General features: G+C 34.2%; 62 protein-coding genes and 1 pseudogene. 18 read left to right on the forward strand and 45 right to left on the reverse strand.

The annotated features are described in order from the left end of the window. Positions 1 to 163: 163 nt before the first annotated feature. Complete coding sequence (locus IGI67_RS25665; protein ID WP_429959912.1) at positions 164 to 730, reverse strand: recombinase family protein; 567 nt, start codon at positions 728 to 730, stop codon at positions 164 to 166. A 391-nt stretch (positions 731 to 1,121) separates the two neighbouring features. Between IGI67_RS25665 and IGI67_RS25670 the strand changes: the two genes are divergently transcribed. Further along, on the forward strand, positions 1,122 to 2,948 hold the full coding sequence (locus IGI67_RS25670) for a MucBP domain-containing protein (protein WP_429959913.1): 1,827 nt from the start codon (positions 1,122 to 1,124) through the stop codon (positions 2,946 to 2,948). A gap of 60 nt (positions 2,949 to 3,008) precedes the next feature. On the opposite strand, the gene IGI67_RS25675 is transcribed toward IGI67_RS25670, so the two are convergent. The 9 genes from IGI67_RS25675 to IGI67_RS25715 all read right to left on the reverse strand — a co-directional run bounded on the left by IGI67_RS25675 (position 3,009) and on the right by IGI67_RS25715 (position 12,307). After that, complete coding sequence (locus IGI67_RS25675; RefSeq protein WP_429959914.1) at positions 3,009 to 5,015, reverse strand: isopeptide-forming domain-containing fimbrial protein; 2,007 nt, start codon at positions 5,013 to 5,015, stop codon at positions 3,009 to 3,011. Beyond that, positions 5,012 to 5,227, reverse strand: a complete 216-nt coding sequence (locus IGI67_RS25680; RefSeq protein ID WP_429959915.1) for a hypothetical protein — start codon at positions 5,225 to 5,227, stop codon at positions 5,012 to 5,014. The genes IGI67_RS25675 and IGI67_RS25680 overlap by 4 nt, the downstream gene beginning before the upstream one ends. A 64-nt stretch (positions 5,228 to 5,291) precedes the next feature. Then, the gene (locus IGI67_RS25685) at positions 5,292 to 6,119 is read right to left on the reverse strand and encodes a pilin N-terminal domain-containing protein (RefSeq protein ID WP_429959916.1); all 828 of its coding nucleotides are present in this window, start codon (positions 6,117 to 6,119) and stop codon (positions 5,292 to 5,294) included. Next, complete coding sequence (locus IGI67_RS25690; protein WP_429959917.1) at positions 6,109 to 6,876, reverse strand: class C sortase; 768 nt, start codon at positions 6,874 to 6,876, stop codon at positions 6,109 to 6,111. The genes IGI67_RS25685 and IGI67_RS25690 overlap by 11 nt, the downstream gene beginning before the upstream one ends. A 16-nt stretch (positions 6,877 to 6,892) precedes the next feature. Continuing rightward, entirely contained in the window at positions 6,893 to 8,857 is a 1,965-nt protein-coding gene (locus IGI67_RS25695) for a SpaA isopeptide-forming pilin-related protein (protein WP_429959918.1), read from the reverse strand. Positions 8,858 to 8,897: 40 nt separating this feature from the next. Next, positions 8,898 to 9,602 (reverse strand): class A sortase, encoded by a 705-nt coding sequence (locus IGI67_RS25700; RefSeq protein ID WP_429959919.1) that lies wholly within the window; start codon positions 9,600 to 9,602, stop codon positions 8,898 to 8,900. A 274-nt stretch (positions 9,603 to 9,876) separates the two neighbouring features. Continuing rightward, a complete protein-coding gene (locus IGI67_RS25705) occupies positions 9,877 to 10,224 on the reverse strand; it encodes a hypothetical protein (protein WP_429959920.1) in 348 nt (115 codons plus the stop codon). 50 nt (positions 10,225 to 10,274) lie between these two features. Further along, entirely contained in the window at positions 10,275 to 11,585 is a 1,311-nt protein-coding gene (locus IGI67_RS25710) for a relaxase/mobilization nuclease domain-containing protein (protein WP_429959921.1), read from the reverse strand. A gap of 20 nt (positions 11,586 to 11,605) precedes the next feature. Beyond that, positions 11,606 to 12,307: a hypothetical protein gene (locus IGI67_RS25715; RefSeq protein WP_429959922.1), complete on the reverse strand. Its 702-nt coding sequence runs from the start codon at positions 12,305 to 12,307 to the stop codon at positions 11,606 to 11,608. A 365-nt stretch (positions 12,308 to 12,672) separates the two neighbouring features. Between IGI67_RS25715 and IGI67_RS25720 the strand changes: the two genes are divergently transcribed. Genes IGI67_RS25720 through IGI67_RS25730 form a run of 3 tightly spaced genes read left to right on the forward strand, consistent with a single transcriptional unit; the run spans position 12,673 to position 14,882 of the window. Further along, on the forward strand, positions 12,673 to 13,821 hold the full coding sequence (locus IGI67_RS25720; RefSeq protein WP_429959923.1) for a hypothetical protein: 1,149 nt from the start codon (positions 12,673 to 12,675) through the stop codon (positions 13,819 to 13,821). A 16-nt stretch (positions 13,822 to 13,837) separates the two neighbouring features. Then, the gene (locus tag IGI67_RS25725; protein ID WP_429959924.1) at positions 13,838 to 14,704 is read left to right on the forward strand and encodes a hypothetical protein; all 867 of its coding nucleotides are present in this window, start codon (positions 13,838 to 13,840) and stop codon (positions 14,702 to 14,704) included. 28 nt (positions 14,705 to 14,732) lie between these two features. Beyond that, positions 14,733 to 14,882 (forward strand): hypothetical protein, encoded by a 150-nt coding sequence (locus tag IGI67_RS25730; protein WP_429959925.1) that lies wholly within the window; start codon positions 14,733 to 14,735, stop codon positions 14,880 to 14,882. A gap of 913 nt (positions 14,883 to 15,795) precedes the next feature. On the opposite strand, the gene IGI67_RS25735 is transcribed toward IGI67_RS25730, so the two are convergent. The 9 genes from IGI67_RS25735 to IGI67_RS25775 all read right to left on the reverse strand — a co-directional run bounded on the left by IGI67_RS25735 (position 15,796) and on the right by IGI67_RS25775 (position 21,113). Beyond that, on the reverse strand, positions 15,796 to 16,206 hold the full coding sequence (locus IGI67_RS25735) for a DUF6075 family protein (protein WP_429959926.1): 411 nt from the start codon (positions 16,204 to 16,206) through the stop codon (positions 15,796 to 15,798). Beyond that, positions 16,203 to 16,541 carry a hypothetical protein gene (locus IGI67_RS25740; protein WP_429959927.1) on the reverse strand — a complete coding sequence of 113 codons (339 nt, stop codon included), beginning with the start codon at positions 16,539 to 16,541 and terminating at the stop codon, positions 16,203 to 16,205. Before IGI67_RS25740 ends, IGI67_RS25735 begins: the two co-directional genes overlap by 4 nt. A 216-nt stretch (positions 16,542 to 16,757) precedes the next feature. Further along, on the reverse strand, positions 16,758 to 17,192 hold the full coding sequence (locus tag IGI67_RS25745) for a hypothetical protein (RefSeq protein ID WP_429959928.1): 435 nt from the start codon (positions 17,190 to 17,192) through the stop codon (positions 16,758 to 16,760). A 26-nt stretch (positions 17,193 to 17,218) separates the two neighbouring features. Beyond that, the gene (locus tag IGI67_RS25750; RefSeq protein WP_429959929.1) at positions 17,219 to 17,512 is read right to left on the reverse strand and encodes a hypothetical protein; all 294 of its coding nucleotides are present in this window, start codon (positions 17,510 to 17,512) and stop codon (positions 17,219 to 17,221) included. Between the two features lie 298 nt (positions 17,513 to 17,810). After that, a complete protein-coding gene (locus IGI67_RS25755; RefSeq protein ID WP_429959930.1) occupies positions 17,811 to 18,113 on the reverse strand; it encodes a hypothetical protein in 303 nt (100 codons plus the stop codon). A 138-nt stretch (positions 18,114 to 18,251) separates the two neighbouring features. Continuing rightward, complete coding sequence (locus IGI67_RS25760; protein WP_429959931.1) at positions 18,252 to 18,539, reverse strand: hypothetical protein; 288 nt, start codon at positions 18,537 to 18,539, stop codon at positions 18,252 to 18,254. A 78-nt stretch (positions 18,540 to 18,617) separates the two neighbouring features. Beyond that, on the reverse strand, positions 18,618 to 19,007 hold the full coding sequence (locus IGI67_RS25765; RefSeq protein WP_429959932.1) for a hypothetical protein: 390 nt from the start codon (positions 19,005 to 19,007) through the stop codon (positions 18,618 to 18,620). 430 nt (positions 19,008 to 19,437) lie between these two features. Further along, the gene (locus tag IGI67_RS25770; RefSeq protein WP_429959933.1) at positions 19,438 to 19,839 is read right to left on the reverse strand and encodes a hypothetical protein; all 402 of its coding nucleotides are present in this window, start codon (positions 19,837 to 19,839) and stop codon (positions 19,438 to 19,440) included. After that, positions 19,836 to 21,113, reverse strand: coding sequence for a replication initiator protein A (locus IGI67_RS25775; RefSeq protein WP_429959934.1), 1,278 nt, complete (start codon positions 21,111 to 21,113; stop codon positions 19,836 to 19,838). Before IGI67_RS25775 ends, IGI67_RS25770 begins: the two co-directional genes overlap by 4 nt. Positions 21,114 to 21,760: 647 nt before the next feature. Between IGI67_RS25775 and IGI67_RS25780 the strand changes: the two genes are divergently transcribed. The 14 genes and pseudogenes from IGI67_RS25780 to IGI67_RS25845 all read left to right on the forward strand — a co-directional run bounded on the left by IGI67_RS25780 (position 21,761) and on the right by IGI67_RS25845 (position 34,521). Next, positions 21,761 to 21,934 carry a hypothetical protein gene (locus tag IGI67_RS25780; RefSeq protein WP_429959935.1) on the forward strand — a complete coding sequence of 58 codons (174 nt, stop codon included), beginning with the start codon at positions 21,761 to 21,763 and terminating at the stop codon, positions 21,932 to 21,934. Next, positions 21,924 to 22,562, forward strand: a complete 639-nt coding sequence (locus IGI67_RS25785; RefSeq protein ID WP_429959936.1) for a hypothetical protein — start codon at positions 21,924 to 21,926, stop codon at positions 22,560 to 22,562. The genes IGI67_RS25780 and IGI67_RS25785 overlap by 11 nt, the downstream gene beginning before the upstream one ends. Positions 22,563 to 22,575: 13 nt before the next feature. Next, positions 22,576 to 23,451 carry a VirB6/TrbL-like conjugal transfer protein, CD1112 family gene (locus IGI67_RS25790; protein WP_429959937.1) on the forward strand — a complete coding sequence of 292 codons (876 nt, stop codon included), beginning with the start codon at positions 22,576 to 22,578 and terminating at the stop codon, positions 23,449 to 23,451. Position 23,452: 1 nt separating this feature from the next. Then, complete coding sequence (locus IGI67_RS25795) at positions 23,453 to 23,800, forward strand: hypothetical protein (protein WP_429959938.1); 348 nt, start codon at positions 23,453 to 23,455, stop codon at positions 23,798 to 23,800. Beyond that, positions 23,793 to 24,191, forward strand: a complete 399-nt coding sequence (locus IGI67_RS25800) for a PrgI family protein (RefSeq protein WP_429959939.1) — start codon at positions 23,793 to 23,795, stop codon at positions 24,189 to 24,191. Before IGI67_RS25795 ends, IGI67_RS25800 begins: the two co-directional genes overlap by 8 nt. After that, positions 24,139 to 26,562 carry a VirB4-like conjugal transfer ATPase, CD1110 family gene (locus IGI67_RS25805; RefSeq protein ID WP_429959940.1) on the forward strand — a complete coding sequence of 808 codons (2,424 nt, stop codon included), beginning with the start codon at positions 24,139 to 24,141 and terminating at the stop codon, positions 26,560 to 26,562. Before IGI67_RS25800 ends, IGI67_RS25805 begins: the two co-directional genes overlap by 53 nt. Positions 26,563 to 28,004: 1,442 nt before the next feature. Beyond that, positions 28,005 to 28,601: pseudogene (locus IGI67_RS25810) on the forward strand (glucosaminidase domain-containing protein); the annotation flags it as partial. A 21-nt stretch (positions 28,602 to 28,622) separates the two neighbouring features. Further along, positions 28,623 to 29,393 (forward strand): CHAP domain-containing protein, encoded by a 771-nt coding sequence (locus tag IGI67_RS25815; protein WP_429959973.1) that lies wholly within the window; start codon positions 28,623 to 28,625, stop codon positions 29,391 to 29,393. 22 nt (positions 29,394 to 29,415) lie between these two features. Beyond that, positions 29,416 to 29,718 (forward strand): hypothetical protein, encoded by a 303-nt coding sequence (locus tag IGI67_RS25820; protein WP_429959941.1) that lies wholly within the window; start codon positions 29,416 to 29,418, stop codon positions 29,716 to 29,718. Beyond that, positions 29,719 to 30,447: a CD1107 family mobile element protein gene (locus tag IGI67_RS25825; protein WP_429959942.1), complete on the forward strand. Its 729-nt coding sequence runs from the start codon at positions 29,719 to 29,721 to the stop codon at positions 30,445 to 30,447. It abuts the gene before it with no gap. Between the two features lie 2 nt (positions 30,448 to 30,449). Then, entirely contained in the window at positions 30,450 to 31,016 is a 567-nt protein-coding gene (locus IGI67_RS25830; RefSeq protein ID WP_429959943.1) for a hypothetical protein, read from the forward strand. Continuing rightward, positions 30,997 to 32,262 (forward strand): InlB B-repeat-containing protein, encoded by a 1,266-nt coding sequence (locus tag IGI67_RS25835; protein WP_429959944.1) that lies wholly within the window; start codon positions 30,997 to 30,999, stop codon positions 32,260 to 32,262. Before IGI67_RS25830 ends, IGI67_RS25835 begins: the two co-directional genes overlap by 20 nt. Before the next feature lie 164 nt (positions 32,263 to 32,426). After that, positions 32,427 to 32,639, forward strand: a complete 213-nt coding sequence (locus IGI67_RS25840) for a Maff2 family mobile element protein (protein ID WP_429959945.1) — start codon at positions 32,427 to 32,429, stop codon at positions 32,637 to 32,639. 49 nt (positions 32,640 to 32,688) lie between these two features. Further along, positions 32,689 to 34,521 carry a VirD4-like conjugal transfer protein, CD1115 family gene (locus IGI67_RS25845; protein ID WP_429959946.1) on the forward strand — a complete coding sequence of 611 codons (1,833 nt, stop codon included), beginning with the start codon at positions 32,689 to 32,691 and terminating at the stop codon, positions 34,519 to 34,521. Between the two features lie 32 nt (positions 34,522 to 34,553). On the opposite strand, the gene IGI67_RS25850 is transcribed toward IGI67_RS25845, so the two are convergent. From IGI67_RS25850 to IGI67_RS25975, 26 genes are all read right to left on the reverse strand, one after another. After that, on the reverse strand, positions 34,554 to 35,507 hold the full coding sequence (locus IGI67_RS25850; protein ID WP_429959947.1) for a zeta toxin family protein: 954 nt from the start codon (positions 35,505 to 35,507) through the stop codon (positions 34,554 to 34,556). Next, on the reverse strand, positions 35,504 to 35,857 hold the full coding sequence (locus IGI67_RS25855) for a hypothetical protein (RefSeq protein ID WP_429959948.1): 354 nt from the start codon (positions 35,855 to 35,857) through the stop codon (positions 35,504 to 35,506). Before IGI67_RS25855 ends, IGI67_RS25850 begins: the two co-directional genes overlap by 4 nt. A 159-nt stretch (positions 35,858 to 36,016) precedes the next feature. Further along, the gene (locus tag IGI67_RS25860; protein ID WP_429959949.1) at positions 36,017 to 36,289 is read right to left on the reverse strand and encodes a hypothetical protein; all 273 of its coding nucleotides are present in this window, start codon (positions 36,287 to 36,289) and stop codon (positions 36,017 to 36,019) included. 80 nt (positions 36,290 to 36,369) lie between these two features. After that, positions 36,370 to 36,606: a RepB family protein gene (locus tag IGI67_RS25865; RefSeq protein WP_429959950.1), complete on the reverse strand. Its 237-nt coding sequence runs from the start codon at positions 36,604 to 36,606 to the stop codon at positions 36,370 to 36,372. 15 nt (positions 36,607 to 36,621) lie between these two features. Then, positions 36,622 to 37,434: a ParA family protein gene (locus IGI67_RS25870; protein ID WP_429959951.1), complete on the reverse strand. Its 813-nt coding sequence runs from the start codon at positions 37,432 to 37,434 to the stop codon at positions 36,622 to 36,624. Next, positions 37,431 to 38,396, reverse strand: coding sequence for a toprim domain-containing protein (locus IGI67_RS25875; RefSeq protein WP_429959952.1), 966 nt, complete (start codon positions 38,394 to 38,396; stop codon positions 37,431 to 37,433). The genes IGI67_RS25870 and IGI67_RS25875 overlap by 4 nt, the downstream gene beginning before the upstream one ends. A gap of 375 nt (positions 38,397 to 38,771) precedes the next feature. After that, a complete protein-coding gene (locus IGI67_RS25880) occupies positions 38,772 to 39,155 on the reverse strand; it encodes a single-stranded DNA-binding protein (RefSeq protein ID WP_429959953.1) in 384 nt (127 codons plus the stop codon). Between the two features lie 97 nt (positions 39,156 to 39,252). Further along, positions 39,253 to 39,570, reverse strand: coding sequence for a hypothetical protein (locus IGI67_RS25885; RefSeq protein ID WP_429959954.1), 318 nt, complete (start codon positions 39,568 to 39,570; stop codon positions 39,253 to 39,255). After that, positions 39,567 to 39,932, reverse strand: a complete 366-nt coding sequence (locus IGI67_RS25890; protein ID WP_429959955.1) for a hypothetical protein — start codon at positions 39,930 to 39,932, stop codon at positions 39,567 to 39,569. Before IGI67_RS25890 ends, IGI67_RS25885 begins: the two co-directional genes overlap by 4 nt. A 223-nt stretch (positions 39,933 to 40,155) precedes the next feature. Next, positions 40,156 to 40,323: a hypothetical protein gene (locus tag IGI67_RS25895; RefSeq protein ID WP_429959956.1), complete on the reverse strand. Its 168-nt coding sequence runs from the start codon at positions 40,321 to 40,323 to the stop codon at positions 40,156 to 40,158. A gap of 393 nt (positions 40,324 to 40,716) precedes the next feature. Beyond that, entirely contained in the window at positions 40,717 to 42,237 is a 1,521-nt protein-coding gene (locus tag IGI67_RS25900) for a hypothetical protein (protein ID WP_429959957.1), read from the reverse strand. Between the two features lie 13 nt (positions 42,238 to 42,250). Beyond that, positions 42,251 to 44,455, reverse strand: a complete 2,205-nt coding sequence (gene topB, locus IGI67_RS25905) for a DNA topoisomerase III (protein WP_429959958.1) — start codon at positions 44,453 to 44,455, stop codon at positions 42,251 to 42,253. 89 nt (positions 44,456 to 44,544) lie between these two features. Continuing rightward, positions 44,545 to 45,219, reverse strand: coding sequence for a winged helix-turn-helix domain-containing protein (locus IGI67_RS25910; RefSeq protein ID WP_429959959.1), 675 nt, complete (start codon positions 45,217 to 45,219; stop codon positions 44,545 to 44,547). A 15-nt stretch (positions 45,220 to 45,234) separates the two neighbouring features. Further along, entirely contained in the window at positions 45,235 to 45,750 is a 516-nt protein-coding gene (locus IGI67_RS25915; RefSeq protein ID WP_429959960.1) for a hypothetical protein, read from the reverse strand. A gap of 211 nt (positions 45,751 to 45,961) precedes the next feature. Continuing rightward, complete coding sequence (locus IGI67_RS25920; protein ID WP_429959961.1) at positions 45,962 to 46,636, reverse strand: DUF2786 domain-containing protein; 675 nt, start codon at positions 46,634 to 46,636, stop codon at positions 45,962 to 45,964. 390 nt (positions 46,637 to 47,026) lie between these two features. Beyond that, positions 47,027 to 47,518: a hypothetical protein gene (locus IGI67_RS25925; RefSeq protein ID WP_429959962.1), complete on the reverse strand. Its 492-nt coding sequence runs from the start codon at positions 47,516 to 47,518 to the stop codon at positions 47,027 to 47,029. Between the two features lie 33 nt (positions 47,519 to 47,551). Then, positions 47,552 to 47,788 carry a hypothetical protein gene (locus IGI67_RS25930; RefSeq protein WP_429959963.1) on the reverse strand — a complete coding sequence of 79 codons (237 nt, stop codon included), beginning with the start codon at positions 47,786 to 47,788 and terminating at the stop codon, positions 47,552 to 47,554. A gap of 42 nt (positions 47,789 to 47,830) precedes the next feature. Continuing rightward, positions 47,831 to 48,559, reverse strand: a complete 729-nt coding sequence (locus tag IGI67_RS25935) for a hypothetical protein (RefSeq protein WP_429959964.1) — start codon at positions 48,557 to 48,559, stop codon at positions 47,831 to 47,833. Between the two features lie 95 nt (positions 48,560 to 48,654). Continuing rightward, positions 48,655 to 49,110: a helix-turn-helix domain-containing protein gene (locus tag IGI67_RS25940; RefSeq protein WP_429959965.1), complete on the reverse strand. Its 456-nt coding sequence runs from the start codon at positions 49,108 to 49,110 to the stop codon at positions 48,655 to 48,657. 199 nt (positions 49,111 to 49,309) lie between these two features. Next, positions 49,310 to 49,675: a hypothetical protein gene (locus tag IGI67_RS25945; protein ID WP_429959966.1), complete on the reverse strand. Its 366-nt coding sequence runs from the start codon at positions 49,673 to 49,675 to the stop codon at positions 49,310 to 49,312. Positions 49,676 to 49,691: 16 nt separating this feature from the next. Beyond that, positions 49,692 to 49,970 (reverse strand): hypothetical protein, encoded by a 279-nt coding sequence (locus IGI67_RS25950; protein WP_429959967.1) that lies wholly within the window; start codon positions 49,968 to 49,970, stop codon positions 49,692 to 49,694. Positions 49,971 to 50,038: 68 nt separating this feature from the next. Then, positions 50,039 to 50,299, reverse strand: coding sequence for a hypothetical protein (locus tag IGI67_RS25955; protein WP_429959968.1), 261 nt, complete (start codon positions 50,297 to 50,299; stop codon positions 50,039 to 50,041). 58 nt (positions 50,300 to 50,357) lie between these two features. Then, on the reverse strand, positions 50,358 to 50,624 hold the full coding sequence (locus IGI67_RS25960; protein ID WP_429959969.1) for a hypothetical protein: 267 nt from the start codon (positions 50,622 to 50,624) through the stop codon (positions 50,358 to 50,360). Between the two features lie 56 nt (positions 50,625 to 50,680). Beyond that, positions 50,681 to 50,941, reverse strand: coding sequence for a hypothetical protein (locus tag IGI67_RS25965; protein ID WP_429959970.1), 261 nt, complete (start codon positions 50,939 to 50,941; stop codon positions 50,681 to 50,683). Positions 50,942 to 50,995: 54 nt separating this feature from the next. Continuing rightward, a complete protein-coding gene (locus IGI67_RS25970) occupies positions 50,996 to 51,769 on the reverse strand; it encodes a hypothetical protein (protein WP_429959971.1) in 774 nt (257 codons plus the stop codon). 255 nt (positions 51,770 to 52,024) lie between these two features. Then, positions 52,025 to 53,457 (reverse strand): DUF2142 domain-containing protein (locus tag IGI67_RS25975; protein ID WP_429959972.1); only part of this gene is annotated, 1,433 nt, incomplete at its 5' end.

The following is a 53,457-nucleotide window of genomic DNA, read 5'->3' on the forward strand; positions in this document are numbered from 1 at the left end:
TAACAACCACTCCAATCAATACAATAAAATATACTTTATTATACTATTTTCATTACTTGATATTAAGAGCTTAAATGAAACTCGTCCTTTTAGTAAATTCTGTTTCTAAAAACTAACTAGATTACTGAAACAAAATCAAATATACTTTATAGTGCTTTTTTTGCTATTTCTCTGTTTCTATTCGCTTCTTAATTCGTTGTAATGTACTTTTACTGAAACCAGTCACTTTAGAAACTTCTCTATATGAATTAGTCTTTAGCAAATCATAAGCGTGTCGTTTCTTAGGTGTTATAGGCGCTATTGGTCTTCCTTCCTTATAATTCGGTTTGTGCTTTTTGGCGTGAGCTTTCCCTTCCTGTGTACGTTCAACGATCATATCTCTTTCAAATTGAGCAAATGCCAGCATTTGTGTCAATATGAGCTGACCTGTTGGGGTGTTCTCAATAACACCCATATTTAAGATATTCACACGTATATCACGTTTGAAAAGAGATTGGACGGTAGTTAATCCATCAACAGTAGATCGAGCAAATCGATCAAGTTTTGTTGCAACAAATGTATCACCACTTTTCATTTCTTTTAACAGTTTTGAAAATTCTTTTCTATCCATTTTTGTTCCTGTATATTTTTCCGTAAAAATCTTATCACATTTTTCTTTTTTCAAAAGTTCGATTTGTGTTTCAAGAGTCTGACCTCTAGTTGAAACACGAGCGTAACCAAAAATTGTCATTTTCCACTCCTACTTTCTGAACAAAGTTTATGAATACTCACCAACCCTTATTTTATACGAATGGAGTGCTTTGTTCAACAACTGTTAAGTTTTTGAACAAAGCGTATTGACAAACCCTTAAATTAATCCTACCATAAAGTAGGTTTTACATCAATATTAGTTGCCATCAATACATCAAAACTAAAAAAACACTTGCAAGTGCACTTGCAAGTGTGTTAATATTAAGTTAGCAAGAGATACATGATACAATAAAAGAAAGGATCGTGATTTGAAAAAAATTGTTCGTAAGTAATTTTGGTATTCGTTATTACGATCGATCATTGATGATATAAGTTAATTTGAATACCAAGTGTATTATTATAGAAACTAAAAAAGAACAGGAGTGATTCACATGAAAAAATTATTTAAAGTTGGAGTATTGTTATTGGGATTAAGTATAGCTGTAGTAGCTAGTTCTGAAGCTGATGCAGCAACAAACGAAATGTTTCGTCTATACAATCCAAACAGTGGAGAGCATTTCTATACTGCTAATACAGTAGAAAGAGATAAAGTAAAAAAAGCCGGATGGAAATATGAAGGGATTGGGTGGAACGCGCCATCAAGTGGTGATCCTGTTTATCGTTTATACAATCCTAATGCAGGTGATCACCACTATACCTTACATGCTTCAGAAAAGAATCATTTAGTAAAGGTTGGGTGGAAATATGAAGGGATTGGATGGTATTCTGATAAGAACAAATCCATACCACTTTATAGAGCTTACAACCCTAATGCAAAAGCAGGAAGCCACAATTATACAATAAACAAAGGGGAACAGAATAACCTTTTAAAAGTAGGTTGGCGTAATGAAGGGATTGCTTGGTATGGTTCCAATAAGTCCACAACACAACCACCTATTACCAAATATACTGTTACTGTCAAACATGTTGGATCAGATAACAAAAATTTGAAGTCATATACTGCTTCAGTTGAGAAGGGGAAGACATACACTGCAAAAGCGGAAAATTTTTCGGGATACACCCTGAAGGGTAGCAACTCACAGTCTGTTGCCGTAAATGGGAACAAAACAATTACCTTTAATTATACAAAAAACTCGACTCAACCTGTTCAAAATTATACTGTTACAATTAAGCATATTGATCGACAGTCTGGGCAATTACTTGATTCAAATAAGGAAACTGTAAAATCTGGTACAACTTACACTGCTAAAGCAAAAGATTTTAAATACAATGATGATACTGTTACTACTGAAAAACAATTCTCTTATCGAGTTAATGGGTCAACTAATCAAGCAGTTACAATGAATGGGAATAAAACACTCACCTTCAATTATGATCAAGTTCACCAAATTTATATCTATGCTACAAATAAAAATTCTGAATCTCTAATTACTAATAAGAACCAACGGAATGTAATTAATGTAACTCATGGTAAGAGTCAAACAATAACCCCTCCGTCTATTAATGGATATGTTTTAGACCCACGTGAAGGTTCGCAAAGTTCAATTACTCTAAACAATGTGACAGAAAGCAAACGGATAGACTTTAACTATTGTCGGGAATTCAATGTGACAATAAATCATACAAACATTGATAATAACCAAGTAATTTTTTCAGAATCAAAAAAATTACTTGAAGGTGAAAATTTCACTACTACATGGAAAAAAGATTTAGTCACTCAAAACTATTATTTGTGTGGTGAAAATATTCGTTCTGGTTCACGCTCAGTAAGTAATATTTCAAAAAATGAAACGTTAAATTTCAAATATAAAAATGTTTCTTTAGATCAATTAAATCAGATGATTATATCTAAAGAATTAGCTATTTTAAATCAATACAGAAACCAACAAGGTTTAGATACAGTTTCAGGTCATGTAACTGTACAGAAAGCTGCTGATATTCGTGCTGAAGAATTAAAGGTTGCACCTGGTCACTATCGACCGGGCGGAGGTACAGCACAAGATTTACTCGAAAGTCTAGGTTGTTTTGGATTCCGAGGAGAAAATATACATGGTGGTTTTCTCTATATTGATGATTTAATAAACAATGGCGTAACAAGCATTATGAACGCTTGGAAATCAAGTTACACACATAATGCAAACTTACTTGACAATAAGATTGTCATTGCTGGTTTTTCAAACTCGTTTACTGTAGATGAAAATTCAGGGATTCTAGATTATGATTCTGTATTTTTAGGATCAAGAAATGTGTTCAAATAACTGACGAAAAAGAAGGACTACTCCATTAGGAGCAGTCCTTTTATTTGGCATTAGCCAGCCTTAGCTGTTAACCTTTTTCTTTTTGTATATTACGTATACTAAACAAGAAAAGATCAATCCCATAGCTCCAACGAGTGAAGATTTTATCTGTTCGATAGAACCTGTGTTAGGGATAGATAAACTTGGGAAAGTATAGTCCACACCAATGATAGGCTCATTTGTTGAATCTACAAACCCATCGGCTGTTACTGTAGCAACATTCTTAATATCAACTTCTTTGTTAGATGGAGTCTTACAAGTGAAAATCAAATCTATCACTCGACCATCAAGTGGATTTGCTGCTAAAAATGATTCTGAAGCTTCCCATGATAGAGTCCTTGTCGCAGAATCGTATTTTAGTGTTCCTTGATCAGTAATGTCTTTTTTTGTACTATTATCATAAATTTTTGCAGTTCCATCTTTGTAAGTTAAACGTGAATCAAGTGGATCAACAATACTAAAGGTTTTGTAATGGTCATAATTAATATCTGTACCTTTTTTGTGCCAAAGAGCTGATACAGTATAAACAACCTCTGATCCAGTTTTCAAAGGTGCAGTGTCAGTCCCTTTTTCACCTTTATTTCTTCCATCAACATCTTTTCCTTCTTGTTCAACCTTCTTAGTTGGTTTTTTAGGGAAATAATTTTCTACTGTATTGGTTGGTTGAGGGTAACGTTTGTTAAAATCAGTGACCGCAGTATTTTTCGCTATCAATTTAGCATCTGCCTTAGCTTTCATATGGAGTTCCAATACATAAGTTTTACCATAAGTGTTATTGTTGTTTAGAAAAGCTGTAGAAGCCGTATACGTGACCTTGTTACCACTTCGGTTAATTGTTCCTCCAGCATCAGCAACAGTAAATGTATTTCCATTTTTCAACAATAATCGACCTGATTTATATTCCATGTTTGTATCGTCAAATGTATCAGTTATTGTAAAAGCTGAATACTTTGTTAGTTGATCAGCACCATTTCCAAGAGCACCAAATTTCTGTGTAATATGATAGTATACATCAGAACCTTTCGCTATCATTTTCTTATCAATGTTATTCTCGCTTGCTTCAGTTCCCGGTTTATTGTATACAGATTTAGTTGGTTTTTCAGGATATGCACTCCAAATATTTGCGGTAGCCATTGTAGTCCACTGATTAAATGCTGTTGTCCCTAATGTGAATTTAGGATTTTTCCCGGTTAATTTAAATGTAACTGCTCCACGTGTATAGTTAGGGTCTCCAACTGCATCAACAAAATTTGCATCTGTCGAAGCAATACCACCAACGACATTCCCACTCATCATAATCGGATTTGTATACTCAGCTAAAGCAGTATTCTTAGTGAGATAGTATGGTTGTGCTCCCATTTTTTCATAGGCGGTAAATTCCTGATGGAGAAAAGCTGATCCATTAACCGCTGTGGCATTCCTACCGTTCAAACTTCCAATAGTCATGTACGAAGTATCATCTAAAGTAACGTCTCCACTTCCATCTGTGTATTTGAAGTTAAATGTAGCACTAGAAATACCAAAGCCAGAATATGTGAATCCATCTAAAAATGAACTGTTTGGGTAAAACCACATGAAGTTTTTATACGACTTTCCACCAACAATGATTTCGTGAAAAGCATCATACTTGTTGTTACCTGTAGTAAAGCCTGATAAATCTAGTCTCAAGTCAATTGGTTTACCTTTGAATGTTCCCATATTCTTATAATCTACATAAAGGTGATCACCAGAAACTAAACTACCTTTATCCCAAGCTAGAAAATAATTTCCGAGAATCGCTGAATCGGTATTTGGACCCACTTTAGAAATTGTTCCCTTGATTACAGATGATCTAGACGAACTTAATTGTGCAGTTGAGGTTAACGATTTGTTCCAATTAAAATGTAACGAGTTTTTCGGACCGAAATCAAATGTGTCTACTTTAGTAGCAGCGGCTTCAGCAAATGTACCATTAAGCAACACTGAAACAATAGATAAAAAACCTAAAAAAATAGTAAAAACATAGTTTTTAAGCTTTCTTATTTTCATTTTATCCCCACTTTCTTTTTCTTTTTAGTAATTACTCCAATTAAAATACTCACACAGGTAAGGCTCGAAATGACTGTTAATGCCCATAACTGTCTAGAAGCCAAAGCTGCTTCGACTGGAATAATTGGTGACTCGATTGAGAAGTATTGCAGAAGTAACGGCTGCATTCGATCTTGAGTTGACAACATTGAAATAGCTAATGAACCATACATAAGAAAAAAAGCTGCGAATAAGATAATGAAAAATATAGTTATAGTAATTTTTTTAACCATTCACTTAGCCTTTCGAGTCAAACAAATTGACAACGGTTTGAATAATTGTTTCAAGGAAATCTCTTTTCACACCAGTAGAAACTACTTTTTTCACTTCTTTTTCAGCATCTTGTTCGGAATTCTGACCATTAGTTTTTTTAGGATCATTTGAAATTGGATCTGACTTCGGATAATACCAAATATTTTCCATAGGGTTACCATCTTCATCACAAATTGGCGTAATAAATACAAATGGCTCGCTTGTTGTTGCTGATTCAGGACTGTCGCTGTTTACAGCATAATAGGCATTCGAAGTTAAAAGATTAGTCTCCACTGTATATTCAAAAACTCCGTCAACTCCATCAACAGTTTTTGTATCTCCTTCAGTAACTAATTTAAGTTGATCCTCAGATAACTTCTTGCTACGTTCAGTAACATCTGTTGTAATCTTTTCAATATTGCTTTGATCTAATCCTGTCTTGCCACCAGAAACTTCTTTTAGGATTTCAGTAACATCATAAATCTTAAAATGCGCTCCGTTTACACCTTCAAAATCTCTGATAAATTTACCATTATTAGTAATCTTTTCTTTTGAAACAACTTTTTGAATATGAATTGTTTGTTTGAATAGGATTGGTTCTTGAAAATCTTCTTCTGATACTTTTTCTGAACTTTGTGAGTTTCCACCCTCTTCTGCACTTGTACTTACACTTGTACTTGTACTTGCGCTTGTACTTGTGCTTGGGATAGAACTTGAATCACTAGTGTCACTGTCTGCTGCTAGTACAGTTGTGTTAGAAAGTATTGCAACTGATAATAGTAGCACTGCACCTAAAAACTTATTAAATTTCATGTCGGTTCTCCCCTTTCTTTTTACGAAAGATAAGTAATCCAGCTCCTGCTAAAACAACAGGCAAAAAGCCCATCATAAGATACTTAATATCTTGATCTCTCTTTAGCGGTGCTTTTAAATCTGAAGTTTTAAAACTTGTTCTTTCACCAGTAACCAAGTATCGATTCCGATTACTATATCTAGGTGTACAAGTCATCAAAGTAACTAAGTCTTTGTTAGGCTCTGGCATTAGATATCTCTCAGTATTCTTTTTTAAGGTTTTTAATTCAACTTCTACTATCTTTACCACACGATAATTATGATTTTGATTGTCAACTGTTAAAATAAAATTATCGCCTTTTTCCAATTTAGTAAGATCATTGAATAAATTTGCTTTTGATAAACCATTATGTCCGGCTAGCATCGGATTTTTGTTCAAGCCACCTTTTACGTCTCCTGTTCCCTCTGTTATACCAATTCCATACTTTAATACCTTGTCTGATGTGCCATAATATATTGGTAGTTTTAGTTTTAAAGAAGGGATCATAATTATTGCTTCAGGTGATCCTAATTCGGCTTTAGAAACATTAATCGAATTTTTTTCTGATACTGATGAGTTAGGTCGGTACTCAATATTTTTAAGCAATTGTTCCTGCTTGTATTTTAAAACGGCACTCTCAACATTTTGATTAAGGAAAAAACCAAATGAAGTGAGAGACGCTAAAATCAGTGCTAAAGTAGGTAAGATATTTATCTTCGTTACTTCAGAATTTTTCATAAAGTATCACCTGAATCTAGTTAATTTGTCTTTTTTTCATATAATAAGCTCCTGCTAAACCAATTAATAATACTGTTGATCCTGCTGCTGCAATAATTAAGTTGCGTTTGCTACCTGTGTGAGCGATTGCTGCTTTTTGTTTATTCTTAATTGAAATTCTGTTCTCTTCATCAAAGCTATTTTCATCTATTGTAAATTCAATATCTTTTGGTAATTTCTGATAACCTTCAGGTGCTTTAATTTCACGCAAAGTATACTCGCCTTTCGAGAAACCTTGAACATCAAATTTTCCGTCTTTATCTGATTTATATACAAAAGCATCACTTTCACTATCAGTCCATTGTGCTTCCTTAACACCATCTTTATCAGTATCAATTTGACCTCCAAAGAATTTACCTTCTTTCAAGACAACAAATTCTGCGCCTTCTAGCGGAGTTGTACCACCTACTCCAAACAATCCACTGTCTACTTTTAAGAATTTTGCTCCGAATGTTTTCACATCAACCTCAGTTGTAATCTCTCTCTTTTCTTCTTCGCTATTAGGATTATTGTTGTAAGTAAATAGAACAGAGTTAGTTAATGGATCATTTACAACTGCTGTTTCATTTAATACCATGTTGTAGTCTAAAATAATTTGTTGTCCGTGAAGTTTCCCAACAGTTTCACTGACTTTCCCATTATCCATTATGAAATCAACAGTGAATCCATTTTCTCTGTTTGTTAACTTGAAATCAGTTCCTTCTTTAAGTGTGATCGATTTATCACTATTTGTTGCTTTTAGGTTAGCTTTACTTGCAACATATGTGAGTCCTTTATCTGCTGTATCACTCCAATTGAATGTTGGATAATGAGAAGTGGTAATTTTATTACCATTAATTGAGATACCTTCAGCACCTTCAATGTCTTGTGGAACTAAAATCTTTCCTTGATAGTTAACTAAATCACCTACAGTAAATGAGTCTCCAACCACTGTTTTTTCTATCACAGGTGCTTTGTAGTTCACATAAGAGCCTTCTAACTTAACATTAGTTCCTTCTGCTGTAATTTCAAATGATAACTTGTTATGTTCATCATTCCGAGCATCAGCGCCTAATAAATATTGATCCTGTGTTGGGTTTTTATCTTTTCCAACAACTACACTAGATGGAACTTCAACTAGATAGTATTTCCCTACTGTAAGGTCTTCAACTAAAATCTTTCCTTTATCATCAGTAATAGCAGCTCCTAAATTCTTACCTTTTCCCGGCTCGCCTTTATAAATCTCAAACTTGGCATCTTTCAAAGGTGTATCTTCGTTTTTCTCAGTTCCATCATTACCATACTTAGTGAACTCAAAATTCAATTTTTTCGTAATATTTTTTGGGTATAGCTGGATGTTCTTTAAAAATGACTTTCCATCAGATGAAGTCATCGGTGCAGCCACAACCATAGGCTTAGCCTTTTCAACTATGAAACCTGCGGCAGACTTGCTTTCGTAAATAGCATACACATTTTGATTATTATTTGTGTATCCCGGCAAGCCGCTAAATGTGATTTCACCATTTTCGTCAACTGCTTTGGTTGCTGAGTTTTTGCCATTTTTAATATAATCACTATTGGCTCCCTTTGATTCAATATCTTCAACAATCTGGTCAATCTTAGCATTAGTTAATTCAGAATCTTGTTTTGGCAACACAATATCTGTAATATTCACAATTGTAAACTCAATATCTCCGTAATCAGATTTGTTGTATTTTGAAACGCCCTCTGGCAAGGTGTCATGTGTGTGACCATCATTCTTAATACCATCAATATCAACATCTAATTTGGTTCCACTGTCATACATTAACTTATGAACCGTAATGTCTACAGCAGAAGGCGGAACTTGTTCTGTCGCATCTGCTGCATGTGCCATTGATCCAAATCCTTGTGTTAAACCCAAACCTAAAATACTAGCAATCGTAATTGCTGTTTTCCTAAAAAATATTCTCTTAACTTTCACAATACATACACTCCTTTTTAGTTGTTTATATAAGCAGATTCTATTCATTTGGAATCTGTTGATTTAAATGTCCTTGAACTACATAACGCTGTTTTACATTTCCTGTATACACACAAGTAAATAGGGTAAGAATTGCCTTTTCTCCACCCTTCGGCAATGAAAGGAATGATCCTTCTTCTGGCACTCCGTTAACTAGTGTGTACTCACCGGGCATTTTAAAAATGCGGTCAGCTTTATAACGATAAATTGTGTCATTACTAATCAAATCCATGCTATCACCGACCTTTACACTAAACAGATCAGAAAAAATCACACCCGGTATTTCCATGTTATGACCTGCAAGAACAAAGTTTCCTTTTCCCATTTCAGCATCTTCATAAAAGTAAGTTGCTGCTCCTAAAGAAAGTGTGTATTGATTTGCACCTATAAAGATTGGTATAGTTTGATTAATAGATTCAATTTTTAAATGACCAGCAATATTTTCTTTCATCTGCATAGAGATAGCCTTTTTTTGAAGTTTAATCATATCGTTCATAGTGGCTGTATTATCAACATTTGAGTCGTCAAATTTGAATTTTCGGGCTTTGGGATTACTCTTCTCTATTTGGGAAAACGTAGTGGCATTAGCAGTAAATTCTTTTTTTTCAATTTCCTTAATAAGCTTATAACCAGCTAAGCTTCCAAATAGTAAGATGAAAAGCATCAAAAACATTAAGATTTTTTTAAATAAAGGGTTTTTTTTCATCTCATATGTCCCTCCTTTCTATAGTAATTTCTAGTAAAATGAAGTGGAACGACAGGCGACACCTGCTATAAAAACTATTAAACCTACCATATAGTAGGTTTAATAGTTAAAAAAATAACGCCAATATCAGCATTTGTAAAAACCAAATTTTTATTAAGAGAACTTGTGAAAAGTCAGTAGTTTTTATTTTTAAGAAAAAATGTCTTATTTGTAATAAGGGGGTGATTCTTTTTTTTCTCCATAAAATAACTGTCATTTTCAAACGATGAAAACCTTAATAAAACGTACGATATGGTAGGTTTTGATCAATACTCATTGTGTCTAAATGTGTATAATGGTTAACGTGAGAGGACAAGCCGGAGAAGTGCTGCAACACTTCTCGGTTTGTGACCTTGCAATTACCGCAATTAAATGCGAGGTCGTCCTCTTTTTTTGCATTTGGTCTTAAATACTCCAAACCTTCTCTAGTAATTAGTAACGTTTTTCCTTTCATTGCGACACTGCCTTTTAGCAATGAGTTTGATCCATCTCTCCATAGCATGTAAATGTACTTTGGATTCTTACCAAGCTCAAGACTGGCTTCATGTGCTGTTAATATATCGTTCCAATCTACACTGGCCATTATTTTTATTTCACCCCCTTGAGTATAAATATACCATAAAGTATGTTTTCTTATCTATCCTTTTCAATAATTTCTTTCGACCTCTCCCTGCGATTCTCTCTAACTTTAGTATCTTGCCCCTTTGCATCAAGACTATTATAAAACATATTTCGTTCTTCTTTGAGTTGACTAACCTTATATTCCAACTCTGCTAAATCTGTTATACCATGATGCTTTTTTAGATAATTCAAGTTTTTTCTCGCATTATCATACGCCTTAAAGTCTTGGTAATTATCCCTCTTAAATTTTTCCCTATCTTCTGATTTTTTAAAATTACTGATTAAACTCAAGCTATTCTTGTAAACAAGAAAACTGTTCTCCATTTTACTGAGCTTATAGATTAATTCATCACGACTCATTAATTCCTTCTCAAAATGCGTAGTAATATTCACCTTTATCTCTTCCTTTTCATTCAGTTGATCCAATGAAATGTTTTCTCTATAAAGTCTTTTACCAATTTCATTTAAGTAGTTGATATTTTTTCTAGTTGCCCAACGTCTCAAGCCGAAAGAAGTTTGAAATTTTTTTCCAGTTTTATCAATCCATTGCTTATCAATAATACGCTGAGTTACAGGAACATAACTTTTATTTTCAATCCTAAACTTTATTGATGATTCTAGATAGTTCATACCCAATACCTTAGTGCGAATATATTTTTTTCCATCTTCAGCTTTAAATGCTAGATACTTACCTCTTTTATATGAGTATCCGCTGTTTTTCATATTATTCAAAAATTCATCAAAAGTATTTGATTGCTTTATGTTCTGATCAATTAAAATCTCTAGTTTACTTTTAAACGATTTTCCTGAACCCCTTACAACATACTCATTGAAACTCATACCACGATTTGCTTTTATTTCGGGAATCATGAGTCCGTTTTCAAATGAAATCTGATCGTTGATCATTCTTAAATCATACTTTGTATGTTTCGTTTTGCTATCAAACATTTTTAAATCGGTACATTTTATTGAATTAAATATTATATGATTATGCAGGTGCTCAGTTTCTTCATGAGTTATGACAATATACTGATGATCATTTTTTAAGTATCTTTTCGCTAGTTCAACACCAAAAAAATGAGCTTGTTCTGGAGTGATTTTTTCCTCTGGATCAAACGATTGATAAATCATTCGTGCAAACATTTCTTTGTTCGTATTTTTCGCATGATTATACTCTTGTAGAGTGTAATCAAAATCTGAAACTATTGAAGGCTCTTGACACTCATTCGTAGTTACTAAATGACTAATCGTTTTATATTCTTGCAAGCTATAATCAATAAGCTTTCTCAAATTTTGTACTCTGTGCATTTTTACTATAGACACTCGTAAAACCACCTTATTTATTACTGGTATTTGTCAATGATTTCTTTTAACTCAAACCAATCATCATCTGAAAAACAGTAACCCTTTCTTTCGGTCTTAAATTTAATTTTCTCAGATAAAATAAATAATTCATTGTACAGCTCTATTAATGAATCCTCATTTAGATTGACGATTGAGTTAGAATAAAGATAATCCCAAACGAATTCTGATAACTCCTTTTCTTGTTTAGGTGAATCGTCTAAACATTTAATCAAGAAATCAAAATCTTCCCTGATTCTTTCAAACACTTCTCCAAACAAAAGCTCTTTCGGAATTTTCATTTTTTTCTCTTTCATTGCCTGAATTAATATCTCCGTTTTCTTCAGGTCCAAATTATCACTTGAGAAATTAAACTTCAAATCAGTTAATCTACGATACTCCCTATTCATTAGCTTATATATCTGATTCAATTTCGATTTAAAAAAATCAATTTCCATATCGGTATAAAAACCATCTGTATTAATTCTCCGCATTAAACTGTTTATATTTTTTCCAATATAATTAATTTCCTTAGTCAACTGCCTGTATGCACTCATATCCATGTCTAATCGGAAGTATGTTTTAGAAGCATCTAAAAGGAAAGAAGAAGCACTCGAAAACCCTAAATCACCTGCTTTTTTCTTTATAAATTCTTTTTCTTTTTCAGTCAATGAAACATTAAGACTTGTTTTGAATCGTGTCAAAATAATCACCTCATAAAGTTTGGAATAATCGAGCAAAGCGACAACTAAAAGTATGACTATTTTTGTAAAAAAATAGTCATTACTTTAGTCAAGGTTGTAGGAATATCCTACCAAGCAAAAGCATAGCTTTTTTGGGTGTGTGCGCACACACCCGATGCTTGCCTTTCCCTTAATCACTTGAATTTTGCTGCTATTATTATATCATTTAATCCTACTTTATGGTATAATTAAAAGAAAAAGAAAGGTCAAGTGATCGTATGGGAGCAAACATTGATGACCAAACACGAGCAGCAATTGAAATCGTGTCTTCAGGTGCTAAGCTTACTGAAGAATTGATTTTAAAAATTCTCAGAACAGCAACAGAAATGATTACGGATAAACAGAAATATCCTAAGTCGCCAGTCATTGAAGCTAATACTAAAAGGGGAAAGCAAAAGATTCAGGACTTAGTTCAGAAGCACAAGAACGGCGTAGAAGCGCTTGAAAACAACGTGTCGAAGGATCAGGTCAAAGCCTACTCAAAAGAGCTTAAAAAGCTTGGTGTGGACTTCTCAGTTCAAAAAGTTGGAAAAGATAATTACTCATTCTTTTTTGCTACTAAAGATGTTGGTGTTATAGAAAAAGCATTGAAAAACGTTGTCGAAAAAAAATCTCTTGAAGTTTCGAAAAAGAGCCAACTTCCGATTAAAGAAAAGGAACTTGAAGACTTAAAGGAAAAAACTGATTTAGTCTCTCTTGAAGGTTTGAGTGAAGACGAAAAAAACGAAAAGTTCACTGAGCTTTATCGCCAATTGTCAAAAGAAGAAAAAGAATATTTTAAGCAAATTGTAAAAACTGAAAAAGAATCAGCAGACAATTTTTATGCTGATAGGGATACGAATTTTGAAGCGGATATTTTAGCCAAAATGAAAAATGATTTATCAGATAAGCAGCAAGATAGTGTACAGAATTTGTATGACACTTTCGTAACAAATAATTCGGAAAAAAATGAACTTAGAGGGAAAATCAGTAACAAAAGAATGCCAGATTTATTGGAAAAAGTTGATGTAAAACTCTTTGAAGAAAGTGAAGCAACTAAAGTTGATCTTAAAAATCTTAACGAAAATCAAAAGTTAGATAAATTTGAATCAATGTATGATGAACTTTCTCCTGTAGAAAAGCAACTGTTCAATCAAAAAAATCTAGCTACTAACGAGCTGAAGGATCGCTATTTTAATGATTCTGATTCCATGAAGGAAACTCAAAAATTATTTGATTTGAAAGACCAAATTAGCGATCAATCTTACCAAAAAACAAACAATCTCTATAACCTATTTGTTAAGGATGATCTTAACACCAGTCCAGAACAGAAAGATAAGTTGGCAATCAATAAGATTAAAGAAAAGATTGAGCAAAAAGAAAAGTCACCAAACATTTATTCTATTGCAGGAGTCAAAGCAATTGATAAACAAATTAAGGAACAAGAAAAAGAGCAAGGAAAAGAAAAGACAAAACAACAAGATATGTCACGTTAAAAAAGGATGTGTTTGAATGGTTAATCGCGAGGAATTTATAAGAGATTTACAAGATTTAATTTCTGATGATCCATCAATGGCAAGTGGTATGGACGAAGAGATTATTTATAAAATTGATGATTTAAATATATATGGTGGATTTGATATGGGGATTCGTGGTGTTGACCATCGAAACTTACTTTTTGAAGGGGTCACATGGAATGATATTATTCATTGGGGAACTGTAGTTGTTCCTGAAACAAGGTCTTATATCAGCGATCAAATTATCGAGCAATTCGAGGACTTGGGGTTTGAAAATTTACCAACGAATAATAATCATCTTATGGGCTTTAAAGAGGAAGATGTGGAAGAGATTGACGAGGAAATTGTTGAAATAGACGAAGATGATATTCCATATAAAATAGCAGTAGAATTTGAGAAAAGTAAATATGAGGAAATAAAAAGGTTTGATGATGGAGAAATTCTTTATAAAAGGTTCGAAAATGGCGAAGTGGCACATAGCAGCATTTTTGAATCATATGAGTTGCTTTTTGATGTGGTCTATAAGGATCGATTTATTGATAGTTTAAATAGCATTGAGTCAGAAAACTTAATCGAATATTTCGGTCAAGAAAACTTTGATTATTTACTAGAGAATGATTCAATTTTACAAGAAAAATACGATAAAGTAGGTTTAGAGGAAAGAAGAATATTAGAGGAAAAAATATTACGTGAACGAAACAAAGAACGTGACTTGGATAATGACGGTTCACCTGATAGAATTGACATTGACGATAATAGAAATGCTGTTCAACTGATCAGCGATTTGGATATTGTAAAAAATGGCACAAGTAAAGAGCAGATGCAAAGAAAATCAGCTACTAATGATGAACTTGAACTATAATGACTAATCACTAGGGGGGTGAGAATAGATGAAAATTATATCAATGATTTTGAGCATGATCTTTAAAACGATTGGCTTTGTGATCAAAATTGGATTTTTTGCGGTTAAAACGATTCTCACCTTCACTCTTTTGGTCTTGTCGGTTGGATTACTCGGATCACGAACTCAAAGTTTTTAACATCATTAAACACACTTATAAGTGCACTTGCGATTGCAAGTGTGCTTGTTTTGTTTTCCAATTATTCATATTCATGGATTTGACGGACGTGAAAATACATAAGTCACCTGTCACCATGATTGCTCGATCATTCGCTCTGGAACTTTGCTCTTTTGATCAAAAAGAATGCCAAGCACTCTCATAGATTAATTTGCAGTTGCAAGTGAATTAGGGGAAATAAAAAAGCTCTTAAATTAAGAGCTTTAGCTTAAAATAAATACCCATGAAACATGTCCAACAGTAGCCACACATGCTTGAAATGCAAGAACTTTTGTAATTAAATGGATTTCCTTTTCTTCATACTGCGTTTTAACCCATTTTGATTGACTAATGACCCACCATAACTCGAAAATAGATAAACAAATTATGAGTAGTACATACGAATCTTTCAAAATTATCAATCTCTCTTAATTCACTTTCCTAAATATATAAATCGGGTTCCTTTTTCTTTAAATCCAAGTAATTTATACTGACTTTGGCAACTTCAGGGTGATCTTGATTTCCTCTCTTAATGTTTATCTCATAATCCTTTTTAGGAAAAGCATTGTTGGTTTCTATTTAGTAGGAAACTATCTCCTTTATCCCTCTGTGCGACTTCTAACCTCTTTTTTATTAATGCTTCAAACGAATTCTTATTAGCATTAGCAACCACGCCATAAGATGATATAAATACGATACAACTAAGTGCTATTTGTAAACGCCATTTCCTAGCTCCCATTAATAACTTTCCTTTCTAAATAGTATTATCAAATTGGTATTCATTAATTGCTGAAGTAACCGGAACAGCTGAGAGTAAATGAATACCAATATGCTTAGTTTTTACAATTAGACTTGCAAGGGCACTTGCAAGTGGTTAGATTTTAAATTATCGTAATTATTCTCGAAGAAATCTTACTTTGATCGCTTCTATTGCAACCCATCGATACTCTGAATCTAGTGAAGTAAATATATCCATTGGCGTTATATAGATACGTTCACCGTTCGGATACTCATAGTATTCAGACTGAGTATATAAATTGAACGCTAGTGCTAACAGTTTGTTTTCTCCACTAGAATAAGAGTTCTTAAACCACTTATCAGCATTAATTGACTTTTCTTCAAAATTGATCAACGTTTTACGATCTCTATACAATCTTTCATCTGCTGCAATTAAATAGAGCACCGTTCTCCATTCTGAATCCCTAAAATCAGAAAAACCCATTTCTTCCATCAAGTATACCCACTTATCTAAGTGGTCATCATTGAATACATATGATCTCATTGAATAAGCATAAACATTGTTCATTTTTTTCCTCCTTTCCTTAATTTAGATAATTTGTGCTTCATGAAAGTGTAAATGATCATAACATCAAAAACTAAAACAAATATAATATAGACAAATCCTATCACAGAAAAGATTTGAATAAATAAACTTATCACAACAGCAGGGAGATTAATGGTCAGTAGAAAAGTTGCTGCTTTTCTTTGATTACTCATTTTGGTATCTGTCTCTAGTTTCTCCAAAAATGGAAGCTGGGTTAATGTCATAACGATTAGAATGAAGCAAGCTAACAAGCTTTTAAAAACCCATTGATTTGACTTGTCAATGTTATTGCTGAACCATTCATATAATTGTTCCATGCTATTTCTCCTTTTTACGTGATAAACTACCTAGCTAACTATTCAAGGCTATTAATATCTGTTAATTTTTTGAGGTGATTATCTCTAACCATTCATTTTTTGGTATTCATTTTTGCGGTCGATGCCCTGGAGAAACTGTTTCGCATGAATACCAAAATAAAATACTTGCAAGCGCACTTGCAAGTGCGCTTGCAACCGGGAGGGGTGTTAGTGACTTCAAAATGGGTATTCTTGATAATATCCTGACTCGATCAACTTTTCTTTTTTTTCTTCCATGATCTTAATGCTGCTTTCAATTATATCACTAGGTAACTTAGAAAGCCGCTTTTCGGACAACATATTAATTATGCCCCACTCTTCGGTATTTGTATGATCTTCGTCTCTATGAATGCTTTCTAACCTTATATCTTTAGAAGTCTTTCGCATTCTGATGAACATTTTCTTTGTTTGACCTTCTTCTAGCCGGATAATGAAAGAACCTTTATTTGATGAATCAATATCGATTGTAGCTATTTCACATTCAAGTAAATCCTCGTCCTCTCTTTTAATCTCATGAGCAAATCCTTTAGCGAGTAATTCTTCACAGCCGCAACCTTCGTATATTGCTATCTGATTAATAGTGTCTAATGCAATAAATTCTCTTATTTTCATGGTTCACCATTCCTTATTATTTTATATTAAAATTCGATTGATTCAGGATTGAAAAAAATATCAATTCTTTTTTTCTCTCTGAGCTGTTCTTTGCGAGTAATTAGAATATCGTAATCACACAATTCTTCTTGTAAATTTAAAATCTCGTCTGCTTGCATGTCTAAAATTTTAACTTCAATGTATTCGCCCCATTTGCCCCACATCTTACATGTGCCACCGGTTGGTGGTACGACAGAAAAATTGTTTTGCTTCAGAACGCTCTCAATACCGCTAACGCTACGCTTTGTCTTCAACTCTCTATACATCATTTTAGAAATCATTTCTGACACTCCTTCATATTTTTTTGATTTACAAGCGCACTTGCAAGTGCGCTTGTGTTATCCTTCAATGTGTCTTATAAACCCTAGAAGTGCAATTTCTTCTTCCCGGTTTTTCTCGTTATGCTCTTCAATGGTATACTTATTGCCACACTCACAAATTAGTATTTCATTTTCTTCATCGAATTCCAAATCACCAGAACATTTAAAGCAACAACGATATTTTCCACCTATTTTAATAATTTTAAAAACCCCCAATACTTTTTAAAGCACTTGCAATTATACTTGCAAGTACATAGTTTTATATCTCTAAGAAACAGGCTTCAAACTTTTCGACAGAAATGTACCCACTTATAGCGGATAGAAAATCTGATCCTAGTTCAAACGCTTCGTCAGCGTCTTTAATCGCTTCGTTAGTTAAATGTACATATCTACCCTTGATAAAATCTACATTGGCTCTAAGAACCTTTCCATAGCTTTCAAACGCTAACTCCGTTACTTTAGTTCTAGCAACACAAAAGCTACAAGTCATATCAAAATTAATATCATTTAAAACTAACTCTCCGTCCCATTCGTTCTCTTCCAAAAATTCAGCAAAAATCAAATTGATCACTCCTATATTTTTTTGGTATTCAATTATTACTGAAACAGAATATTTGGCAGCGGTTCATTGAATACCATATTTCAGTGTAATTAATCCGGTACAACAACACTTGCACTTGCAAGTGTTGTTGGGGGGGGGTCAACCCTTTGTGTGTCTAGGTAGAAATCCATCAAAGTTCGTTACCGGGTATGATGTTCTGTCAACTGAATTTCTAATTCCTATAAAATCATGGGAAAAATCAGATTGATTAGCAATAAGAAATTTTTCTAAGTCTAAATTGAATACTCTATGTGCGTTTCGCATATCTATAAACGCTGTAATTCTGTCGAATTCAAATCTTTTTTCTGCTCTATCTAATATTTTTGATATTAAGTCAATTTCACTTCTTAAATTACTATGTTCCTTTTCTGTCAATTTCGTTGTCATAAAACCACTCCTGTTCTGACCTTTTCTAAATTATACCACACTTGCAAGTATACTTGCAAGTGTGTTTGCATGTATTTTTTATTTGTTTATATAATCATCAATTACCCTTCTCTCTTCAGGATAAACGATCAATGTATGGAAATTGGCTCTATTTCCCTTAATCGTTGCAATTTTCAGGTAGTCATTGTTAAATATTCTATCCTTGTTTAAAACGGCTGTGTCTCCGTTTGGCAGATCAAAAAATAGCAATCTGACCTCGTGATAGGGCAGCAGTTGAAGTAGTGCACAATAATCACCAGATTGTTTGTTGTAAATCTCCGTCTGTTTTACTTTTGAGTAATCTCCGCTTTTTTTTGCAGCAATGATAATTTCGTATTCTTCTTTTGTTAATTTTATTTTGTCTGTTCGAGTTGCCTGTAACATTGAAAACATTTCTTTGTAACCGATTTCTTGATATAAGTCATTCATGAGAATTCCCCTTTCATTTACAAGTTTCTTTTTGTTTTTGATTCTTTTCAAAACCATTTTTTTAGGAACTTTGGTGGAGCTGAAAAGGTTTAGATTTTTAAAATTCCTAATGATCAGTAGTCGTGCGATCCTCCTTGTCTTTTTCGTTTATGGTTCATTTTTTGTAGTGTACTTATGGCGTTTGCTGTGGTTGTCCCTTAGCTCATATTTTCGGAAAGGAAAAGGGCGGCGCAGCCGTTTATATACCCTTTGTATTGGAGAAAATCTGTGCTATAACCACAGTTCAGCAAACGTCTTAGTACACTAAAAATGAAACATGAAAAAGACTTCAGGCGATTCGCCGTCACGACTACTGATCATTCGCTTTGGAATTTTGCACTTAATTAAAACAAAAGAGCAAGTACACTTATAAGTGCACTTGCTCTTTTGTTTATCGCTTTGCTTTTTCTTTATATGAATCAAACAGTGATATGACTAGCCCTTGATCATGATACATTTCTTCGAAAAACTCATTCATAACTTCTTTGAAGGCTTTTCTATTTATTGAATTTGACTTGTTTATTTTTATATCGCTGCCTAGCGTTTGAATGTTAGTCACAAATTCGAGATATTCTTCTCTATTAGTTTCAAGGGTCTTTAATTCTACTTGTTTATCGTAGAAATCCGCTAGTTTTACAACTGTTTCATAATTAATCTTTTCGATACTGGTTGACCCATTTTTCAAATTATAGAAATTAGATTTGGAAATACCTGTCGAAGTTTCAACTTGCTTTCCTGTCACGCCACTACTTAATAATTTTTGAATTTTATCTTTCATTTCATGAGATTTCATTGTTCACGCTCCTGTCCGCTTTCATCTTCAGTATTCCATGTGAATTGATTGCTAATTTTATTATATCGATCGATTACCTGATCCATATTGATGTTTCTTTTGTCAGCTAATTGATTTAGATTTTTCAAAATTACTTGTCCTTGTAAAAAGGTAAGGTTGTCGTAATGTTTGTGATAAGTTGTTATAAAAAGAGCTATTTCAATAAACACACTTACGAATAGAGTATAAGAATAAGCGAACTTATCTTTTAGTTTGCCACTCTTAATTCTAAAAATAAATTGGTCAATTCCAAAAGATATTATCTGATTGGCTACTCTTTGTATTTCTGGATTGTAGTCACTTCCTAAATACATTTTTTCACCCAAAGTTTTTTCAACTTCTCTTTTAGCATTGTTACTAATTCGTAAAAAATTTTCAGCATCCGAAATATTGTGATTAGCAATCATGAGGATTTTATTCAGGGTCATTGGTTCAAAAAAACTATCTTCATGATTTCTCAAAAACACCTGTTCAACAACTTCAAGTTCAAGCTGTTTCTGCTGATTTCTGAAAGCTAAGTTATCTGTGAATAAGTCTGTTTTTCCGGTTTCATTGGTTTCATTGGTTTCAAGATTGTTTGAGTAAGTTTCATTAGGGGGAATATTTTTCCCTGCCGGACGTGTCATATTTTCCCTGCTCGTCAGATCGGTGTTACCATTGGGTTTGACGAGAGGGGAAGAAATTTCCCTGCTCGTCAAATCGTTGTTATCATTGCTTCCGACGAGAGGGGAAATATTTTCCCTGCTCGTCGATTCAGAATCAGTTTTAGTTTTCCGGTTTCTTACTCGCCGCATTTTTTCAGATTTTTCTTCTTCAGTTAGTTCTGATTCATATTCCGGGTTTTCGAGTTTCTCAATTTTATAAATATCTGCTTTTGTCACAGCAGGGTAGTTAATGTATAAGTTATCAGATTTGTTATACCCTTGTTTTGCTACCTCTAGCAGACCTGCATCCATTAATTGTTTTCGTGCTTTTGAAACTGTTTTTGTACTAATGTTTAAAAGTTCTGCGAACTCTTGGCGTGAAAAACGGCAATAAATTCGACCGTCTTCGTCATACCAACCATTCTTTCTAGAAAGTTCTGTTCTGTCTCTCAAAAAAGACCATATTTGTATTGCGTCATTACTTAAAATAGGTCTATAAAGTGGGCTAGTGTAGAGAACTTTCGGAAGTTTAATAAATCTAATATCTGCACCAAAATCGTCAAAAATTGTAATGTGTCTACTTTTATCCATAAAAAAGCTCCTTTAAGATTTCTTTGAAATCCAAAAGAAGTGTCTTGAAAAGGCGCAATAAAAATGTTAAAATTACTGCGATAAGAAATAAGAGACTTCAGATGTCTTTCAAAGAGTTTACGAAACCCACTTTGCCGAGCGGGTTTTATTTTTTTCTAAAGCCAGTTTAACACAGTGGACTGCGTAGTACAATAAGACGGACGAACAAAAGCAAGTGTCGGCTCTCGGGAAAGAACTAACTTGCAACAGTCCTGAAACGGTCTTAAATGATCGCTAGGGAGTGTTTGCTTAAAAAAGCACGCAATATACGTCCGAACGATTTAGAAGCCTACAACAGCAAAACAAACGGCATCAGGTGATCAAAGCGGCAACTTTTAAAAAATTAAAATCTACTTCTCTTTTGATTGAAGCAAGGCACGTTTTAGTGCCTTTTTTTTTTGAACTGATTAAATTACAGCGACTATTGATGTAAATATATCTTGATGTAAAACCTACGCTGTGGTAGGATTTAGCCATGACATAAAACCTACTTTGTGGTAGGTTTAAGTGTAGCTTATGATAAAAACGTAATTTTTTATTTTTTAGCTAAAACCTACTTTATGTTAGGATTGTTTGTCATATTTCATTATAGTGAAGGAGTTCTCATAATGAAAGGAAAAAATGAAAAAATCACTACTGTTCGATTGGAAAAAAATTTGTATTTGCAGTTTAAGCATTATTGCTTAGATCGTGATATTACAATGACTGACTTTTTCAGACAAAAAGTAGGCGAAGCAGTCGGACAAGAAGAAAAGAGAAAAGGAGAGAAGAATGAGAAATAAAAAAGTAATTTTTGCTACAGTTGTTTCGGTTGCTTTTTTATCAACGTCATATGTTGTTGTAAGAAACAACTCTCCAAACAACAGTAGTGAAGAGGTCAAGGTATCTCATGTGAAAAAGAAGAAACATGCTGCAACGAATTTACCAGTAACTATTTATGTAGACAGTGAATATAACAAACTGGTAGGTAGGAACGATAGTTTTTCTCGTATCATTACAGGGTTTGATTTTAAAGAGTTTAACGATAGTGAAGCAATTAGATTTAAAGAAGTATATGGAAACATCATCGAAAGAAACTTTCATAACTTTCGGGATGATTACAAATTGCTCGTGTTATATCTGACACATAAAATTGAAACCACAGCAAATGACCGTCCGTTAGAATCCTTTATGTTAAACAAAGGATCAGCATTAGTGATCGGGGATGATGAATTAGGAACATATGATGATTTAGTATTGTATCAACAGGAATTTTTGACAACTGATTATCGAGTAAAGCGAAGCCTTGAACCTAATGGTGAAATACTTCTAGCAGTACCGAAATCATATGCTGAAAATAAAGATTTACAACTAAGAATCAGTGAAAAGATAGATGGTGAATCAAGCTATGTCTATTTGGATCTGAATTGAAAGGGGTGATTGAATGTTTCAGGATATAATTGACGGTATTAAAGATTTTTTGTTCGATATTTTTAAAGGTGGAACAAAAGGTTTTCTTGATATGATCACTGAATTGTTTCAAAAAAGCATTGATACTGTTCAAACTAATGTTTCTGAAACGCCAACTGAATTTTCTCAGACGATAGTTGAAAATCTTAGAACCATAAGTAATACAGCTATTTTACCAGTGGCAGGTCTGATTTTGACATATGTATTTTGTTATGAAATTTATCAATCTGTAACGGAGAAAAATAAAGGCGGAGAGTATGACGTTGGCGAAATGATATTCCTTATAATTAAAACGGGAGTCATGGTATCGTTACTAACACACTGTTTTGATATTGTACTTGCGGTATTTGATTTGGGGAAATGGATTACTGATAGAGTGCCCGCTTCAACACTTGTTTTACCAAACAGCATTACTGACAATTTACTGGATAGTATTCCAGATGGAGATATTGGTAATGCGATAAGTATGTGGGTAGTCGCTGGAATTGCTTTGATCATTACTTTAGTAATGGCAGGGATTATTTATCTTGTAGCTTGGAGTCGAATTGTAACAGTGTTGCTCTATATCTCTGTTGCCCCGATCCCATTTGCAACCTTTATGAATAGTCAATGGATTGGAGGAATCGGTCAAAGTTATGCGAAAAACCTATTGGCACTTATGCTGCAAGGATATTTTATGCTCGTGTGTCTGATCATATACGCCGGATTGTTAGAAAAATCAAGCGGATTGATAGCCGCTGAAGGTTCGGGAATTTATGGTTTAATGTTGATGATCGTGAGCATGGCAATTGTGGTAGTTAGTCTTACAAGAACACACTCTCTAGCGAAATCAGTTGTGGGGGTAATATAAAATGAAAAAATGGATTGAAGAAAATAAATCCGTGCTAATATTTTTTGGGTTTATTACAGTTATTACAACAATAGTATCCATGATTGAAATTAACATGATACTGGATCATACAGCAGAACTACAACAATACGCTACTGACCACATAATCACTAACGATTTAAAAAAAATTGGTGTATTTGGGCTATTCAATGTTTCACTAATTGCTTTATGGTCTTTCCTTTTAGCGTTTGTTGTTTATAAGATGATCATTCCAAATAGGAAAGTAATGAGAGCTGCTTTTTGTCTTGATGAATTAGAGTATTTGAAAAATTTACCTGATCAATTAAGAAAGGAGCTAAACAATGAATAATAATAGCTTTGTTGTCACTATTCCAAAAGATTTAAAGAAAGTAAAAGCGAAACTACTTTTTGGCTTAACAAAAAGGCAAGCGATTGGTTTTGGAATAGCAATTCTAATAGGTATTCCAATTTTTCTTTTGCTAAAAGATTTTAGTTTAGATGCTGCAATGTATGGACTTCTCATTAGTGCAGCACCAATTATCTTTGGAACGTTGTATCAAAAAAATAATATGGTGAGTGAAACGTGGATCAAATTATACCTTGAATACACTTATTTAAATCCGTTAAAAAGATACTATAAAGTATGTTTAAAAAATAAATTACTAGCGAAGGCAAGGAGAATGACAAATGCAAAGAAAAAGAAACAAAAATTTGTTCCAAGTTCTACGCTTGCTAGTTGATTCCAAAAGAGAAAAAGTTACATCTACACAAGATTTTTTCAAATACGAAAAAATGTATTCGAATGGTGTTTGTCAAATAGGGAAAAACACTTATAACAAAATGATTCGATTTAGTGACATTTCATATCAACTTTCACAAGATGAAATGAAACAAAGAATTTTCGCTCAATACTCAACCCTACTAAATGGAATTGATGCAAGTGTTGAACTTCAAGAATGCTTCATCAATTATAGGGTGTCAGAAGAAAAGGATTCTCAACAAATTTTGAAGTACAACGAGGGTTCAGGAGAGTTTGAAAAACTGAGAAATGAATACCTTTCTTTTGTCGAAGAGCAAGGGAAAAAAGGAAACAATGGGATTATCAGAAGTAAGTATTTTATCTTTACGATAGTTGATAAAACAAGAAAAGGCGCTGTCCGAAGATTGGAAACAATAGAGTCCATTTTGAAGGAAAATTTAAAAACAATGGGGTCAGTCACAGAATCATTGAACGGTATTGAGAGATTGTCAATTGTGAATTACTTCTTAAATTCAAAAAGTAAACATTATATTGACTTGGAAAATGCTTCAAATGAAATACTGAGAAGCGGTACATCAAAAGATATGATAGCGCCTAAAATTATTGATTTTGGTCGAAAGAATGATGAATTCAAAATCAATAAAAAATTTGGTACTACTATGAATTTGAGTATTGAAGCAACCGAATTATCAGACAGAGTTTTAGCAGAATATCTCGAATCTGATTTGGAATTGATCGTAAGTATTCACATTCGACCACTCGAACATCAAAAAGCTGTTCGGATGGTAAAAACTAAAACATCTGATCTAAATACAATCAAAATTGATGAACAGAAAAAAGCGTTACGAAATGGCTATGATATGGATATTTTGCCAAGTGACCTGAACGAAAATGTGAAGGATAGTCAAAAGATATTGAAAGACCTTCAAAGAGAAAACGAAAAATATTTCTTTATGACATTTACCGTAACAGTTTTAGAAGACAGTCCGAACAAGCTAGATGACGCTGTTTACACTTTACAATCAATTGCAAGCAAGCAAAATTGTACATTGCAAAATATGAAGTATCAACAGGAGAAAGCACTGTTAAGTGCTCTACCATTTGGATACAACACGAATGAAAGAGAAATTGAACGTGGATTGACAACCTCTTCAACAGCAATATTTATGCCATTTACGACACAAGAACTTTATCAGGATGATCCTGAAGCTACCTACTATGGTTTGAATGTACTAAGTAACAACATGATCATGGCAAACAGGAAAAAGCTGAAGAACCCGAATGGTCTTTATCTTGGAACACCGGGGTCTGGTAAAACGTTTGCGTGTGAAAGAGAAATAATTGACACGTTTTTCACTACTAATGACGACATTATTATTAGTGATCCTGAAGGTGAGTATTATTACTTTGTTAAATTGTTAAATGGTGACGTAGTAAACATTAGTGGTACATCAAACGACTATTTAAATCCGTTAGATATAACACTAGATTACAACCAAGGAAAGAACCCGATCGTCCTAAAGAGTGAGTTTGTTCTTGATATGATGGCTCTCATTGTTGGGAATAGAGAAGGGCTTACAGGGAAGGAAAAGACACTTATTGATAAGTGTGTCACTAAAATTTATAGACCATTTCTTGATAATCCGATTCCTGAAAATATCCCGATTCTTGAAGATTTGTATAACGAATTGAAAGCTGCGAATACAGAAGTTGGGAATGATTTAGCGGACGCATTAGAGCTTTATGTTCATGGTTCGTTAAATGTCTTTAATCATAGAACAAACGTTAATCCTAACAATCGTATTATCTGCTTCAATATACAAGAATTGGGGTCAACCTTAAAAGATTTAGGACAATTAGTTGTACAAGACCATGTATGGAATACCGTTTCCAGAAACCGTACTAAAGGTAAAAAGACTTGGTTCTATATGGATGAATTCCATAAATTGTTATCAGATGCAAGAACTTCTAAATATAGTATCGAATTTTGGAAGAGATTTCGTAAATGGGGTGGAATTCCTACAGGGATTACCCAAAACGTTAAAGACCTACTTAGAAGTCCTGAAATCGAAACTATTCTTGATAATTCTGATTTTGTCTACTTACTAAATCAAGCTGAAGGAGATCGTCATATCCTTCAAAGTCGCTTAGGAATAAGTGATTATCAAGCAACATATATTACGAATTCTGAAGAAGGTGAAGGCTTAATTTCATATGCCGGAACGATACTTCCATTCAAAGACAAGTTCCCTAAAAACAATTCGCTCTACCCTGTTATGACCTCTAAGCCTGAAGAAATTAAAGAATACAAGGCGCAAGGAGTGTTTGAAAAAATTGCTGATGCAAGTTAAGACTTTATGAGTTGAAATTAGCAGAAAGGCAGGCGGATATGAAGAAAAGCAACTCGAACGAAATCGGGGAAAATTTGAGAAAGCAAGAAAGTGTGTTGAATGATCACAAGTATAAGAAAACAAACACTACTGATCGTCAAACAGAACAGTTTTTAAAAGCGCTTGAGGGTGTGGCTGAAGAGGAAAGACGTAGAAGACAAGATTATCAAATTCATACTCCTGAAGAACAGGAAACCCGCTCGTTATCTTCAGGAACAGGAAATCATACTATCTCAAAAGCTTCAAATTCCGGTACTCCGATTTATAGAGTGCAAAAACAAACTGTTCGAAAAAAAACCGACCAACCGAAAGATGAATTTAGAAGAAAAGAAATTGTTTTTTCAAGAGAAGAATCAGATGGTGAAAAAAAGTATGATTCCACAAAACAGAACAGCTTAAAAAATCAATCAGGTTTGTTGACAGGAGAAGCACTAAAAACAGGTGTTAATAAATATCAAGAATCTCTTGAAAACGGAGATGCTGAAGGCGTTACGCTTGTCAGTCAAGGAGCCACTAAAACTTTTGAGACAACTCATTCTGCAATAAGGAAAGTAAAAGAACAAAGAATGAGAAAGACTAATTCAAAGATTTATAAGGCAGAATATTCGAAACTGACAAAAGAATCCAATGAGTTAGAGACTGAAGCGGAAAAACAAACAAAAGCTTTAGATTTGAAAAAAAAGGAACACTCTCTTGATAAAGAAAAAGTCACTGAAATAGTTAAATCTAAATCGAAATTAACAGCAAAAGAAAAAGAAATTCTTCAAAAAACAGAAAAAAAACTCAATACTGACAAGAAGAAAATCATTGAGGAAGAGGAGAAGTTAGATAAGGTCAAGGAGAAGTTGACCAAAAAAGAGAAAAGCAAAAAAGATTTTAAAAAGAAAAACAAAAAAGCTATCAAGAAAGACTCTACTGTTAAAAAGCTTTCTAAAATTCCTACGGCTGTTACAACAACCGCTGCAAGGAAGAGTCAAGAAACTATCGAAAATGGGGATGCCGAGGGTGTAAAACTCACTAGTCAAGGAGCTTCAGCAGTGGCTAGAGCTTCTAAGAAACTTGCAAAAGGAACTAAGAAAGCAGCCAACAGAACCGATAAAGTCACTAAGAAGAAATATAAAACAACGACGAAGAAAAGTTCAAAGCTCAAAACAGACAGTCAAAATCATGCAGCAATGAAGAAAATTCAAAAGAAAAAAATGTACGCCCCGATAAGAGAAAAAAATAAGGCGACAACTTTGAGTTTGACAGGGATTTATGACCGAGTAAAAAATTACTTTTTCGGAAAAAACAAAGGAACATCTATAGCAGCTATTAAGGAATTTATTAGCTCAAAAATTGTTGCTATTTTTGGTGGTGGTGCAATTACCGCTATTCCGATAATTTCAGTAAGTGTCATAGTAATGATAATTGGTGGGATTTTCGCATATGGTGGCGGAGCTTTTGAAGAACAAAATAGCCAAAACGGTTTTAATGGAGTGTATACAGAAACAGTACCGATGTTTCCAGAAATTAAGGGAACTGGTGATTTTCCAGATGAAGTAGCTCAATTAGCTGTAGGAACGGCGGTTAAATACCGCTTACTACCCTCTGTGATTTTATCCCAATGGGCTTATGAAAGCATGTGGGGGCGCTCTCAATCAGCAAAAAATGATACAAACTTTTTCGGTATAACTTGGTTCGAAGGTTGTCCGTTCCCGAAAGGTAGTGCTCGTGGTGTTGGTGGTAGCGAAGGCGGTTGGTATATGAAATTTCCAAACGCAATGGCTTGCTTTAGTTACTACGGTTACATGGTTGCAACACAAAGTAATTTCAATGCCTGTGTTAGCAATAAAAGCCCAAGTCAATGTTTGTTGATTTTGGGGCGTGGCGGATATGCTGCGAGCGGAATAACTGAAACTAGTCCATATTTCGTCAACTGTATGAATATCATCAATAACAATAAGCTTGTTGAAAAATATGATCAATTCGCTATAGAACGATGGGCAACATTCAGTAATGGTGGATCACGAGAACAATTTATTGAACTTGTTACAGCGCAAGCCGGAAAACCCTATGTTTGGGGTGGAAAAGGACCGAATGAATTTGATTGCTCTGGTTTGATTTATTGGGCTTTGAAACAATTAGGGATAAATTACGGTGGAAATAGTACGGCTCAATGGGGAATGGTTGAGAGAATTTCTGAATCTGAGCTAAAACCCGGTGATCTGATTTTTTATGGAGCAAATGCTTCTAGGCACGTTTCAGTGTATATAAGCCCCGGCAAATGTTTTGAAGCGAAATCACCATCTGAAGGGATCGGTTATGGAAATTATAAAGCCGCTGGTGATATTTGTGGTTATGGACGGATCAAAGAATTGTCAGATGGTGCTTCAGGTGCAGCAAAAGCAGGATTAGAAAAACTAGAAGCAGTTCTCGGTCAAAATATTTACAATGGTGAATGCTATGGATTGACTGCTTATTATGTTGATCAAGTAGGAGGACCGAAGTTAATGGGATCGGGAAAAATGTATGCTTGGAGTATTGGAACAGATTACGATTGGGGTGCTCATGGTTGGCAAGTGATCTTGAATCCTGAGTATAAGGATTTACAACCCGGAGACGTTATCAATTGGTATGGTGGTGGTGCGATTAGTCCGGGTAGTTACGGACACACTGGAATAATAATCAGTGTTAATGGTAATGGCACGTTCTCAACATACGAACAAAACGCTGAACAGGGGCGTGTATGTGCTAAATATACAAGAAATCTAGGTTCAGCAAGAATAGCAAGTATTGTACGGAAAAAGTAACTTTGTCAAAGGAGTTTTCAATATGGTATCAACTGAAAAATTGGAAGAAAGAATTTCTAAGAGAGAGGAAAAAATAGAAAAATTATCTCTAACTCTCAATAAAGAGAAAGCGGCACTGAAGACAGACAAAGAAAACTTAATGCTTCAGAAATACTCACAAGTTCTACAGCAGCTAGAACAAAACTCAATACTGCCGGATGAAGCTCTTTTGGCTTTAGAAAATTTAAAATCATTAAGTCAGGATAAAGAGAAATTTCATGAACAACGTCATGAGGGTGAACATAACGTTGATAATTCGCTATCAAATCTGGAAGGAGAAAAATAGATGAAGAGATATAAAAAGGTACTCGTCTTGTTGGCACTGCTAACATTCGGTATTGGCTATAGTACCATATCATACGCTGAAGAAAACGACAAAGCGACAACAGAATCAAGTGCAACAAAAGACTCAAAGGAAAACGAAGAGTCGGGCACTTCTGAGTCACAACAGCCCTATAACTATAAGGCTAAGGAAATGGAAGAAAAGATTAAAGCTATACCTCCTGCTTCAGCGACTGGGAAAAAATTTGATGGGCAAGGAACTGTAACAGATTTTAGTACAAGTGGCTCAAAGGCTTTTTATACGATTACTGACAAAGACTCAAACGTGTATTATCTGATCATTGACCTAGAAAAAACTGATCAAAATGTTTATTTTGTTTCAGACGTTCAAAGAGCTGAAATGCAAGGTCTTGCTGAAGGTGATAGTAACAATCAAAATCAAAATGTTATTCAAAATCCTAACAGCAATAACGAGGACAGTCAAAATGTAACAACTCCTGCTGAATCAGAAAAAAATTCGAACAATAATGGTTTTCTCTTCTTAGTGTTGGGTGTAGCTGTGATCGGATTTATCGCTTATTACTTCTTGAAATTCAAAAAAAATAAGGCTGCTAAAAATGAAGAGCCTGAAGACCTTGAAGAAGACGAGGAAGACGAAGAAGAATTTTACGGTGACGAAGAAATTTCTGAAGAAACTGAGAACGAGGGCGAAACTGAAGATAAGGAAGAATAGAGATGATCTTAAAAGTTTATTTAGGCAAATTTATGTTTCATTTGCCAATGAGAGAACAAGCATTACTGAACAAGATGCAGAAATTATCGCCTAAATATGCTGTTAATAAAGAATCGTTTCATAAACTTTTTCCGATTTCTGACTTGGAAGGAAACGAAAATATAATTGTTGTTAAACAAAAAACTAATATTTTCTACCTAAATTTACTAATCAAGATACTTAATGTAACAGGTGAGGAAATTTCTGAACCGAAATACTATAACAATGAATTCATTCTTTCTGAATTAGAACGTTTGCTCCAAACTGATTTAAAAAAAATTCCTTTTGAAGAGATTTCTAATCGAATTAGTAATCTGATCCTGAATGATAGCAAAACAGGAAAAAGTGATCAGATTATTGAACTTGAAGAAAAAGAAAGTGAAGAACACCTTAGTGCAAGTCACCTTAGTGACAATCGCCTTAGTGCTCAATTTTCCTTAGAAAATGTTGAATTTAATCTAGGTTGGATAGCAAAAGCGGAAGAGGAAATTAAAAGAAAGGAGCTAGAGGATGAAGAAGAGCAAGACTAAAGTCACTATTCTTATTCTCACACTGTTCTCGTTATCTGTGAGTATGTTAAACAGTTCAACGGTATCAGCGCAATCAGAACAGGTCGAAGCGCAATTTGTAGCCGAAAAAGGCGGCTATCTGATAGATGAAAAAACCGGAGAAAAAGTTCAAAGTATCACGAAAAATGTTAAATCTGGTACAGCATTAAAAGAAGCTTTTCCTGAAGTGAAGCCAGATGATGATTATAAATTTGACGAGTGGGTAAATCCAAACAAAGGTAACGATGATGAAACTATTCATAGTGTTGAGAACACCTATAGAGCGACGTTTTATCCTGATTTAAATGATAATGATATTGACGATACGAAAGAAAGTGTAAAGGTAAACTTCAATGCAGATGCAAAAGAAGAGCCAAAAGATATTACAACAAAAGTCGGTAAAACAATTCAATTACCAGAAGTAACTAAAGACAATGCAATTTTCGGAGGGTGGTTTCAGGATTCAGATTTCAAAAAAACCTTTACTGAAGACGATCGGATTATAAATGATACAACTCTATATGCCAAATGGCAAGAAGTTGACGAAATTACAAAAGAAGGCGAAACATTGATGATCCGGGAAAGGAATGTTTCTGATCAAGTTGAAAAAAGAATCGCTGATCGTTATGTGGAAAAAGCAGAATCAACGAATAAAGAAATCGATAAAAGTAAGCAGGATATAAAAGATGCTGCCGAACAGGTTGATACTGTAAAGAAACAATACCAAAACGTGAATGTTGGAAATCTTTTCATGGTTAAATTTTTCAGTGAAAGTGAGGAATTTTTGTTCAGCATTGTAGTTCCTTATGGTCGATCAATTAAATTGATGAATGATCTCAAAGAAAAGAAAGAAGAGTATGCAGTACGCCAAACGACAACAATTGTTCTGAATTCGTCTGATTTTGTAACTGGTAGTAATACTTTGAAAGAATATGATGTAAGAAATGTTGAATCGAATTCGATTGATATTACTGAAATCTATCCAGTTATGGAGGAGCAAAGACAGGAAGTGAAGGGGGAACAAGTAGAAAATGAGAACGAAAACAAATTTGATAAAAAAATCAAGATGATCATTTTCGGTATTGTAGTAGCACTATTGTTCTTGTTGGTAGGTGGTTTTTTCTTGCTGAAGCGACCACGAAAAGGGAATAAACACAATCCAGATGAAGATTTGGATATTGAGCCTGATTCTGATGCAAACAAAGCTGAGGATGAAAACGAGGAATGATATTAAATGTATGATTTTCTATTCTGGGGTCTTATCGTAGTTGGCAGTCTTCTAATGATCAGCGGTTTAGTCAAGATTTTTAAATACTATGGTGTTGTGAGATTTATCACTACGATATTAACAATAAAAACAAAAAAAATTAAAAGAACAAGGGAGAGGTAATCATGGGATTTTTTAGTAGTGGTGTAGATTCACTTCAGAAAGTTGTGTATTTGATTGGTGGAGGATTGGGATTGTGGGGAGTCATTAATCTGTTAGAAGGTTATGGTAACGACAACCCCGGTGCGAAGTCACAAGGCATGAAACAGTTCATGGCAGGAGCAGGAATTGTTGTGTTAGGCTTGACTTTAGTACCACAATTGAAATCATTATTCTAAACCATAAAGGCGAGTATTGGCTCGCCTTTTTTGTAAGGTGGTTAAAAAAATGGACGGACTGATCAAAACAATTAAGGAAAAAAAAGTATTCATAATTATAGGTTTGATTACTTACTTTTTCCTAAATTATCTCTGTTTCTATTTTAGAGTGACAGTAGCAGGAAATATTTTATTTGGATTTAACGCTTTGTTTTCTAATCCTCAATATCTCTTATATGCGTTTCCGTTGTCTTTCAATGTGCTTGATCTCACAGTACCACTTTTTATAATGATCTGTATGTTGTTGGTTTATCTCGATAGAAGAGATAACAAAAAGCATTATATCAAAGGTAGTGAGTATGGTTCTGCAAAATGGGGGAAACCAGAAAAAGATATTGAAGGTATGTACGACAAAGAAAAAGTCTACAATAATATTCTTTTTTCAAGACGGCTCAAACTCATGTTAGATGATTCAAACGCACCATTTGAGCTGCGGCGAAATAAAAATGTTGTGGTTTTTGGGGGATCAGGAAGTGGTAAAACACGATTTGTGGTAAAACCGAATTTGCTACAGATGAATGCTAGTTTTGTAACTACCGATCCCAAAGGAACTATTGTAAATGAAGTCGGATATGCGTTGAAAAAAATCGCAAACTATAAAATAAAAATATTGAATACCGTAAATTTTGCTAAAAGTATGCGGTACAATCCTTTGCATTATGTGAAGGATGAAAAAGATATTTTGAAATTGGTAGAAACGATTATAGCTAATACGACTGGTGACGGCGAAAAGAGAAGTGAGGATTTTTGGGTCAAGGCAGAAAAGCTGCTCTATCAAGCTTACCTTTCTCTGATTGTTTCAAAGTTTCCAAAAGAAGAACGCCATTTAGGAACGCTAGTTGACCTTTTGGAATATTCAACAGTCAAGGAAAATGACGAGGACTTTAAAAATCCGATTGATTATTTGTTTGAAGAACTTGAAAAAGAAGACAGCACACATTTTGCTGTTAAGCAATATAAGCTTTATAAAAAAGCGGCAGGTAAGACAGCTAAAAGTATCCTGATCTCTTGTGGCGCAAGATTATCACCTTTAAACATTCCTTCTCTGAGAGATTTAATTTCTAAAGACGAGTTGGCACTTGATACATTAGGTGACAAAGGACGCAAAACAGCCTTATTTGTTATTGTTCCTGACACTGATGATACATTCAATTTTCTTGTATCAATCATGTACTCTCAATTATTCAACATGTTATGTACAATAGCGGATGATAAATACATGGGTGAACTCCCAACACCAGTGAGATTTATATTAGATGAATTTGCTAATATCGGTGTGATTCCTAAGTTTGAGAAATTGATTGCAACTATCCGGTCGAGGAATATTTCTGCAACTATAATTCTACAGACGCTATCACAATTAAAATCAATATATAAAGAAAAAGCTGATACGATAATTGGGAACTGCGACACCTCTATTTTCCTTGGTGGTAAAGAGGGTGGCACAATTAAGCAACTGAACGAAGAACTAGGAAAACAAACTATAGATGATTCTAACAAGTCAGAAACTCGTTCAAATGCGAATAGCGTAGCACAACAGCATTCTAAATTAGCGCGTGATTTAATGACTAAAGACGAATTGTTGCGAATGCCACGAGATAAATGTGTGGTTCAAGTAATCGGTTTGAGACCGTTTCTGGATAACAAATATGATCTTACGAAACACCCAAGATACAAATATCATGCGAAGGGCAGAGGTGGTAAATATTGGTTTGACATAGACAAGTACCTGAAGGCGGTTAGGAACCCTAAGAGGGAAAGCAAAGGCAGGGGCGGACCGAAAATAGCAGCAACACAAATAGATGCTAAAACAGGCAAAGAAAGTATGATAAATGCTGCGTAAAAAGAGGGTCGCTGAAAAGCGTACCCTCTTTTTTAACTTCTATCTGGCTCATTAAATATTGATCGGTTAGTTTGATTGTGCTGCTGTTGATCGTTTTTGATTTTAGAATCAAGTTGCTTCAGGCGATCAATAGAGAAAGGTTGTGCTCTCTCTGTAAATTCTCTAGCCCACAACAAGAATTGTTTTGCTTCTGGCATAGTTAAATGTCCGTTTTTCTCAAAAAGTTCCTTCAGCGATTTTATTCTCTGGTCAATTTCACTCGAAAGAGTTGTTTGTTTCTGATGATCACTTTGATTCAGGATTTCATCTAAGGCGTTTTTAGGGCTATCTGATGGTGTTTCTGATAATGAGAACACATTTGACCCGTCTCGCTGAAAAAGACGTATATCGGTCAATTTATTGCTCTTAAATAGGGTATCTATGTTCTTTGGAAGATTCGAAACAACATCATCATGAATTGCTTTGTCGGTAAATCTGGCATTTATAGGATCAACGGAAAACATGTTTTCATATCTTTCAAGCGTTCCAAGATAGGAAAGCTCTTTTGCTACTGCCATTACATAAAGATTTACAGTATAATCTTTGGCAATTAATTGATTAATAGTATTTAAGGGAACGTTGACTGTTCGTAACGTTCCCTCAATAGTCAGATTGAATTTCCTATCACTCAAATACTTGATCAATTCCTCAGTCATTCGGTTTGAATAAGGGGTGACATAGGAAACGTATTCTTTTCCATGTAATTTTACCAATTCATCAAAATTTGGGTGCTGCTGTTTGAATAAATCATTGTCAATAGTAACAATGTTACCTTGCATTTGGCTTTTTACAATATTATGCAGTGTACTTTTGCCTGCTCCCGGTTGTCCCCCAAGCAGAAAACCATTAGGGTTTTGAACAGGAAACTTGTTCTTAGTCAAGAGATAAACGTTTTTTCTGAATCGGGTTTCGAATTCTTTTTCAGTAAATGATTGAGGATCGTTCATTTTTTCCCTTTTCCTTTCCCTTTCAGTTTATCTTTTTCACGTTCAGCTCTTTTTTCGATTGTATTGCAATAGCGTTTTGCTGTTAAAATAGCTGAACTAATTGAACTAAGATCGTTTCGTACTTCGATTAGTTGAGAGAGTTCTTTGTTAATATCCTTTTTACGTTGCTCGTAGTATTTTTCTTGTTGTTTGACTTTTTCGTTGATTTCTGGCAATTTTTCATTACAATCTAGAACGAGGTTTTCTAAGCTGTCGGCTAATGATTCCCCCCTATATGTTTCGAGAATGAAGACTATTCTATCTGACATTCGAATCGTTTTTTGATTAGGTCGCTTTTCCTTTTTTTGCATGTTCAGGACTCCTTTCTATTCTATGTTGGTATTCAATTCAAGGGAAACGTGCCGGTTGCAATTTCGTTTTTTGAATACCATCTTTGTTTTAGTTTGAATTGGTATTCATGAGATCCAATATCTCCAGGGCATCGATCGCAAAAATGAATACCAAAAAATTCAAGCTACTTGTTTTTTGGTAGTGATTTCTTTTACATAGTGATCCATTGTTTTCCAGTATAACAGCATCTTTTCTAGCTCTTCAGCGTCTAAAGGCTCTAAGTCGGTTGAAAGCATGTCTTCAAAAGTTGCTAAGAGATTCGAATATAAATTCTTGCTTTTTTCGAGTTCGTTTTTCAAAACATAATTCATCAGGTGGTTGTATACACCGAATGAAAATTCATTTATAATTTCGATTTTTGCGGTTAATTCATAATTGATTTTGTAATCCATGTTAAAAACCCCTTTCAAGTGGTATTCATTTCAGGTAAGCTCATGCAGCTGCTTCAGCAGTAATTGAATACCGTTAGTGATTAGTGTTCATCAATCCATTCTGCAATTAATTCTGAAACGCTAATTCCTTCTTGTTTAGCTAATTGATTTAATTTATCTTTATGTGTGGGTGTAAACATCAGTGACATTTGTTTTTTTGTTTCTCTACGTTTATTTGTTTGGGCGGAAGAGTTCACCTTACTTGCTTTGTTTTCTCTGCTTAATAGCTCTGGCGCTTTTTTTTGAGCTTCATCAAAAGCGTTAAATTTATCGACCATTTTAAACTTCCTTTTCTATTTAGTTTTTTCCAATATATTATTGAAAACTTTTATAGTATTGTCAAAAAAATCTTGTAAATTCTTTTTAGTGCTATTTGTAAATGAATCATACATTTCAAAAATGCTTGTATTTATTAAAAGGCTGTCTTCTAATACTTTTCTGTGTTCGATCATGCCAATATAACGTGGGTCTTCTTTAGCTGTTTTAAGAAGTGATCTACTGTTCTTTGTTTTTGGAAATATCTTATTAGCGATTAGATAAGGTTCAGCAGTTATATAAGATTCACCAGTTATTGGGTCAACAACTTCTCTTTTTAATTGCTTTATCCAGTCTTTTAACTTCAACCATGCTAGGAATGAATTTGTCGATGGGTCACACACCCCAATCACAACATCTGAAACAGCAATGAAATTAGCAGTAACAAGACTCATGTCATTATGGGTATCAATGAATATATAATCATAACGACTAAGTAGCTCACGATTCTTAATAAACCACATGAAAAGAATCATACAATTGTTTTGTTTAGCTTTCAAATTCAATTCATCGTCACTCAAATGCTGTGAACCTTGAATGAAATCAAGATTTTCACCAACTTCATAAATTTCAACTTCACGACCTACAAAAATATCAGCGATAGTTGAATCACCAAGATCGGGAAAGGAGAATGACATATTTTTTGATCGGTCGCCATCGATCAAAAGCGTTTTTTTCTTCAGTACACCGGAAGTATATTTTGCATTGTTGTATGTGGTCGTTGATTTTCCTGTTCCCCCTTTGTCAATGTTGGTGGTAATTACTTTAGGCATAACATAATTTTCAGTCATTTTTTAGTCTCCTTTTCTAAAGTCTCGTTCCAATCTTTGTGTTTTTTGGGTCTGTTATCTATAAATTCAATGCCATTAAAAGTTTGTTCTTGGATTTGTGCTGTAGAATTATCTCCGGCTCGATCGTTGTCGAAACATAATGATAATGAAGATAGTTCATCTTTCAAGTTAAGTTTATCTAGTCCAAACGTCAAGAAACTTATAACTTTTCCTTGTGCACTTCCTGTTCCATCAACAGATATAAGCCAAAAATCCCCCTTTGTAATTAGTTCTTTTTCATGTAAGGTGTAATAACTTAATAAGTCGATTGGGCTTTCAAAGAAAAATAACTGTTTTGGAACCCCTACTAAATAATTAAAGCCCCAAAAAGTATCTTCTTCTGTCGTCTCTGCAACATACTTAAAGTAATCACGCTTTGTATGGTATTTCTCTTTCTCTTCATCAGTCAACTTTCTAGTGCCTTGTTTAGTAAAACCGACAACTTTTTCGTTCTTAAACCATTTAAAAATGATTTCTTCATACTCGTTTTGAGTGATCAAACCAAGACTAAAAAAGTGTCTGATAATTCTGTTTGGAATCTTTCTTTTAGTAACGAGATATTTTTGTGCTTCTAGCGGAACCGGAGTTTCTTTTACCCGATAATTGAAATATTTTGGATACTCTTTCTTTTTGGGTTCAAATACCTTGAAGTCCTTTCCTAACAGACTATTTTCTATGCTTGCAAGTGTTTCAGCTAGTGTGTATCCACGAACGATTTGAAGGTACTGAACAACGCCGCCTTTAGCATTTTTGTCTGAACTACGACTGTTCCATACAAAATAGTTTCTTTTGCTGTTGATTTTCAAACTATCATGATCTTTATGTTGATAGTAGCCCCCACCAATTTCGATGATTGGCTCACCGATCATGAGTAAATATTCAGCAATCGGAATATTGTAGAAATCGATTTTAGAATCTGACATGCGTCCCCCTCCTGATCTATACCTGATTTTAGCACACTTGTAAGTGCACTTGCAAGTGACAAAGGCAATTTGAAATAAATTGATCAATCAATAGTTTTGTTGACTAATTTAAAACTGTACTGGCTAAAGTACAAAACATAAAACCCCGATAAAATTAGAATGAGTCCAAAAATGATCATTATTGGAAAATTGGAAATGGCTTTGATTTTTAGTGCAAGCAATTCGAGTGCCATGAAAAACCTCTTAAATGGAAATAGTATTATTTCAAATGCGATATTATTAATTCGGTTATTACTTAGAAAAGAATGGTGTTCAAAAAGAGACGTTCGCCCTGGAGCTTGCGCTACCAATTGAATACCATTCTATCAGCTCTTATTAATTCTCTTGTGCGGCTTTTCTACGTGTTTCCGTAACTTCTTTTGACTCTTCGTTTCTGAAGAAAGTAATCCTTTTTACCTCGGCGTAATGAGTCTTACCATCTACAGTTTTGCTGTATGAATCGTTGTACCCTTCTATGGTCACTAGTGACCCTTTAGTGACATATTTAGCTAAGCGAGTAGCGAGCTTGTTCTCTCCCATATCAATAGCGGTATAATTCAAGAATGCTATCGAGTTTTTCCCGGTATTAGAATCTCTAAAAGGGGTTTCAACCGCAAGCGTGATCGTTGTCACCAAGTTACCTTTATCTGAGTAGTTAGCTTCAGGTTCTTTTGTCAGCCGCCCTTTCGCTGTAAAGTGATTGTCTGTTGTCATAAACATAATTTTTCCTCCTAATAGTTGTGTTGTGTTCCTTATATATATAATACTACACTTGCAAGTATACTTGCAAGTGTTATTTGCGAGTGTGCGTATTTTTTTAGCAATACCCTGTTTCGATCAAAGTTTTGTCGCTGTTGTATATTCTCAACACACCATGATGGTTAATGGTGATTCGCTTCTTTATTGCTCTTCTGTGCGGTTTGTCGTTGTTGGCAAGCTTTCCCTGTACTGGCAACACTGCATTAACCCAATTCCCCTTAAAAGGGAAATGAGGCGGTTTTGAAGCTTCTATTTCTTTTAACCAAATTGATTTATCGCTGATTTTCACCACTTCGTAAAAATCGATATTAGTTTGATCATACCCCCAACGTTCATAAAGTATTGTTCCAACCTTCAGTAAGCCTTTCTCAATCATTTTAAGTCCTCCTTCTCGCAACTATAATAAACACAGTCCCTATACTCGTGAGAGTAACTGTTAATGTCGCTTGTATCCCAACTGTCGATACCGGGAAAATCATTCCTCATGTCCTCATGCCCGGCTTTAAGTCCTTGAATAAAAGCGTCTTTGCATTCTATAAATGACTCTGCCACGTTATTATCGCAAATATCCTGATGGTTTTCTGTTGTATCAAAAAGAACATCACGAGCAATTGTATACTCGACTTTATCAATTTCACCATCTTTGTAAAGCTGATCAATAAAATCTTGTAGTCTATCAAACATTTTCGCTTGAAGTTCATGAGTCTTAGCCAACATAATTTTTTCTTCAGTTGTCATGTGTGATCACTCCTGTTTTTTTATTTTTAAAACGATTTTTTATTCTTATTTGGTATTCATATTTTCCCTGATCTTCTTCCTGAAGAAAAGCTGAAGGAAGGAAAATGAATACCATTTAGCACAGGAGAGTTAAACCGTTTTCAACTCCCCGGTACTTTTTGATTCACTAGTTAGTTATTCAAGGCTGATGCAAGGTTGTGCGTTTTGTGGCTAAATCGTTGGTTTACTCAAACACCCGGTAAGTATGTTTGTAGTAGTTAATCAAGCTCTCTGATGCGGCTTCCGCTTCTTTTTGACTCTTGCCCGACTTCAGATATTGCTTAGTAAGCTTAGTAGCATCCTTATTCATTTTGTCTACGTTGTATCCTTTAAATTCTGTTTTTTTGAACATCAACAATCACTCCTGTTTTTTTCTTTTTAAAACCATTTTTTTAGGAACTTTGGTGGAGCTGAAAAGGTTTAGATTTTTAAAATTCCTAATGATCAGTAGTCGTGCGATCCTCCTTGTCTTTTTCGTTTATGGTTCATTTTTTGTAGTGTACTTATGGCGTTTGCTGTGTTCGCCCCAAAGCGCATATTTTCGGAAAGGAAAAGGGCGGCGCAGCCGTTTATATACCCTTTGTATTGGAGAAAATCTGTGCTAAAACACAGTTCAGCAAACGTCTTAGTACACTAAAAATGAAACATGAAAAAGACTTCAGGCGATTCGCCGCCACGACTGCTGCATCATTCGCTTTGGAATTTTTATCAAAAAAAGAACCTATCGTGATAGGTTCTTTCCTGTTTATCTTTCGACTTTGCTCTGTTGTTCTTTTGCTTTATTCACGCTCTTATCTTGTTCTTTGATCTGTTGGTTGATTTTCTGGTCTATTGTTTTTACTCCCTTCAATGAGAAGACACTCGCATTTTCCTTTTCGGTGTATTTACCATCAGTTGTCTTCGAAAACGTCTCTGGTGCCTTCTCTGGCGCACCAAGTCTTTCTTCAGCCCGACTCAATTCCTTTTGAATCTTAGTATTTACTTTTACGACAACCTCTAACATTTTTTGCCGTACTAAATCTTTCGTGTTCTCTGGAATTGCTTTAATCGATTGAAGACTAGAAATCGTTTTGTCTTTTACATCTTGAAGTGCTTCAGAAAGCCCCCCTTTTAGTTTTGAGATACGTTCGGTCCAATTAACGCCACTGCTTTTTTGATCAAAATATTTTTCTAAGCTGTTTGTCAGATTTTCTTGAAAAGCGTTTGTGATTTCTTCAATATCCTTAGAGGAAAGAGTTTTGTCCTCATATTGTTTCAGCAGCGGCACAGAAAGTTCCGTTAGCGCTTTTTGCTGTTCATGGTGCTGTGCGTTCATGATAGTTTCCGCTCGACCTGCTGTTTCTCCTACGAGACTATTAAGCACTTCTTTTTCCTGTTCTGGGTTCGGTTCTTTCTCCTGTTGTGTGGCTTTCGAAACTTCATTTTCACTCATAGCCACTTTTTCAATTAACGCATTCCAATGTTCGTTCACACCATACACGATATGGTTATCACGCTGTTTCTCTGCATTATCAAGCCGTATACCTTGTTCAACTTTGTTGATCAGTTTATCCCATGACTGATCCTTGCCCTTCATGGGGTGATTAAACTGGTTACTCGCCATTTTGTAATCCTCTAAAACCGATTGCCCGAACTCTTCAAGTGTTTTGAATTCACCAGATATTTTTTTTCCTTTATATGAAGAATCTACCTTAATTATTGGTCGTTCTTCAGCGTTCATATCAACTTTACTCTGAAGAATGATCTCGGCGTGACCATCATCAATCCCGCCTACTTTTTGCTGCTCTTTAACGAAGCCTTGGACTAATTTTAGACTTTGATCTAATTGGTAGGCTTCAAATCCATATTGTTGATTTTCGACACTTGCCATGATCTCCTTCACGTCTACCTGTGTTTCGTTAAAAAGCTTTAGGTGAACTTCATCTTTAAGGAATGTCTCAGGGTGCTTAAAAGCCGATTCCGGCTCTTTAGATGATAATTCATTATTGTTTTCTAAGCTGAATGGGGAAACATGGTGAATGAAGTCTTTATAATTATCAAACTCTTTTTGAAAACTTTCATTTCCTATTGAATACTCAGATACAATTACAGGCTGATTGGATTCATTGGCAGCTACAAAACTGTTATTGATCAAGTCTAAATACTTAGCGTTTATGTTCGCTGATTTTGATAAATTTTCATTGCTAAATGCTTTTATAGCATTTAGATTTTGGTTCAACGCAATAAAATCTAATTGCGATTCAACATCTAACTCAAATTTTTCCATTGTTTAACCTCTCTCACTTCTTAGTTTTCTTTTTTGTTTTTGTTGTCTTAGCAAATGCAACAAATTCTAATAGGCAACGTCCAGTGTCTTTATTTCTTTTCAATTTGATCTCTGCTGCATAAGGTTCTTTCTCCTTGTCTTTGCTCTTGATACCCTTCACAGTGATTGAATCTCCTTTTAGCAATGCTGCAACATTCGTCTTTGTAAGTTTCTTTTTTCTAAATTGATTAGGAAAGGTAAATTTGCACTTAGGATAGTTAGAGCAACCAATGAATGTTTTTTTGTCTCTAAGTGGCTTGCCACAATCCGGGCAAATTCCAAAACTACTAGCAATCTCTTTTTCTTGAACCGCTTTTTCGTAGTCTGAAAGATTAAGATTTTGAATATCTTCAGGTACGTTTTCCAATAGATGAATAATGAATTTCTTTACATTATTCAAGAAAGTTTGCTGGTTTCCGCTTTTTTCTCCGATTTTTTTTAAATAACTTTCCCACTCTGCGGTCATTTCGGCGCTAGTCAATAATTTCCTGTTACTGACTGCTTCACACAATAGGACTCCTTTTTCGGTGATCACCACCTTGTTGTTTTTGATCTCGATATATTGCTTTTGCTTTAAGGACTCAATGATATTTGCTCTTGTCGCTTCTGTACCGATACCCTCAATTTGTTTCAATAATAGCTGTGCGTCTTCATCGTCAAGGGTCTTTCCTGCTGTTTTCATAGCTGTGATCAAAGTACCTTCAGTGTAAACAGCGGGTGGTGTCGTGTTCTTCTTAACAGCATGGATATTGAACGAGATTTCTTGCCCCTCTTGTAAGCCGCTAGGAAGCTCGTTCTCTTTATCTTCATTGTCATCACTCGCTTTTTTCGGGAACAACACTTTCCACCCTTCCCTTTTAGGCTGTTTTCCTTTTGCTGTGAAAAATAAGCTTCCTGCTTTCACATCAATAGTAGTTTCGTCAAACTCATAATCAGGAAGGAACATGGCGAATGTGGTTTTCAAAATTAATAAATAGATTTTCTGTTGTAAGTCGGTAAGTTGTTGAAACTCTTCAGGCGTTGGGATTTTTCTAGTTGGAATTAGCGCATGGTGTTCTTGCACTTTCGATCCATCTACAAAACGTTTCCTAGCACTTTTTTGACTTACCGGGAGTTTTGCTTGTAAAAATTCTCTGTATCTTTCTGAAGTTTCCAATAAATAAGCAAACTCATTATCGGTAATGAATTGTGTGTCCGTTCTTGGGTAAGACAGAAACTTTGCATCATAAAGCGCTGCTGCTGCGTCCAAAACTTGTTTTGCACTCGCTTTGTAAAGCGAATTGGCTTTTGTTTGCAAGCTACTTAACGAGTAAAGAATTGGGCTGAATTCCTTTCTACTCTTTGTTTCAATAGCATCAATTGATGTTTTTTGAATGCCTAAACTTGCGCTGTGATCTTTTAAAAATTGCTCGCTATTCAATTTATCTTTAAATCTTTTTGAAGGATTTAGACGAGCTGTGAATCGTCCAGAATCGCAAGACGCGATCCCTTCTAATTCGTAAAAAGACTCCGATTTAAAATTTGCAATGTCTAGTGTTCTTCTATAAATCATGTAAAGTGTTGGTGTTTGGACTCTACCAAGAGAAAAAGCCCCCTTAACGCCTTTCTTCTGAAGACTTAAACTATAAAGTGGACTGGCGTTCATACCGATAAGCCAATCAGCGATTTGTCTCGTTTGTGCTTCAATATAAAGTGGGTAGTCTTCTTTAATTCCATCCTTAAGGTTCTGAAATCCCTCTCTGATAGCATCCTTTTCTAAGCTGTTGATCCACAAGCGTTCAATCACAGTTGATTCGAAATCTATATTTGCTTTCCTCATGATCGACCAAGCTATATTACTACCTTCTCTATCACTATCCGTTGCAATTACAATTCGATCTGCCTTATTTAATAAGCGTTCAACAATCTTGAACTGCTTTTCTTTGTCTTCAGGAACTATAAATTGATATGTTTCGGGAAATATCGGCAATGACTCCAAGTTCCAATTTTCCCATTGAGTTGAGTAAGAACCGGGGGTAGCTAATTCTACAAGGTGACCAAACCCATAAGTAATCACTGTTTCGCCATTGAGAATGGGATCAGAAACACTAAAAAACCCGTCATTTCTTTTACAGTTATGAAATGCGGAAGCGTAGGCTTTCGCTTGACTTGGTTTTTCTGCTAAAATAACTGTGTTCAATATAATCGCTCCTTCTTATTGAATTGTTGGTATTCATTTCTTCTCAGCTGTGCCGGCTGCTTCAGGAAAAAATGAATACCAATATCTATTTATGCTAATTTGTAACCATGACCATGTTCTGTAATTATTTCATAATCAACATAATTACTCTCTTTGAGCTTAGCTCTTATTTTTCTGATCAATGCAGATAGGTGTACAACTCTAGAATTGGCTTGATCTTCTGACCAAACCTCTTTATAAAACTCTTCTCTAAATACACACTCACCACGTTTGGCATATAGCATTTGAAAAACAATTTTTTCTTTACTTGATAAGTAATTCATGAAAAGTTCAGTATCAATGTACGAGTCTGCATTGGATGGGTCGACACTAACCAAATCATCATTCGCATAAAAAGGTATTTTTTTTTGATAGGCTGCTAATTCCTCACGTAGCATAGCTACTGAAGAATCGACGTTGATTAGTCCATCTATACCAAAAGAATTTAACTCCCCCTGATCCATGCTCTTATCAATTTTAGAAGTTTTTCTTAAAAGAATTACTCTTGAATCTTCAAATAAAGAACTAATTTTCACTACTTCATCATTTAGCAATGTATCACTAAAAATTATCATAGGAAAAAACACTGTGATTCTAGTGTCTCCTTTTATAAGTAGTTGATTTAAAGCAACCCTAGTGCAATACACTTCTTGATTCAATCTCTGTAACTTGTCTTGTAAGTCACTTTCTGCTAAAACATTTTTAGTTAAAACTAGAATTTTCATATACTTCTACCTTCCTTAAAAATCACACCAGTTCATATCTTCTCCACCCTCTATTTCTTCATTTCTTTTGGGTGACCAAAATTCATCGATAGGATTATAACTGTTTAGATTTTCTTCTAACTTTTCATTTGTATCTAAATCAACTGATTTTATTTTTTTAATATTATTTATCGAGCAAGCATATGTTCTACCGTTCTGATCGGTTATTGTTACTGATGAATCTTCTATATCGATAAAAAAGTTTTCAATCCAGACGTTATCTTTGTAAGGACAATAAACATAGATATAGAGTTTATTATTAAAACCTAATCCCTCTAAATTTTTGTTGTGCTCTAGGTATTCTCTTATTGTGCGATCTCGATTCTCTTTCTTCTCTTCAACTGACTTTGCAACAGCCTTTTCAACATTATTTCCGTTTCCTAAAGTTATGAGAAACTCGAAAATAATTTTCATTGCCGATATTGTTACAAGCAAAAGTACCCCGCCAGTCGTAGCTTTTATTAATGGGTCCATAAGCTCATTTGGTGTCAAATAGATTTCTCCCTCCATAATATATTTATGGTATTCATTCCTTGCTCCCGGTATCGATCATTTAAGCAATAAATGAATACCACATCCTTTATGATCTACTATCTAATGTTTTGCCCCCTCCTTAAAAAGTAATCATTTAACATACTTTACGGTATGATATTACCATAAAACCTACTATAAAGTATAATTTATTTTTAAAAAAAAGAAACCCTTAGCTGATTAAATCACGATTTTTAAAATCCAATCCATCTTCATAACCAGTATAAAACGCTAAATTAGAAACTTCATTATTTTCTACTTCGTGTGAAAAATCCTTTCCAGATTCTAAATTTAATTTCTCTATTTCGATTTCCACAACCTCTGGCAATTGTAGTGCTAATTCATACCCGCTTGTACGGACTTGCTTTCGAAACACTGTTCCTAGAGCTGTTAAATATCCCTCAATATAGTCCTGTTTTAACCGCCATTTACGTTTATATTTCCGTTTGATTTCCGGTTGCCGCATGAAAGCTTTTGATGAATAGGAAATGCTTCCTCTGGCATATTGGAATGTTATTTCAGCGATTTGTACATCTGATGTAACACCTAAGTAGTGCAGTTCAGTTTCTTTTCCTTTAGTAGCGTAATAGTATTTCACCCTAAAGTTTTTTGCGATCAAAGCAGCTAACCTATACACCCATTTTTGTGGTTTACCTTTGTTAATGATCTTATCTCTAACAAATGGTTTTTCTTGTTGTTGTTTGTGCTGAAAAATATCTTCTTCAGTAACATTTCCCTCCAACATTAATTGTTGAGCTTTTGCTAGTGCTACCATTGATTCAGCATCGTTAGCATCATTAGCAAGGGCTAAAAGTCTCTGGATTTTATCTATCTTATTTTCGTTCATTTGGTATTACCTCTTAATTTATTAATTTGCATAAAACAGTTGCACCTATCAAAAGCACTATGTTTATTGTTACTATAATTAATAGGACTTTCTTTGAACTCTTGTAATTAAGTATCATATCTCTGCTTCTGTATATTTGAATACTTAGTAATAAAAAGAGAATATATATTGTTGCTAATTGCTGAAAATTATACATCTGATACACTCCTGTTATTGGTATGCAATTCTTTAGTTACCGCCCTGGATAAATTGGATTTAATGAATACCATTTAATTAAGGATAGGTTTTCAATTTGTAGGCACGCTTAGACTGGAAAGCACAATCTTCTTTAAGATTTCCTGCTAGTTCATTGACGTAAAGTGCTGCTATAATAAAAGCCCCAAACAACGGCTATTCCGTCCACAAGCCTACTTTATTACTTTCTCTTGCGCAAATCATGTTCCACAGCATTTCACTTGATGATTTCGTTCGTCTTGACCAATTCCCAAATGAGTCGGATAAATCAAATGCGAGAATTAAAGCGTTTCTTGGCTTATTAGGAACGATGACTTTAACACCACTTGGCAACATCATTTTTTCGTATAATTGATCTGCCAACTCTCGTTCGCAAACTAAATAGTTTTCATCCCCTAGAAATGTTAGTCCGTTTCCTGATTTGAAATCAGCCATACAAGATTTCACTTCATAAAAACTAAAAGTCCCTTTATCAATGGCGCTCGGGCACATTCCGTTTTGACCGATGTTGAAAGGCTGAAATCCAACAAAATCTATTCTTGCTTTGCCAAAATCTAACTCCACCTCTTCCGCCCAAAAGGTACAATTATTTGTTAATTTTTTTCTTACTAAATCGCTCAAGCTGCGAGTGACTTCCACTCTTTCCATAAAATACCTCCTTAATTTCCTCCGTTTATGGAGCTACCTAAACTGATCTTTTAACTCTTCTGGTAAATCCATTTGATCGACAACAGAATCATTAGTGTATCCAGCATCTTTTAATTTATGTTCTAATGAAAATTTCCCATCAAAAATCCACTGAACCTTTTTTAGTTGTTCTTCGGATAAATCATCCCAGAGCGTAGATTCTTCGAAACCTCCGCCCCAACCACTTACTAAAAATGCAATAAACCGTAATTCGTTTTTTGTGAGATACATTTCTTCACCTCGTAATTTCTCCTCAATAGCTCCAAACAGCGGCTATTCCGTCCGCTCAATTGGATATTCTTTAAAGAGTCCAGTCTTAATCCAATCTGTTTTTTTTCTTTCCCATTTGTTGATCACTTCATCAATCTCTGATTGAGTCATTTTTTTTAATTGATCTCCATACAGTATGATAATTTGTTCCAATCTTTCAGGCTCGTTATTTTCATTGTTCCGATCGGCTATATCTAAGACAACATACTCAGCAGTTTGTCTCAAACGAATATATTGACTATTTGTGTAATGCTCCCAATCGTCGTTTTCCTCTGGAAAAGGATTTTCTCTGAAACAATTTTCAATTAGAAGTCCAACCTCATATTTTTGAGAATTATCGAACTCCCAGCCTTTCATAGTCCTATTCCATCGACCACCATATGCTTTCGCCGTTTGCCGCCAAGTAATGTCATAATTTGCACGAACGATGAATGAATCCCCTTTATCAATGATGACAGTTTTACGTCTGTTTTTTTGATTGAATCGTGCTTCGACTGGTGTATTTTCATACTCTTTAAGAATCTCGTTTAAACTTCTTGATTCTTCTTTTGTTAAATTACCTACCTCTTCATAAAACGAAAAAACAAACTCTGTTTCTTTTGAGTATATGCCCATGAATTTTTTCTTTTCATGTTCAGTCATATGATAAATATTTAAGGTTCCAATAAAGTCACCAGCACTAACATAAAAACCCAATTCAGATAAAGCTAAAACTAATTCTGAAATCGTCATGATTGACCATCCTCCTCTATACTTGATTTGCCCGGATCATTTTACTTGATTGCTCCAACTTTTAGCGCTTTCTCCATTTTTGAAACTATACTTTCTCAATCCCGTCTCTTTTTGATTTTCTCATAAACGTAAATGATATTTTTCTCCAAAGTAACTCGTACTTTTCGAGGGTTATCTTGGAAAACATCAAATACTATTTCGTGATTTTTATTTCTTGAATCTTTGGAAATTAATTGTTCGATCAATAACTTTGACTCAGCTTCAGAATCTACTTTCTTTTCAAAAGTAATATATGTCCAATCTTTATAGCAGCGAACTAACCATAGCCCTTGATTCGCTTCTTCCTCTGTTTCGTTCATTAGGTATTCCATCCCAGCTTTAGTGATCAGGTATGTCTTTTTGCTTCCATATCCAACAGCAGCTGTAGAACCTTCAAGAAATCTATCTCTATATTTCATGTATTGCTGCGTTACGTAAGTACGTTCCTTATTCCATCTAATACTTGCCTCAGGAAAGGTCATTATCTCTAAATCATTAAGACTAATTGTCATAACACGTCACCTCAAAAAAACATCATGTATTGTATAAACAAACTATACCATACTTGTTGTTTACAAGATATTCAAACTGTACTTTTCGATAAAATCATTTAAACTACGAGTGCTTTACTTCTTACAACTTTTAATCTTTCTCATTCGATCATTTCATTATGCGCAACAATATTATCACTTACAGGACTTTCCACTGTATCTACAATAGTTTATTTTTGTCAAAATCTTTATATACTTGCCTTCTAAGCAAATCGACGATTAGCTGACCAAAACTCACAATTAGATATCCTATGATGAAACTAAAAATTATAAAAAGTAGAACACCTGTCATAAACATTGGGCTTTCTAGTTGACTTCTCAATTGCTCAGATGTCTGGTTTAAACTGTCCGCTAACATCTTCTTATAGTTTGCAATTCCCCCAAATACAGAAAGAAACTCATATATCCAAAAAACAATCATACCACTGAACCCTTTTACTAAATACGCAATTCTCTGCTTAGGAAAAAGGTACTTATCCATAAGAAAAATAACTTTTTTTGCCAATAGTTCTTGATTGCCACTCATATATTCTAATCACCCGCTACCCACTTATTGTATAAGCAAAATATAAAATCACCATCAAAATGCCGTCTAATACTAAATAATAATTAAAGAATACGAAGCTCCTATTCCTAGCTCTACCGTTAACTCCGTCTAAGTAGCGATCATGGTTTTCCTTGATAACCCACAATGCGCCTAAAAGAAATACTAATGTCATGAATAGACTGCTAATAAGAGTTGCTAGATATAAACTCCAATACCAATTTCCGTACATTTGTTTAAATAGAAATTCTTTCATTCCAATTAGTGTGTTAATCAATCTCTTCCCATCTTTCTTCTATCCTGAATGTTCTATAACTAATACCGTCCATTACCCTACAATTTGAATTAAGAGCCTTGTTCGTAAAAATGAACTTTTCTAAGTAAGTTTACATGTTTATCAATTTCAGTTTTAAGATGTTCCTCTATAGAGATTAATTGATCATCGTTTAGACAACTATGCCTTAAACCAATTGCTTCCAGCTGAACCCTTTTCTGTTCAATTGATTCTTTTAAAACACTTAATAAGATATGCCACTCTTCGCTATATAATTCCATTGATCCCTTCATGATGTCATTTCTAAATGTTTTTTGTTCTTTCTCTTTCATATTCATATCCTTCTTTCTTTTCCAAATAATAGCTATGCTAGATCGTCCATTTACTGAATTAAATACTTCTCTTCTCCAAAAAAGCTATTGCTTCATCAAAATCGAACTGTAGCAGTTGATCCAATTCTTCCTGTGTTTCAATAGGTGACACCTTATTATCATTTTCATGTTCCCACCCAAAACAAAGGCTATCTTCGTCTGCTCTATATGCAAAGCCTCCTTCAAAACCTTTTTCAACCATTAGCTTTGTAAGTTGATCTTCAAGCCTTCCAAGCTTTTTAAATGTATTTCTAATTACTTTAATAGTTGGCAATTTTTCGCTCATTAGACCGCCTTCTTTCTCCGTGATCGCTCCACCTAACAGAACTATTCTATTTTTCATTATCTGCTGATTACTGATTCAAAAATTGGGTAAACAATAAAATTGAAAACTAAATAGAAAATCAATAAATAATTGGTTACATACACAGCAATCTGTACTTTCTTTTTTGATGGTGACGCTCGATCAATAGAGAAATACATAAGATTTATCCATACAACTAGAATCCCTATTCCTATTGGCAATGGGATTGATCCAGTTGCTATAGAAATTAGAAACATAAAAAATGCAAAACCATAAAATGCTAATTTGAGAACTGCCATAATCAATCCTTCTTTTTTTTTTCATTTTCTATGCTAATGATCCAACTCGTAGAATTACTTTTGGTTGTATATTTCTTTTTTACCTATAAATTTCGTGAAATTTCTCCACTCGTTAATTAGATGTTCATAAGAATTCAATATACTTTCTTGCTCATACGTTTCATAATTCAGAAAGAACTCTTTTTGATCAGTTAGATAGTCAATTTCATTCATGAATTGCAGGCATTGTTTTCGATATTCTTCTTTCATTGAGATCACATTACATCGAGTGCTCAAAATTTTTTCGTGGTTGTCTTTCTCGAAAGCCAATTTGCTTTCAAGATTGTCAATTAAACTATTCGAATGCTTAACTCTTTTGTTTTCAACAATTATCCCTTCCTCAAGATTTGAAATTTCATCCCTACTATAGGACAAAGTTTGCAAATTAGAATCCGAATGGAAGTTGTGACCATATGTCTCAATAATGAAATCAAACTCTTGCTTGCTGATATTTGTAGGCTCTGCAAGTGTCGATTCTCTATCTCTAATAATATCTTTAGTATACCCAACGATTTCATACTTCCCTTTAATTTCTGGATGTTCCGAAAATGAGAACGATTTACTTTTGTTGTCATAAGAAACTTTTACTAAATTAGGTAAATCGCTTCTAGTATTTTTCAGTTGAATAGTTTGTTCATAATGATTGTTTACTATTTCCTCATCATCGAAAACAGGAGAAAATTTTAATGCTATAGAAGCTCCAATAACCCATTCTTTACTTTCTTCGATAAAAAAAACATCTGCATTTAAGCTCTTGTCGTAAGTTAATTGGTAAAAAATGTTAAACACCTTCTTTCTTAATCAATATTTTTTCATACATTTGGTGTCTACTAAAATGTCGTATCTAAGAATTCGTTCTTCCATTAGCGGTAAGTCAAGTCGTCACTGGAAAACTAAAAGAAATAATGGATTCATTCGGATTCTCCTTTCTGAGTAATTTCTACCTCTTTAATCATTTTAACACACTTGCAAGTACACTTGCAAGTGTTTGAAAAGATAGAAAAATATAGCAGTGAACACCTTTGGTTACACTGCTATTCTTATTTAAATTGCTGAAGGATACCTAATTGACAATGTAACTACTGTCGCCATCAATATAAGTAAAAGACAAACTGATACAATAAAATTTGCCTTTCCATTCTTAACATTTAATATAGTTTCTTTGCTAGAAAACAAGGGAACCACAGTTAAACTAATTGGGATAAAGTAGCGACCTTGAAGTCCTTCTATAGATGTTGTTCGACCAACTCTATTCCATATCTGATAAAGAGCGAAGAAAGTAAGAACTGTATATACAACTAACATGCACACAATTATTAACTTTTTATCAAAAGAGATATTCTGATCCTCTTTCTCGTGAACAAGACAAGCTCCAGTTAAGCACATAAAATAGAGAACGATATAGTGTAACCCTAATGGTGCATCTAACAATCCGAATTTCCCAACAAAACTGTATACGATATTATCTCCCTTAACACCAAATAAATAATTTTTACGAAGATTTTCAAAAAATATTGAAGGCTCTTTTAAGAATGTAGCTAGTTGTCGATTTGGGTTCGCAAAGTCTCGATAAAGAAGCTGCTGATCAATCATTAATTTATTCCATGAAATATAGAAAAAGATACATGCAGCAAAAATTGCACCTCCCCACATAAGTTTTCTCTTAATGCTAAATGTTTTATTAGGAATTAGAAAAAATAGCATGCCAAGAGTTATTAAGGTAGGTTTTAGCAAAACAAGAGTTACCATCAATAGAGCACTAATTAGTAATTTCAAATTGGAAATGTGGTCACTACTTATTAATCTAGAAATCCATGAAACAAACAAAAAACTCACAGCAATAATCATAGCGTCACCTGAACAAGATGTTGCTAGAAAAAGACTCATTGGGTTTAAAGCAAGAACCGTTGCTCCAAGCTTTGAAAACGGAAAATTCCAAATAGCAATGAAGATAACAATTATATAAGCAAAAAGGTTAGAATATCGAGCCGCATAATATTGCCATAATATTGGTTTCCCTAATATTTTGCCAAGTTTTATTCCGAATATCTGAGGGATATAGTTTGCAAAATAGTAATTTGTAATTCCACCAGTTCCTATAAAAGCAGTCTCTCCTTTTTCTATTTTCTCTTTATCAACACCATAATAATAGTAAGGTGGTTTTTCCTTTTTTCCGTTCATATCAACAGCATAGGAATTCATACTTTTTATCTCATAAGGAACCTCAAATCCAAAATTCCCCCATGTACTGTCACCTTTTTTCAAGTTATCTGAAAAAGACTCTGGTCGGACTTTGAATTCAGAAAAAGCATAGGATTTCACAAAGTGACCAACCTCGTCAGGTGTTTGCAGAGGTGGAACAATGCTAATAATAAGTAATCCAAAAACCATTGACATTAACACAAACAATCTGTTAGCAAAAGGGATTCTCTTTAAAAAAAACAGTAAAAATAATACCGTGTCTGAAACCTTAACTA

This window comes from Enterococcus sp. AZ196 (genome assembly GCF_050498845.1).
Lineage (GTDB): Bacteria > Bacillota > Bacilli > Lactobacillales > Enterococcaceae > Enterococcus_A > Enterococcus_A murrayae.

Coding starts and splice junctions, on each gene's coding strand:
- IGI67_RS25750 (WP_429959929.1), bottom strand. CDS start 17,512: ATGATTTCTAAAATGATGTATAGAGAGTTGAAGACAAAGCGTAGCGTT.
- IGI67_RS25830 (WP_429959943.1), top strand. CDS start 30,450: ATGATCTTAAAAGTTTATTTAGGCAAATTTATGTTTCATTTGCCAATG.
- IGI67_RS25960 (WP_429959969.1), bottom strand. CDS start 50,624: ATGAGCGAAAAATTGCCAACTATTAAAGTAATTAGAAATACATTTAAA.
- IGI67_RS25935 (WP_429959964.1), bottom strand. CDS start 48,559: ATGACGATTTCAGAATTAGTTTTAGCTTTATCTGAATTGGGTTTTTAT.
- IGI67_RS25685 (WP_429959916.1), bottom strand. CDS start 6,119: ATGAAATTTAATAAGTTTTTAGGTGCAGTGCTACTATTATCAGTTGCA.
- IGI67_RS25795 (WP_429959938.1), top strand. CDS start 23,453: ATGAAAAAATGGATTGAAGAAAATAAATCCGTGCTAATATTTTTTGGG.
- IGI67_RS25890 (WP_429959955.1), bottom strand. CDS start 39,932: ATGACAACTGAAGAAAAAATTATGTTGGCTAAGACTCATGAACTTCAA.
- IGI67_RS25725 (WP_429959924.1), top strand. CDS start 13,838: ATGGTTAATCGCGAGGAATTTATAAGAGATTTACAAGATTTAATTTCT.
- IGI67_RS25745 (WP_429959928.1), bottom strand. CDS start 17,192: ATGAAAATAAGAGAATTTATTGCATTAGACACTATTAATCAGATAGCA.
- IGI67_RS25690 (WP_429959917.1), bottom strand. CDS start 6,876: ATGAAAAATTCTGAAGTAACGAAGATAAATATCTTACCTACTTTAGCA.
- IGI67_RS25955 (WP_429959968.1), bottom strand. CDS start 50,299: ATGAAAGAGAAAGAACAAAAAACATTTAGAAATGACATCATGAAGGGA.
- IGI67_RS25670 (WP_429959913.1), top strand. CDS start 1,122: ATGAAAAAATTATTTAAAGTTGGAGTATTGTTATTGGGATTAAGTATA.
- IGI67_RS25770 (WP_429959933.1), bottom strand. CDS start 19,839: ATGAAATCTCATGAAATGAAAGATAAAATTCAAAAATTATTAAGTAGT.
- IGI67_RS25785 (WP_429959936.1), top strand. CDS start 21,924: ATGAGAAATAAAAAAGTAATTTTTGCTACAGTTGTTTCGGTTGCTTTT.
- IGI67_RS25840 (WP_429959945.1), top strand. CDS start 32,427: ATGGGATTTTTTAGTAGTGGTGTAGATTCACTTCAGAAAGTTGTGTAT.
- IGI67_RS25705 (WP_429959920.1), bottom strand. CDS start 10,224: ATGGCCAGTGTAGATTGGAACGATATATTAACAGCACATGAAGCCAGT.
- IGI67_RS25805 (WP_429959940.1), top strand. CDS start 24,139: ATGCAAAGAAAAAGAAACAAAAATTTGTTCCAAGTTCTACGCTTGCTA.
- IGI67_RS25900 (WP_429959957.1), bottom strand. CDS start 42,237: ATGGAAAAATTTGAGTTAGATGTTGAATCGCAATTAGATTTTATTGCG.
- IGI67_RS25790 (WP_429959937.1), top strand. CDS start 22,576: ATGTTTCAGGATATAATTGACGGTATTAAAGATTTTTTGTTCGATATT.
- IGI67_RS25920 (WP_429959961.1), bottom strand. CDS start 46,636: ATGAACGAAAATAAGATAGATAAAATCCAGAGACTTTTAGCCCTTGCT.
- IGI67_RS25780 (WP_429959935.1), top strand. CDS start 21,761: ATGAAAGGAAAAAATGAAAAAATCACTACTGTTCGATTGGAAAAAAAT.
- IGI67_RS25775 (WP_429959934.1), bottom strand. CDS start 21,113: ATGGATAAAAGTAGACACATTACAATTTTTGACGATTTTGGTGCAGAT.
- IGI67_RS25870 (WP_429959951.1), bottom strand. CDS start 37,434: ATGACTGAAAATTATGTTATGCCTAAAGTAATTACCACCAACATTGAC.
- IGI67_RS25925 (WP_429959962.1), bottom strand. CDS start 47,518: ATGGAAAGAGTGGAAGTCACTCGCAGCTTGAGCGATTTAGTAAGAAAA.
- IGI67_RS25875 (WP_429959952.1), bottom strand. CDS start 38,396: ATGTCAGATTCTAAAATCGATTTCTACAATATTCCGATTGCTGAATAT.
- IGI67_RS25885 (WP_429959954.1), bottom strand. CDS start 39,570: ATGATTGAGAAAGGCTTACTGAAGGTTGGAACAATACTTTATGAACGT.
- IGI67_RS25945 (WP_429959966.1), bottom strand. CDS start 49,675: ATGAGTGGCAATCAAGAACTATTGGCAAAAAAAGTTATTTTTCTTATG.
- IGI67_RS25930 (WP_429959963.1), bottom strand. CDS start 47,788: ATGTATCTCACAAAAAACGAATTACGGTTTATTGCATTTTTAGTAAGT.
- IGI67_RS25680 (WP_429959915.1), bottom strand. CDS start 5,227: ATGTATGGTTCATTAGCTATTTCAATGTTGTCAACTCAAGATCGAATG.
- IGI67_RS25700 (WP_429959919.1), bottom strand. CDS start 9,602: ATGAAAAAAAACCCTTTATTTAAAAAAATCTTAATGTTTTTGATGCTT.
- IGI67_RS25825 (WP_429959942.1), top strand. CDS start 29,719: ATGAAGAGATATAAAAAGGTACTCGTCTTGTTGGCACTGCTAACATTC.
- IGI67_RS25760 (WP_429959931.1), bottom strand. CDS start 18,539: ATGACAACGAAATTGACAGAAAAGGAACATAGTAATTTAAGAAGTGAA.
- IGI67_RS25855 (WP_429959948.1), bottom strand. CDS start 35,857: ATGCAAAAAAAGGAAAAGCGACCTAATCAAAAAACGATTCGAATGTCA.
- IGI67_RS25850 (WP_429959947.1), bottom strand. CDS start 35,507: ATGAACGATCCTCAATCATTTACTGAAAAAGAATTCGAAACCCGATTC.
- IGI67_RS25730 (WP_429959925.1), top strand. CDS start 14,733: ATGAAAATTATATCAATGATTTTGAGCATGATCTTTAAAACGATTGGC.
- IGI67_RS25880 (WP_429959953.1), bottom strand. CDS start 39,155: ATGTTTATGACAACAGACAATCACTTTACAGCGAAAGGGCGGCTGACA.
- IGI67_RS25800 (WP_429959939.1), top strand. CDS start 23,793: ATGAATAATAATAGCTTTGTTGTCACTATTCCAAAAGATTTAAAGAAA.
- IGI67_RS25720 (WP_429959923.1), top strand. CDS start 12,673: ATGATTACGGATAAACAGAAATATCCTAAGTCGCCAGTCATTGAAGCT.
- IGI67_RS25910 (WP_429959959.1), bottom strand. CDS start 45,219: ATGAAAATTCTAGTTTTAACTAAAAATGTTTTAGCAGAAAGTGACTTA.
- IGI67_RS25765 (WP_429959932.1), bottom strand. CDS start 19,007: ATGAATGACTTATATCAAGAAATCGGTTACAAAGAAATGTTTTCAATG.
- IGI67_RS25740 (WP_429959927.1), bottom strand. CDS start 16,541: ATGGAACAATTATATGAATGGTTCAGCAATAACATTGACAAGTCAAAT.
- IGI67_RS25965 (WP_429959970.1), bottom strand. CDS start 50,941: ATGGCAGTTCTCAAATTAGCATTTTATGGTTTTGCATTTTTTATGTTT.
- IGI67_RS25735 (WP_429959926.1), bottom strand. CDS start 16,206: ATGAACAATGTTTATGCTTATTCAATGAGATCATATGTATTCAATGAT.
- IGI67_RS25845 (WP_429959946.1), top strand. CDS start 32,689: ATGGACGGACTGATCAAAACAATTAAGGAAAAAAAAGTATTCATAATT.
- IGI67_RS25675 (WP_429959914.1), bottom strand. CDS start 5,015: ATGAAAATAAGAAAGCTTAAAAACTATGTTTTTACTATTTTTTTAGGT.
- IGI67_RS25940 (WP_429959965.1), bottom strand. CDS start 49,110: ATGACAATTAGTCTTAATGATTTAGAGATAATGACCTTTCCTGAGGCA.
- IGI67_RS25665 (WP_429959912.1), bottom strand. CDS start 730: ATGACAATTTTTGGTTACGCTCGTGTTTCAACTAGAGGTCAGACTCTT.
- IGI67_RS25895 (WP_429959956.1), bottom strand. CDS start 40,323: ATGTTCAAAAAAACAGAATTTAAAGGATACAACGTAGACAAAATGAAT.
- IGI67_RS25860 (WP_429959949.1), bottom strand. CDS start 36,289: ATGGATTACAAAATCAATTATGAATTAACCGCAAAAATCGAAATTATA.
- IGI67_RS25865 (WP_429959950.1), bottom strand. CDS start 36,606: ATGGTCGATAAATTTAACGCTTTTGATGAAGCTCAAAAAAAAGCGCCA.
- IGI67_RS25820 (WP_429959941.1), top strand. CDS start 29,416: ATGGTATCAACTGAAAAATTGGAAGAAAGAATTTCTAAGAGAGAGGAA.
- IGI67_RS25835 (WP_429959944.1), top strand. CDS start 30,997: ATGAAGAAGAGCAAGACTAAAGTCACTATTCTTATTCTCACACTGTTC.